Source organism: Flavobacteriales bacterium (assembly GCA_021739695.1).
Lineage (GTDB): Bacteria > Bacteroidota > Bacteroidia > UBA10329 > UBA10329 > UBA10329.
Genome location: JAIPBM010000030.1, coordinates 1 through 56,867, shown reverse-complemented (window position 1 = coordinate 56,867; position 56,867 = coordinate 1). Strand labels below are relative to the sequence as shown.

The 56,867-nt window shown below is 43.7% G+C and carries 51 protein-coding genes, 1 other RNA gene, 6 pseudogenes and 1 riboswitch; of the genes and pseudogenes, 30 read left to right on the top strand and 28 right to left on the bottom strand.

Annotated elements, in window-relative coordinates; translation table 11 throughout:
• Window positions 1–250 precede the first annotated feature (250 nt).
• Window positions 251–1,519, bottom strand: a complete 1,269-nt coding sequence (locus K9J17_15765; protein MCF8278184.1) for a metallophosphoesterase — start codon at window positions 1,517–1,519, stop codon at window positions 251–253.
• 180 nt (window positions 1,520–1,699) lie between these two features.
• Here K9J17_15765 and K9J17_15760 point away from each other — a divergent pair, with 180 nt between their 5' ends.
• Window positions 1,700–2,455, top strand: coding sequence for a DUF4476 domain-containing protein (locus tag K9J17_15760; protein ID MCF8278183.1), 756 nt, complete (start codon window positions 1,700–1,702; stop codon window positions 2,453–2,455).
• Window positions 2,456–2,542: 87 nt separating this feature from the next.
• Here K9J17_15760 and K9J17_15755 read toward each other — a convergent pair whose 3' ends face one another.
• Window positions 2,543–3,979 (bottom strand): GIY-YIG nuclease family protein, encoded by a 1,437-nt coding sequence (locus K9J17_15755; protein MCF8278182.1) that lies wholly within the window; start codon window positions 3,977–3,979, stop codon window positions 2,543–2,545.
• A 65-nt stretch (window positions 3,980–4,044) separates the two neighbouring features.
• Here K9J17_15755 and dtd point away from each other — a divergent pair, with 65 nt between their 5' ends.
• Window positions 4,045–4,497, top strand: a complete 453-nt coding sequence (gene dtd, locus K9J17_15750; protein MCF8278181.1) for a D-tyrosyl-tRNA(Tyr) deacylase — start codon at window positions 4,045–4,047, stop codon at window positions 4,495–4,497.
• Between the two features lie 75 nt (window positions 4,498–4,572).
• On the opposite strand, the gene K9J17_15745 is transcribed toward dtd, so the two are convergent.
• The 11 genes from K9J17_15745 to K9J17_15695 all read right to left on the bottom strand — a co-directional run bounded on the left by K9J17_15745 (window position 4,573) and on the right by K9J17_15695 (window position 15,496).
• Complete coding sequence (locus K9J17_15745; protein MCF8278180.1) at window positions 4,573–4,770, bottom strand: DUF433 domain-containing protein; 198 nt, start codon at window positions 4,768–4,770, stop codon at window positions 4,573–4,575.
• Window positions 4,771–4,817: 47 nt separating this feature from the next.
• A complete protein-coding gene (locus K9J17_15740) occupies window positions 4,818–6,227 on the bottom strand; it encodes a KAP family NTPase (GenBank protein ID MCF8278179.1) in 1,410 nt (469 codons plus the stop codon).
• Between the two features lie 57 nt (window positions 6,228–6,284).
• The gene (locus K9J17_15735) at window positions 6,285–6,572 is read right to left on the bottom strand and encodes a gliding motility-associated C-terminal domain-containing protein (protein ID MCF8278178.1); all 288 of its coding nucleotides are present in this window, start codon (window positions 6,570–6,572) and stop codon (window positions 6,285–6,287) included.
• 9 nt (window positions 6,573–6,581) lie between these two features.
• Window positions 6,582–7,004, bottom strand: coding sequence for a hypothetical protein (locus K9J17_15730; GenBank protein ID MCF8278177.1), 423 nt, complete (start codon window positions 7,002–7,004; stop codon window positions 6,582–6,584).
• A 42-nt stretch (window positions 7,005–7,046) separates the two neighbouring features.
• Window positions 7,047–10,598, bottom strand: a complete 3,552-nt coding sequence (locus tag K9J17_15725) for a gliding motility-associated C-terminal domain-containing protein (protein MCF8278176.1) — start codon at window positions 10,596–10,598, stop codon at window positions 7,047–7,049.
• Window positions 10,599–10,614: 16 nt separating this feature from the next.
• Complete coding sequence (locus K9J17_15720; GenBank protein ID MCF8278175.1) at window positions 10,615–11,052, bottom strand: hypothetical protein; 438 nt, start codon at window positions 11,050–11,052, stop codon at window positions 10,615–10,617.
• Window positions 11,034–11,960 (bottom strand): hypothetical protein, encoded by a 927-nt coding sequence (locus K9J17_15715; protein ID MCF8278174.1) that lies wholly within the window; start codon window positions 11,958–11,960, stop codon window positions 11,034–11,036. Before K9J17_15715 ends, K9J17_15720 begins: the two co-directional genes overlap by 19 nt.
• Before the next feature lie 208 nt (window positions 11,961–12,168).
• Window positions 12,169–13,497, bottom strand: a complete 1,329-nt coding sequence (locus K9J17_15710) for a hypothetical protein (protein MCF8278173.1) — start codon at window positions 13,495–13,497, stop codon at window positions 12,169–12,171.
• 110 nt (window positions 13,498–13,607) lie between these two features.
• Window positions 13,608–14,123 carry a hypothetical protein gene (locus tag K9J17_15705; GenBank protein ID MCF8278172.1) on the bottom strand — a complete coding sequence of 172 codons (516 nt, stop codon included), beginning with the start codon at window positions 14,121–14,123 and terminating at the stop codon, window positions 13,608–13,610.
• Between the two features lie 227 nt (window positions 14,124–14,350).
• Window positions 14,351–14,545: a hypothetical protein gene (locus K9J17_15700; GenBank protein ID MCF8278171.1), complete on the bottom strand. Its 195-nt coding sequence runs from the start codon at window positions 14,543–14,545 to the stop codon at window positions 14,351–14,353.
• Window positions 14,546–14,578: 33 nt separating this feature from the next.
• The gene (locus tag K9J17_15695; protein ID MCF8278170.1) at window positions 14,579–15,496 is read right to left on the bottom strand and encodes a hypothetical protein; all 918 of its coding nucleotides are present in this window, start codon (window positions 15,494–15,496) and stop codon (window positions 14,579–14,581) included.
• Between the two features lie 78 nt (window positions 15,497–15,574).
• On the opposite strand from K9J17_15695, the gene K9J17_15690 reads away from it, so the two are divergent.
• Window positions 15,575–15,901: a nucleotide pyrophosphohydrolase gene (locus tag K9J17_15690; GenBank protein ID MCF8278169.1), complete on the top strand. Its 327-nt coding sequence runs from the start codon at window positions 15,575–15,577 to the stop codon at window positions 15,899–15,901.
• Between the two features lie 69 nt (window positions 15,902–15,970).
• Here the strand turns inward: K9J17_15690 and K9J17_15685 are convergent, their stop codons facing one another.
• The 3 genes from K9J17_15685 to atpD all read right to left on the bottom strand — a co-directional run bounded on the left by K9J17_15685 (window position 15,971) and on the right by atpD (window position 18,659).
• Entirely contained in the window at window positions 15,971–16,714 is a 744-nt protein-coding gene (locus K9J17_15685; protein ID MCF8278168.1) for a hypothetical protein, read from the bottom strand.
• A 128-nt stretch (window positions 16,715–16,842) separates the two neighbouring features.
• Entirely contained in the window at window positions 16,843–17,082 is a 240-nt protein-coding gene (atpC, locus tag K9J17_15680; protein ID MCF8278167.1) for an ATP synthase F1 subunit epsilon, read from the bottom strand.
• Window positions 17,083–17,153: 71 nt separating this feature from the next.
• Window positions 17,154–18,659: a F0F1 ATP synthase subunit beta gene (gene atpD, locus K9J17_15675; protein MCF8278166.1), complete on the bottom strand. Its 1,506-nt coding sequence runs from the start codon at window positions 18,657–18,659 to the stop codon at window positions 17,154–17,156.
• A 398-nt stretch (window positions 18,660–19,057) separates the two neighbouring features.
• On the opposite strand from atpD, the gene K9J17_15670 reads away from it, so the two are divergent.
• From K9J17_15670 to K9J17_15660, 3 genes are read left to right on the top strand one after another with little or no spacing between them, the layout of a single operon-like run.
• Window positions 19,058–19,981 (top strand): bifunctional riboflavin kinase/FAD synthetase, encoded by a 924-nt coding sequence (locus K9J17_15670; protein MCF8278165.1) that lies wholly within the window; start codon window positions 19,058–19,060, stop codon window positions 19,979–19,981.
• On the top strand, window positions 19,978–20,577 hold the full coding sequence (locus tag K9J17_15665) for a leucine-rich repeat domain-containing protein (protein MCF8278164.1): 600 nt from the start codon (window positions 19,978–19,980) through the stop codon (window positions 20,575–20,577). The genes K9J17_15670 and K9J17_15665 overlap by 4 nt, the downstream gene beginning before the upstream one ends.
• A gap of 55 nt (window positions 20,578–20,632) precedes the next feature.
• Window positions 20,633–20,992: a hypothetical protein gene (locus tag K9J17_15660; protein ID MCF8278163.1), complete on the top strand. Its 360-nt coding sequence runs from the start codon at window positions 20,633–20,635 to the stop codon at window positions 20,990–20,992.
• Between the two features lie 29 nt (window positions 20,993–21,021).
• Here the strand turns inward: K9J17_15660 and K9J17_15655 are convergent, their stop codons facing one another.
• From K9J17_15655 to K9J17_15610, 10 genes and pseudogenes are all read right to left on the bottom strand, one after another.
• Window positions 21,022–21,492 (bottom strand): methylated-DNA--[protein]-cysteine S-methyltransferase, encoded by a 471-nt coding sequence (locus K9J17_15655; GenBank protein ID MCF8278162.1) that lies wholly within the window; start codon window positions 21,490–21,492, stop codon window positions 21,022–21,024.
• 24 nt (window positions 21,493–21,516) lie between these two features.
• Window positions 21,517–23,970 (bottom strand): TonB-dependent receptor, encoded by a 2,454-nt coding sequence (locus tag K9J17_15650; protein ID MCF8278161.1) that lies wholly within the window; start codon window positions 23,968–23,970, stop codon window positions 21,517–21,519.
• Window positions 23,955–24,051, bottom strand: a riboswitch (TPP riboswitch). Its footprint overlaps the gene before it by 16 nt.
• A 26-nt stretch (window positions 24,052–24,077) precedes the next feature.
• A complete protein-coding gene (locus tag K9J17_15645) occupies window positions 24,078–25,334 on the bottom strand; it encodes a divalent metal cation transporter (GenBank protein MCF8278160.1) in 1,257 nt (418 codons plus the stop codon).
• Between the two features lie 57 nt (window positions 25,335–25,391).
• Window positions 25,392–25,781 (bottom strand): GxxExxY protein, encoded by a 390-nt coding sequence (locus K9J17_15640; protein ID MCF8278159.1) that lies wholly within the window; start codon window positions 25,779–25,781, stop codon window positions 25,392–25,394.
• A gap of 230 nt (window positions 25,782–26,011) precedes the next feature.
• Complete coding sequence (locus K9J17_15635) at window positions 26,012–27,400, bottom strand: TIGR00366 family protein (GenBank protein ID MCF8278158.1); 1,389 nt, start codon at window positions 27,398–27,400, stop codon at window positions 26,012–26,014.
• A gap of 9 nt (window positions 27,401–27,409) precedes the next feature.
• Window positions 27,410–27,934 (bottom strand): ATP-binding protein, encoded by a 525-nt coding sequence (locus K9J17_15630; protein MCF8278157.1) that lies wholly within the window; start codon window positions 27,932–27,934, stop codon window positions 27,410–27,412.
• Window positions 27,925–28,491, bottom strand: coding sequence for a nicotinamide riboside transporter PnuC (pnuC, locus tag K9J17_15625; protein ID MCF8278156.1), 567 nt, complete (start codon window positions 28,489–28,491; stop codon window positions 27,925–27,927). Before pnuC ends, K9J17_15630 begins: the two co-directional genes overlap by 10 nt.
• A gap of 7 nt (window positions 28,492–28,498) precedes the next feature.
• Window positions 28,499–28,774, bottom strand: a complete 276-nt coding sequence (locus K9J17_15620) for a hypothetical protein (protein MCF8278155.1) — start codon at window positions 28,772–28,774, stop codon at window positions 28,499–28,501.
• 3 nt (window positions 28,775–28,777) lie between these two features.
• Window positions 28,778–29,509: a geranylgeranylglyceryl/heptaprenylglyceryl phosphate synthase gene (locus K9J17_15615; GenBank protein ID MCF8278154.1), complete on the bottom strand. Its 732-nt coding sequence runs from the start codon at window positions 29,507–29,509 to the stop codon at window positions 28,778–28,780.
• A 1,465-nt stretch (window positions 29,510–30,974) separates the two neighbouring features.
• A pseudogene (locus tag K9J17_15610) lies at window positions 30,975–31,121 on the bottom strand (2-methylisoborneol synthase).
• A gap of 565 nt (window positions 31,122–31,686) precedes the next feature.
• Here K9J17_15610 and K9J17_15605 point away from each other — a divergent pair.
• The 18 genes and pseudogenes from K9J17_15605 to K9J17_15520 all read left to right on the top strand — a co-directional run bounded on the left by K9J17_15605 (window position 31,687) and on the right by K9J17_15520 (window position 47,815).
• A pseudogene (locus K9J17_15605) lies at window positions 31,687–32,217 on the top strand (PKD domain-containing protein).
• Window positions 32,218–32,382: 165 nt separating this feature from the next.
• Window positions 32,383–32,709: pseudogene (locus K9J17_15600) on the top strand (PKD domain-containing protein).
• Window positions 32,710–32,793: 84 nt separating this feature from the next.
• The gene (locus tag K9J17_15595) at window positions 32,794–33,006 is read left to right on the top strand and encodes a T9SS type A sorting domain-containing protein (GenBank protein ID MCF8278153.1); all 213 of its coding nucleotides are present in this window, start codon (window positions 32,794–32,796) and stop codon (window positions 33,004–33,006) included.
• A gap of 1,255 nt (window positions 33,007–34,261) precedes the next feature.
• Window positions 34,262–34,912, top strand: a pseudogene (locus K9J17_15590) (PKD domain-containing protein).
• Window positions 34,889–35,446 (top strand): annotated as a pseudogene (locus K9J17_15585) (PKD domain-containing protein). Before K9J17_15590 ends, K9J17_15585 begins: the two co-directional pseudogenes overlap by 24 nt.
• Window positions 35,447–35,704: 258 nt before the next feature.
• Window positions 35,705–35,983, top strand: a pseudogene (locus K9J17_15580) (PKD domain-containing protein).
• Window positions 35,969–36,793 carry a gliding motility-associated C-terminal domain-containing protein gene (locus K9J17_15575; GenBank protein MCF8278152.1) on the top strand — a complete coding sequence of 275 codons (825 nt, stop codon included), beginning with the start codon at window positions 35,969–35,971 and terminating at the stop codon, window positions 36,791–36,793. Before K9J17_15580 ends, K9J17_15575 begins: the two are co-directional and overlap by 15 nt.
• Before the next feature lie 159 nt (window positions 36,794–36,952).
• The gene (ahcY, locus tag K9J17_15570; protein ID MCF8278151.1) at window positions 36,953–38,266 is read left to right on the top strand and encodes an adenosylhomocysteinase; all 1,314 of its coding nucleotides are present in this window, start codon (window positions 36,953–36,955) and stop codon (window positions 38,264–38,266) included.
• A gap of 92 nt (window positions 38,267–38,358) precedes the next feature.
• Complete coding sequence (locus K9J17_15565; protein ID MCF8278150.1) at window positions 38,359–39,024, top strand: DUF4290 domain-containing protein; 666 nt, start codon at window positions 38,359–38,361, stop codon at window positions 39,022–39,024.
• A gap of 2 nt (window positions 39,025–39,026) precedes the next feature.
• On the top strand, window positions 39,027–40,331 hold the full coding sequence (murA, locus tag K9J17_15560) for a UDP-N-acetylglucosamine 1-carboxyvinyltransferase (protein ID MCF8278149.1): 1,305 nt from the start codon (window positions 39,027–39,029) through the stop codon (window positions 40,329–40,331).
• A 106-nt stretch (window positions 40,332–40,437) separates the two neighbouring features.
• Window positions 40,438–40,968 carry a TlpA family protein disulfide reductase gene (locus K9J17_15555; protein MCF8278148.1) on the top strand — a complete coding sequence of 177 codons (531 nt, stop codon included), beginning with the start codon at window positions 40,438–40,440 and terminating at the stop codon, window positions 40,966–40,968.
• Window positions 40,969–41,034: 66 nt separating this feature from the next.
• Window positions 41,035–41,398: a transfer-messenger RNA gene (ssrA, locus tag K9J17_15550) on the top strand.
• 49 nt (window positions 41,399–41,447) lie between these two features.
• Window positions 41,448–43,133: an alpha-glucosidase gene (locus tag K9J17_15545; GenBank protein MCF8278147.1), complete on the top strand. Its 1,686-nt coding sequence runs from the start codon at window positions 41,448–41,450 to the stop codon at window positions 43,131–43,133.
• A 564-nt stretch (window positions 43,134–43,697) separates the two neighbouring features.
• Complete coding sequence (locus K9J17_15540; protein MCF8278146.1) at window positions 43,698–44,930, top strand: sulfotransferase; 1,233 nt, start codon at window positions 43,698–43,700, stop codon at window positions 44,928–44,930.
• A 48-nt stretch (window positions 44,931–44,978) separates the two neighbouring features.
• The gene (locus K9J17_15535) at window positions 44,979–45,206 is read left to right on the top strand and encodes an acyl carrier protein (GenBank protein MCF8278145.1); all 228 of its coding nucleotides are present in this window, start codon (window positions 44,979–44,981) and stop codon (window positions 45,204–45,206) included.
• A 1-nt stretch (window position 45,207) separates the two neighbouring features.
• Window positions 45,208–46,263: a ketoacyl-ACP synthase III gene (locus K9J17_15530; GenBank protein ID MCF8278144.1), complete on the top strand. Its 1,056-nt coding sequence runs from the start codon at window positions 45,208–45,210 to the stop codon at window positions 46,261–46,263.
• Entirely contained in the window at window positions 46,260–47,180 is a 921-nt protein-coding gene (locus K9J17_15525) for a glycosyltransferase (GenBank protein MCF8278143.1), read from the top strand. The genes K9J17_15530 and K9J17_15525 overlap by 4 nt, the downstream gene beginning before the upstream one ends.
• A 56-nt stretch (window positions 47,181–47,236) precedes the next feature.
• Window positions 47,237–47,815, top strand: coding sequence for a hypothetical protein (locus K9J17_15520; protein ID MCF8278142.1), 579 nt, complete (start codon window positions 47,237–47,239; stop codon window positions 47,813–47,815).
• On the opposite strand, the gene K9J17_15515 is transcribed toward K9J17_15520, so the two are convergent.
• Window positions 47,801–48,670, bottom strand: a complete 870-nt coding sequence (locus tag K9J17_15515; protein ID MCF8278141.1) for a hypothetical protein — start codon at window positions 48,668–48,670, stop codon at window positions 47,801–47,803. The two genes, K9J17_15520 and K9J17_15515, sit on opposite strands and share 15 nt — an antisense overlap.
• A 258-nt stretch (window positions 48,671–48,928) precedes the next feature.
• On the opposite strand from K9J17_15515, the gene K9J17_15510 reads away from it, so the two are divergent.
• The 6 genes from K9J17_15510 to K9J17_15485 all read left to right on the top strand — a co-directional run bounded on the left by K9J17_15510 (window position 48,929) and on the right by K9J17_15485 (window position 56,570).
• Entirely contained in the window at window positions 48,929–49,660 is a 732-nt protein-coding gene (locus K9J17_15510; GenBank protein ID MCF8278140.1) for an ABC transporter permease, read from the top strand.
• A 101-nt stretch (window positions 49,661–49,761) separates the two neighbouring features.
• Entirely contained in the window at window positions 49,762–50,943 is a 1,182-nt protein-coding gene (locus K9J17_15505; GenBank protein MCF8278139.1) for an ABC transporter ATP-binding protein, read from the top strand.
• A gap of 185 nt (window positions 50,944–51,128) precedes the next feature.
• The gene (locus K9J17_15500; GenBank protein MCF8278138.1) at window positions 51,129–52,058 is read left to right on the top strand and encodes a hypothetical protein; all 930 of its coding nucleotides are present in this window, start codon (window positions 51,129–51,131) and stop codon (window positions 52,056–52,058) included.
• Between the two features lie 64 nt (window positions 52,059–52,122).
• Complete coding sequence (locus tag K9J17_15495) at window positions 52,123–53,250, top strand: cytochrome P450 (GenBank protein ID MCF8278137.1); 1,128 nt, start codon at window positions 52,123–52,125, stop codon at window positions 53,248–53,250.
• 75 nt (window positions 53,251–53,325) lie between these two features.
• Window positions 53,326–54,495 (top strand): cytochrome P450, encoded by a 1,170-nt coding sequence (locus K9J17_15490; protein ID MCF8278136.1) that lies wholly within the window; start codon window positions 53,326–53,328, stop codon window positions 54,493–54,495.
• 1,190 nt (window positions 54,496–55,685) lie between these two features.
• The gene (locus tag K9J17_15485; protein ID MCF8278135.1) at window positions 55,686–56,570 is read left to right on the top strand and encodes a sulfotransferase; all 885 of its coding nucleotides are present in this window, start codon (window positions 55,686–55,688) and stop codon (window positions 56,568–56,570) included.
• A 24-nt stretch (window positions 56,571–56,594) separates the two neighbouring features.
• Here K9J17_15485 and K9J17_15480 read toward each other — a convergent pair.
• Window positions 56,595–56,867 (bottom strand): hypothetical protein (locus K9J17_15480; GenBank protein ID MCF8278134.1); only part of this gene is annotated, 273 nt, incomplete at its 5' end.

Genomic DNA, 56,867 nt, shown 5'->3' with positions numbered 1-56,867 from the left:
AGGGATGTAAGCATTCAGTCAAAATAGAAGATTGAAAAAAGGGCGTTCCGGTTATCGGAACGCCCTTTTCAATTGCAGTAAGTCGGAGACTAATCGTACTTAGGTTTACCTTTTTTGGCGCGTTTTTCGGCCTGTTTTTCCTTTGTAGATTTTACCGGCTCTTTCTTGACCGCTTTCTTCATATCTGTGCCTTTGGCCATGATCGTTAGATTTTAAGTTGAGCAATTTTAGCGAAATTTCAGTTCTCTCGTTACGCTCTTCTTAACTCGTGCAGCGTAATTTCTGGTGGCATTCCTACACGACCAGGAAAGATGAGATAGCCCATGCCTCGGTTAACGTAGAGGTATTGATCAGCCTCTTTGTACAATCCTGCATAGCGTTTGTAGAACAGTTTGGCTGCGCTGATTTCTACCAATCCGGGAATGGAAACACCCATTTGTCCGCCATGCGTATGGCCCGAAAGCGTTAGGTCAACGTTTTCCTTCGAAAGGATATGATGGTCCCAATGCGTTGGATCGTGGCTTAGAAGGATTTTGAACGGAACATCTTCCATTGTCTCCACCGATTTCTTGTAATCGCCACGGGTTGGGAACCATCCTTCTTCGGTGTATCCCCAATTTTCCACGCCAACCAGACCGATCTTTTCCCCATCCTTTTCCAGAATGTCGTGCTCGTTCAGCAGCATGTTGAAATCCATTCTGCGAATGATCTCTGCCACGCCATTCGCATTCTCGGTCTTTTTTTCTTCCGTTAGTTTACCACCTCGACCCCAACCATAATCATGATTGCCCAAGATGGCGTACTTGCCATGTTTCGCTTCCAGTTTCTGGAAAACAGGTATCCAAGATTCAGCTTCTTCTGGGGATTCATTCACGAGGTCGCCCGTGAAGAAAATGTAATCTGGTTTCAGCTCGTTCACCATGCGAACTGCCTCTTCCAATGGTTCGAAGTTATTCTCAAAGCTTCCGAGGTGGAGGTCAGAGATCTGTGCAATCCGAAGTCCATCAAACGCTTTCGGAAGGTTGTCGAAACTCAGTTTATTCTCCAAAATACGCCAGCCGAATTTTCCTTTGGTAGTTCCCCAAAGAACAGAACCCAGCATGAGTCCGCCTACACTCAAGGCAATCGTATTCATGAAGGTTCTTCTGGGCATGGTGGCACCAGCAGCTTTCTTGCCAGATGTTCTGAAATGCACGTGTCGGCCTAGCAATACAAGATCTGCCAGCAATTGAAAGATGCAAATGGAAAGCAGCGTAACAGAAAGGGTTACCGCTCCTACAATGGTGTAATTACGCACCATCGGATACGCCCGATATTCATCTCTGTTTATGGCAAAATAAGAGGTGGTTGCATAGATGAAAATGGAAACAAAAAGGAAAATGATGCGGAATAGCCACTTGTATTTCGGTAACATTTTGTGCGTGAGAATGTGCACAGAACGATACGAATAGGCGATAAGCACTCCGGTTCCAAAAAGTATGAGATAGTACGCTAGCATTTCGGGTGCAAACTTACCCATTGTAAGAGGCGGATAGTTGGCGTTTGGCAAAAATTAAGAATAAAACAATGGCGCCCCTTTTCGGACCGATGACAAAGCACGGGTTTGTTGATCGGGAGGCATTTGTTCTTGAAGAACACGGTCAAAAAGGTTTGGCACGCCAATTGGAATGCAAGCAATGAACCTTTAAAACTAAACGCCATGAAAACGCTTACAACAACTTTAGCACTGGTTTTGGCTGTTGGATTTTTGGCGGCAATGCCGTCTGGATCTCAGTTGCACATCAACCTGGTTGGACATCGACCAAACATGATCATCGTGTTCAACGGTCAGTCTTATTCTACAGCTGGCAACGCTTTGAATATGGGAATGGTGGCGCCAGGAACATATCCGATAAAAGTGATGCGACCTTCTCACTGGGGAGATCAAGGCGTGGTTTATGCAGGTAGCATCTCCGTTCCGCATCATTCAGATGTAACCGCATTTATCACTCCGAATGGGATGAAAGTGAGCGCGCAGCCTTTGGCCAACAACGGCCCAAGCTACTGGGATGGAAATTGCGGTAACGGCACAGTTGTGATTCCGAATGCCAACGGAAACGGTGGTTTTGTAAGTCAACGTCCACAACACCAACGACCAATTGAGCCCATCGTTTGTGCTCCGGTTATGATAGGAATGCATCCAGATGTGTTTGCGAGTGCGCTTCGCAGTATCGAACTGCAATCGTTCGATTCGGATCAGATACGTGTGGCAAAGCAGGTCATTAGAACCAACGGTGCCTCATCGCATCAGATTGCAGAGATCATGCGCTTACTGAGTTTTGAATCGAGCAGATTGGAAATCGCCAAATTTGGGTTCCAATTCGTAGGAGACCCAGCCAATTACTACGTGGTGAACGATGTGTTCTGGTTCTCAAGCAGTGTGCGTGAGTTAGACAGATTCATCAACGGATACTGATTAGCGTCATTGCGAGCGAGGAACGAGCGCGGCAATCCTCATACTAGAAACAGATTGCTTCGTCCTTCGTCCTCGCAATGACGAGCTTCAGAAATCCCGGCCTTGGTCGGGATTTCTTTTGTATTCAATCAGCTTGTCGCGCTTGTTTTTGGCCAAGTAGCTGCGAATGATCTTGCGCGTATCGGGATTATCGCTTTGCTTGCGAATAAATTCCAAGATATTCTCTAGCGGTTGGTTGGCTTCCTCTTTATCTATGAAGCCGTAGCCAACGTATTTGCCGTCTTCAACCTGAACCAGTGAATATTCTTCTTGGGTTCTGCCTGTGCCGATTACCAAGGTATTTTCCATCGTCATGCCCAATGAACGTTTGGCAGCATTCAATCGCTTGTTGTATTGATCGGGTGTTTCCAGCCCCATTTTAGAACCTCGACAGTTCTTTATTTGATAATGGAAACAATTGCCGCTGATGTTATGAAGACCGAGCAAACATTGACATAGCTCGTGCTTTTTGGCCTGATTGAGCAACAGTCGTTTCCCTTCGTGATAACTTCTTATTTCTACCAAGGGATCGTTCTCCAATTTCTTTTTGCGCTGAATGGAAAGAGAGAGGTATCCGTTTTCGTCTGCCTGTTCGTAAATCCCGTAGGGGAAATACGGTTGTTTTTGCGATGAGTTGATGGGCGGTTGCAGCTTCTTTATCTCCTGCGATTCGAGGAGCAAAGCCACCAATTCGCTACCCGTTTCTTCAAACGAAATGGTATGAACCGCTTTCCATAGTTCTGCCCATTTCTTCTTCTCCTTCGGATGAAAATGACTGAGTACGCGCTTTTTGATGTCGATGCTTTTGCCTACATATAGGATCTGCTCATCGCCATCATACATATAATAAACACCAACGGTAGAAGGCAGATTCTCGAGCTCTGATGCTGGCAGGTTTGGCGGAATCCGCACATCGGGCATGTCGGGTTTTATGCGACTGAAAACCGTGGTCGGATCTTTCTTGAACAGACGCTCGAATAGAATTGCAGTTGCAGCCGTGTCGTCCAAGGCACGGTGATGGCTGTCCATCTCAATGCCCAATGTGGCGCAGAGTTTTCCTAAACTATAGGACGGAAGATCAGGAATGATCCTTCTGCAAATGTCTATCGTATCGAGGGTTTCGCGTTTGAATTCCGTTTTCAGTTGGGCAAACTCTTTCTTCAGAAAACCATAATCGAACGAAACGTTGTGCGCCACAAACACGCGGTCTTTCGTCATCTCAAAAATGCGATCTGCATGTTCGGCAAACAAAGGCGCATCGGCCACCATCTGATCGGTAATGCCTGTCAGTTTCACCACATAGCGGTCAATGGGCCGTTCGGGATTGAGTAGCGTAGTGAAGCGTTCCAGTTCCTGAATACCATCATGAATGATGATGGCGATCTCCGTGATCTTGCCATCGTGGATGGTTCCGGTCGTCTCAATATCAACAATCGCGAACTGCGTAAGAGGAAGCGAAAGCTGGTCGGCACCGGGTTTTGACATTGCTTCAAAAATATGGAATTGCCAATGGATAAACGTCTGCCTGAAAACATGTTTATCATTGCATTATGAGAGTGGTTCTACAGCGCGTAAAACGCGCTTCGGTAACGGTCGATGAAACCGTGGTTGGCAGCATAGGCGCTGGCGTATTGATTCTATTGGGAATAGAAGCAGCCGACACGCCCGAAGACATTGAATGGTTGTGTGGGAAGGTCTGCCGCATGCGCATTTTCAATGATGCAGAAGGCGTCATGAACCTTTCGTTGGAAGAGAGCGGTGGAGAAGCCTTGGTGGTTTCTCAATTTACCTTGCACGCCAGCACCAAAAAGGGAAACCGTCCATCATACATAAAAGCTGCACGACCAGAACAGGCTGAACCGATGTATGAGCAATTCAAAACCAAATTATCTAGTATGCTGATGAAACCCGTTCCCAGTGGCGTCTTCGGTGCCATGATGGATGTGGAATTGGTGAACGATGGCCCCGTTACGATTCTGATGGATTCGAAGGAGAGGGAGTGAGTTGAGTGATTGTCATTCTGAACTTGTTTCAGAATCTAATGCGAAAACAGATGCCGAAACAAGTTCGGCATGACGCTAGCGTAGACTGTAACGTCTAGCAGCTTGAATCTGTTCCCGTGTCAGACTTCTATGATCATCCAAAATTTCCTCATCAGACATCCCCGCATTTATCCAATCTAAAAGTTCATTTAAGGTTATCCGTGTGCCTCTGATACACGGTTTTCCAAAACGGATCTCAGGGTCAACGGAAACGAAGTCAGGATAATTGCTCATCGCGTTAGTCAGTTTTCAATTTTAAACAATGGCATACAACTGTACTGTTACGATTCTGATGGACTCGAAGGAGAGGGAGTGAGTTCTTGATTCATTTCTAGTATGGATGATTTTTCAAAGTAATCAATCAGGCGTTGTGGATTTTTTAGACTTCTCATTATCTCGGAACCAGATTTGTGTTGAAGTAAGAAACCGGTGTATGCTTTGTAATCAAGTTGTCCATGCCCATTTGGTCTTGATTCATAGGCAAATGTTTCTAAATCGCTTAAACTGAAAAGATTAACGAAAACAGAGTTGTATTCTCTTATTTGGAAACTATAAATGTCAATTGATCTTGATCCTCTTTCGTCCGTTTTTATTAAATGAGGTAAATTCTCATTGAACGCGTTCATGATTTCTCTTCTATATATAGCCGAGTTCCATTGGTTTTTGATTGCTCGATAGTATATCGTAATTAATTTGAAAAGAAAGTGGTCTTTGGATCTAATAAGCTCAATAACGATTAGGTCTTCCGTAAGAATCGTATCATTTAAATAATGATGAGTGAACCTAAAACCATTAACAAACCTTTTGACATCTCTTGGTGTATGTATGCAGTAGCTAACCAAGGACTTGAATACAGCATTTCCTGATAGGTCTACATGAAAAGTTTGATTAATCAGTTCAGTACTGTATTTCAATAGTTTTTTTGATTCAATTTCAGGAATCCTGATTGGTATTTGAACTATCTTTTCGATAAACGCTTTACCGTCTTCAATTTTTCCATCCGCATAATTTTCCTTAATGGATTTAGACACCATTTCAAAATCAAAGGCAACGACATAAATGATTTTTTTGAAATTGGCGATGAGCCTAAGCGTTTTGAAAAGCACATGAATTTCATCTTTACTTAACCTATCAACATCATCAATAAAAATGACCACTGGGTTTGCGTTTTCAAGCAGTTTTTTGTCAATCTGTTCCTTGCAATAAACTGCGTTCATCGTAACGGATTCATTCCCGATTTCCGTAATTGCTTTCGAGATTTTTCCAGCAGAATTGGATGCTAAGGAAATTAGTGGCTGGTACTTCTTAATCAGACTGATCAATTCAGTTTTTGAATCCTTGGTTAGACCAGATAGTTCAACAATTGTGTTGAATAGAGAAATAATGAGGTGCTCTTCCGAATTGTACATCCACGGATTGAAAAAGGCAGTTTGGACAGATTCTGGAAGAGAATCGTCCAGCATATGCATGATACTGGATTTCCCAAATCCCCAGGAACCATAAAGTCCAATGATCATGTTTTCTTCAATGTCCTTGAATTCGGGATTTTTATCGGTATTAACTTGGGTTGTTTGACTATGGATGACTTCTGCAATAGCCTTGACAAAATCGGCACGGCCAAATTTGTCGTCCTCAACCGACTTAATTGGTTGGTCAGTTAGAAACTCAATCTCTTTTCTTTTCGCACACATGGCGTTGGTATTATTGAATACGTCAATAATACTGAAAGACCTTGCTAAAATGAGTGGTTAATTATTCCGAATCACATGAATATAACCGCTTCCCTTAAAGAATTTCACACCTCCTAGGTGGCGGCCTTTGGCAATCACTTCGTAGATGTAGCGGTCTTGTTGCACGGGTTCGCCTTTGTAGGTGCCATCCCAAAATGGGTCGTCAATGGAATTCATCTTGTAGATCTTGGTTCCCCAACTTCCCGATATCTGGAGTTCAAATTCTACCACGCCTGAAGACACGATCTCGAACACATCATTCAGTCCGTCTCCATCGGGGGTAAATGAGCTGGGAATTCGAGGTATTAGCTCGGACTACTTATCAAACTCTTGATGATACTTTTTGACAAAAATATTAAGTTTCTCTTCGTCAAGAGCCCCATCAGCGGTTACCACACCATCACCAATCAATTTCTTAATGAGCATTTCGCCTTTTAACCCATAATTAACCTCTTTAGACTCAACAGTTTTATCAAAACCAGGGAAATATACTTTCGTGTAATCATCACCTTTATATTCTTTGGTACCCCCGTTACTGAACTTGGCGTATACGATCTCTTCAGTGGTTCCCAACTTGAGAAAATGAGTTTCAGCCAACTGCCATTCATAATTGAAATCTAGAATTTCAACTTTGTCAATCGTCACTTTCCCCTTTTTCATTTGGATCTTCTGAGCAGAAGAGTAACTGAAAGAAAGGATTGTGACAAGGAAGGAAAGAAGGATGTTTGTAGGTTTCATGGTTAAAGTTTTGAGTGCGAGTCAAAAATAACACTTTATAAGCTAATCGTTATTCCGAATCACATGAATATAACCGCTTCCCTTATAGAATTTCACACCTCCTAAGTGGCGGCCTTTGGCAATCACCTCGTAGATGTAGCGGTCTTGTTGCACGGGTTCGCCTTTGTAAGTGCCATCCCAAAATGGGGCGTCAATGGAATTCATCTTGTAGATCTTGGTTCCCCAACTTCCCGATATCTGTAGTTCAAATTCGACCACGCCTGAAGACACGATCTCGAACACATCATTCAGCCCGTCTCCATCGGGAGTAAACGAGTTGGGAATCCAAAGTTTGAACTCGGGCTGCACGCATACATCAAAATCAAATTCATCGCTGCAGGTTCCAAGTTCGTTCTCTACATAAAGTGTAACGGTGTAGGTTCCCGTATCGGCATATTCGTGGGTTGGATAAACACCATAGCTGTAATCTTCGGTGGTGCCATCACCAAAATCCCATGTGCCACGCGCTGCACCTTGGCTCAGGTCGATGAATTCGGCCACAGGGTCAGATTCTACCATGCACGGGCCATTCGGATTGGGCGTGAAATAGGCCGTAACGTTCGGGAAATAAGGAATGGTAACGCTTGTATCTAAGCTGCAAAGGCTTTCCAATTCGGTTACCGTAAGTTGATAGGTGGTAGCCGCTGGGCCATAGATGGTATTGGTGAAATTGGGTGGCGATGAATGCCATTGATAGCCGTAGGGAAATGTGCTTGGAATGGCCTGAGCGCTGGCATATCCCACGGCTCCATAGCACAGCGGATCGCTCGTTTCGAACTCAACAGTAAACGGCTCTTTTACAAATATGTAAATGGTATCGGTAACCCGATCAGAACATCCATCGGAAGTAATGATCACGTAGTTGGTGGTGGTATCGGGGTAAATTTCCTGCGTGGCAAACCACGATACGTTCGGATTCCATTCAAAGTCGAAAAGCGTTCCATCTCCGCCAGAGGCGTTGACGCCAATCGTAACTCCATCGCCCTTGCATACTTGTTGGTTATGACCGATTCTTTCGGTGGTTATCGCTGGCGAAATGGAAACCAGCATGTCTGCGTGCACTTCGCAACCAGCGCTTCCCTGATCGTAGGCGATCTGATGAATGCCTTCTCCAGCCAGTGCGGGATTGAAAATGGTATCGGTCATTCCATTGCCCGAAAAAACACCATTGGCAGGAAGGCCGATGAGCGCTATGGACGAATCGGTAAAGCAATAGGTGTTTTGCAGTCCGATGATCTGCGCAGGCTCTATCTGATAAACGTCCACCATGCACGAATCCCAACAGCCGCTCGGAGCCTGGTAATAGACCCAATGCTGACCGATTCCAACCACTTGCGGGTCGAAAAGGCCGCTTGGCGAGATGATGCCATTTCCATCCCACGTTCCACCTGCGGGCAAGGCCGAAAGTTGAATCGGGTCGCCTGCTTCGCAAACGGAAGTGTCGAACATGGTATTCTCATTTACGATGAAAACGGTGCTGTCAACACAGGTATTGGCTTCGTAATACAAGATGTGGGTGCCGCTTCCAGCATCGGCCGCAACGAATTGACCACCGTTGGTTCCGTTTACGCCTGGACCAGTCCAAACGCCACCACCTGGATAGCGCTGAACTCCAGCCCAATCGAGGGTTAGAGCATCATCGTATAAACAGAAATCCAGACTGGAATACAGAATGGCTGTCTGTTGCACGTAGACGATTCGCTTGTCCGTACAACCATTAACGGAGTACGTAAGCGTGTCGTTGGTCAGGTCGGGTGCAATGGAAGGGTCGTACAGACCAGCAGGCGAAACCCCGATGCCGCTCCATGTTCCGCCCGTTGGAATGGCAGTTAGTTGAACCGGAGCCTGTTCTGGACAGAGCACGAAATCTCCTCCAGCATCAATCTCCGAAACGGTCACATCTACTGTAGCAGAACAGCCATTGATGTCATAAGTAATCGTGTGCGTTCCCGGGCCAGCTACCGCAGGATCGTAAGATGCCCAATACCAATTTGTGACACCCGTTCCGCTCCACGAACCTCCGAATGGCGTTACGCTGAAATTGAAGGGAGGATCCGACTCGCAAACGGTCATGTCTGCCGGCATGGTGATGTTGCTTACTTGAACGATCTTGGTATCCGTGCAGCCATCGGCAGTGGTGTAGGTAATCGTGTATGTTCCAGCCGTGCTTGGGTCGAAAATGCCCGCTGCTGTTGTAAATGGTCCTGACCATATTCCTCCTGCTGGATAACCATTGGTGAGCTGAAAAGGCGCGGCATTTGGGCAGGATGCTTGGTCGTAGCCAGCCCACACATCATAGACTTCAGATTGAATGGAATCGGTGCAACCGTTCAGGTCGGTGTAGTAGGTCCAAGGAGTTCCGTAACCGGAATCTGGCCGGAAGACGCCAATAGGATCATTGATGTGCGAACCGCTCCAATTTCCACCTGCTGGACTTGCCGTGATGGTGAAAGGAGCTGCATTTCGGCACACATCCGCAATGGGGTCGATCACTGGTGGTTGAATGACGGTGATGGTTGTTTGGTCCGATGCCGAAGCTGCTGGACCTGCATCGCTCACCGTGACCGAGTAAGTGGTGTTTACTGTAGGGCAAACCAAATGAGGCCCAGCGGAATTGGGCAGTCCATTGCTCCACGCAAAGTTGTAGGTATTTGGGTCGCCACCAGAAACTTCCGCCCAGATCTCAATGCAATCGCCCAAACAAACGGTCTGATTTTCTTCCAAGATCTCGACCTGCAGTGGGCAATCATTCACCACAAGCGAACCTTGCGCTTCCAATGTGAATTCGTTTCCGCAATCATCGGCATAGTTGTAAACGAAATCTACGGTGTACGTGGCGCTGTTATCCAAACCCGGACTGAGCGTGAGTTCGTACTGCGTTCCATTTCCACCATTGCAATTGATTGGGGTGATGTTGCTGATGGTCTGTCCGCCAGAAAGCGTGAAGGCTGAAGGATAGACCGAATCGCAAGGAACAGGCGTGTCGAAGGACATGACCACCACTTCGGTGCTGCACGTTGGGGCAACAGGATTGAAGGTGATGATCGGTGGCTCTGGTTCTTCAACTTCCACTTCCCAGTAGGCCAACCAACCTTCGCAGGCCACACCTGCGGCATCAGATACCCAATGAACCGTAAGGCATCCAGAAGTGGCGATGACAGTAGGAGGAAGGTCTTGGCCAGAAATGGGTGCGCCAATTTGTGGTGCATTCATGTTAGGGCCATCATAGAATGTGATGATATCAAATCCTGCTTCGGAGCAGAATTGGAAAAAGGTCATTTCAATGCTGATGGCATTGGGCACGCAGATGGTGAAGGTGTAATCTTCGCCATGAGCGTAATCTTCCCCGTTCTGTCCGCCATTGCTGTCGGTGAAATAACCCTCGCAATCATCTGTAGTTATATCTCCAACAAGCGGGTACGTGTTCTGTGCCTGAAGGAAAAAAGGGAAAAGGAAAAAGGAAAATAGCAGGAGCGAGAAGAGAGAAAAACAGGTACAAGTATTCTCATCTTCCGTGGAATCTGTGGAAATCGGAGAATTTGTGACTAAAAGCATGTCTTCCTAGTCTTTTTCAGGGGCGGAAAACGGTGATGGTATCGCTTTCAACCAATTCGCTCCAGTTTCCTTTCCTGTCCTGAATCCTTACTTCGAATTGAAGTTTTTCTATCGAGTCGTTTCCTAAAATGAAGAGGTTATTCAACTTGACAGTCAATCTACCTTGAATTGGCACATTGGCATCTATTGGAGCCAAGGGTTGCACGTGGTAAAGGTCTTCGTATTGCAAGCGACTATCCTTTACGCTCAAAGACGTTACGTTCGGGTCGAGGTGGCCGAGGTCGCCATTGTAATCGTAGTAATTGAAGCTGATTGTCACCGTATCGCTGAACTCTTCGACTAGCATTGGTTCAACGCTAAGGTTGGTGATTTCTGGAATATCAGAATGCACCTCTTTGCAAGATGCAAAAAGCGACACAGCCAAAAGGAGCATGATCAGTTGACGAATTGCCACGAGAAGTACTTTTTAATGTAGAGCATGCTTCCGTCCTGCGGGATTTCGGTAGTGTCGGGTTGCACAGGGTCTTTGAGATAAACGCGCAGATAGTAAGTCGTGTCTGTATTGGCTGGGAATGAGCCAGCATTGAAACTGAACTTGTGCTGGAATTCGTCCTGTTGGCCCAAGAAGGTATCGTGTATTTCGGGAGTACCCAACAGTTGAAGGTCATAAGTTGTGGAGGTGGTATCAAACTGATCGATTCTTCCGCTCATCTTCACCTTGGTGTAAGAGAAGTTGTTCAAAGGTGTTTCCAAGTCGTTGATGGAAAACCAAACATCTACATTCTGTGCACCCAAAGGCACTTTTATCCGTTCGCTCACATCGCAGCCAACGCCATCTGCCTTGGCATAAATACCAGCAATTCCCGGTTGTTGGTCGTTTACATTCGGAACGTTTCCGAACATATCTGGCGCGCCATTCATGATCCAAGTGCTGATATTGCTCAGGTGTTCTGTCTTCGTGGCGTTCCATTCCGATTCAGGATCGTAGAAAGCATCCAAGGGCATGATACCTGAAATGCCATCAATGTCCTCGTTCAAGCGAAGCCAAAGAATGGATTCGGAAAGACTGCTTGGTTTTACACGATACGTGTATGTTTCTGAAGGATCATTCTTCGTGACCGCCTGATAAACCAAGGTATTGTAAGCACTTTCGATGGTTCGGAAATCAGGTTCAAAGGTGCCATCGTGGCAACCCGAATTGGCGCAGGTCGGTTTGAAGATGTTCTGGTGCAAGCCCACAAAACTGGTTGGGTCAATATTCTCGATATTGGTTGTGTCCTCTGGCGGAAGATTGTTCGGGTCATCGAAAGGATTCTTCTCGTCCTTGGTGCAACTGCTGATGGAAAGGAGGAGAAGAGACAAGAGACAGAGAGATAAGGTGCTGTGAATGCAAGAAATCCCCCGGCCTACGGCCACCCCCTTTAAAAGGGGGATGGGACTCAGTGCTCCTTTCAGACTCACTCGGCTCTCACCCAAATGTGGCATCCGCCTTTGGTGCAGGACGGAGCTCATTCCTCCTTTGAAAGGAGGAGCCGAGGAACGAGGAGGAGGATTGTTTTTAAGTTCCATATCAGATTCTATCGAATAATGATTGAGCTGTGGATGAGATGAAACCGCTGTTTCCTACATCTTCCTTAAATCCAAGTATTTCGGCAATGGTTGGGCAGTTGTCTGCCGTTTCTCCTATCTGGTTTCCAACACCACCGCGGACGAGGTTTGAGGGCACATTCGGACCGACCATTTGTGTAAATACCCGTTGCGTGTTGGCATCTGAGTGGTCGAAGGCCAACCAATCGTTCTGATCTTTGATAGGATTGGGAGTCAGGTTCCTTCCACATTCTGGAGAAACCAACATGATGGTGTTGTTGGCCATTTCGGGTATCTGTTGAATCTGATTCCATACATGTCCTACAGCATGATCGGCACGATGCAATGCAGAAAGGTAACCCGTGTAATCGCTGTGGCAGGCATCCACCGCACCCAGATTGAGTACGGTCAAAGTCGGTTTGAACCACTTCATTACTTCCACCGCGTAAGCAGCCGTGTTCAGGTCATTATTATCGGAAACAGGAGGCTTGGCAATATTTCCGCCCAAATTATACATCTGCCGCAGGAACAATTTGATGCTTTGCTTTTCATCTTCCGTGTTGTAAATGGTTTCGATGGTTCCTCCAACGTTCTCAAAATTGTTGTCGAGGAAGTACTTCATCTGGTAAATCGGGTCGAGTTCTTCTTCCGGATGATAGATCTTGGCGTTGGACAGATGATCTTCTCCCTGCGAACCAAAGGTGATGCTAGGAGCCAAGAAGTTGGCGCCATACTTCGCACCATAATCGGGGTGCTGACTGTAATTCATGAGTGGCGTAGAGTTGCCAATTCCACTTCCGACAAACCAGACCTTTGAGGCTGGTGCTCCCAAATGCCTACGTGTGTATTCAAAGATGGTGGGGTTAAGCGGTTTTTGGCGCAAGCCCTGTGAGTAAAGCGTATTGCCCTGAAGCAATGCATTCATCCCTCCATAATGCCCTGCATGGCTGCTTCTTACTTCTCGGAAGAGCGTGCCTTGCTGCTGTAATGTTGAACTGAGAATGGCTGGAATTGGCGTGTCGCCAGCTAGATTGCCATCAATTCCGTACACGATCTTCTGTGTTGGAGGCGCACCATCCAGCATGTTGTACATGATATTCCCTTCTACCTGAATACCTTGGCTTTGTGCCAAATAAGTCTGCTCAATGCTTTCCTGTTGGCGCACACCTCCGGCAAACATCACCATTACCACATGCTCTGCCAATTGCGAACCCGTGGCTGCAAACAATCTTCCCGAAGGCAGGATGTAAGGCGCTAGGAATGCTCCCGTGGTGGCAGCAGCTGCCTTCTTTATGAATCCTCTACGTTTCATGGATTTTGAATGAAAAAGACCACGGTCGACAGTCGATGGTCCATAGTCTGCGAGCAGCAAGCTATGGTCTGTTGTCTATAGACTATGGACTCGTTCATCGTTCTTAATTATTAATAGTATTGATATTCATTTGAAAGGCCGAAAGCGAAATACACAAGCTCTGGTTTCACGTTCGGATGTGTGCTGATGTAGTTCTTAAAATATTGACGTTCTGCTTCGGTAGGGTTCCTCACCAAGAAACGGTTGTATGTTTCGGTAATGAATGCATCCACATCGGCACGCATTTCTTGTTCTGTCGGTAGAATAACGCCTCCCGAATTCATGTAATTACTGATAAGCACCTCGTGCACCAGGTCCTTGTCGCCAATGGACTGCACGCATTCGCTGGCCTCAAAAAGATCATCGCTTGAAAGTGCCGTTTGAAAAAGATTGGCATAGAGAATGGCTATGTATTGCTGATCTGATTTCAGCTTGGTTTTATTCGCGTTAGGAGGGAGAATGGTCTCTTCGTTCACCTCGTAGAGTTTCTCCTTTTGGCAACCTGCTGCAAGTAGAAGCACGAAGCACGAAAGAAAAAGAAATACGAAAGAAGGAACCTGCGGCACCTTTGGTTTCGAGTTTCTCATTTCGAATTTCTTGGTTGTCCGAATTGTGGGTGATAAACTGTTGATATGAAATCCCCCGCCTCGTTCCTCGGCACCCCCTTTAGAAGGGGGAAGGGCCGCATTGGTTCCCTCTAAGGCGCAAGGTAGTAGGCACGAAGACCTCTCATGAAGCACTTGAATGGATATGTACGTTCTATTATTCATTCTTAATTAGCTCCGCTGAACTTCGTTTCATCATTTTTCATTACTCAAAGTGTGCATGTTCGTCCTTGATGATAAAATCCCCCGCCTCGTTCCTCGGCACCCCCTTTAGAAGGGGGAAGGGCCGCAGTGGTTCCCTCTAAGGCGTAGGGAATAAGGCGTAAGGAAAGCGCAGAAACACTTCTGCCCAGCGCAATGTTCTTCATTTTTGAAAGCACATCATTTGACTGTACATTTTTCATAGCACTTACTACTTATTACTTACTCCTTTAAGCTTAATCAAAGTGTGCATATTCATCCGTTACCATAATAGCGCGTTGCACCTTCTGAAGGTCGTGATCAACCCACAGATCAACCATCAAGTTGTTTGTTTCTGCGGTGGAAGGTTCACGTGCAAGCAGCACCTGATACGACCACACGATCAATCCTTCATAGAACTCCCGTGATCGGACCAAGATGTCGATATACTCGGTCTTGTTCTGGCCAGAAGCGCCTAGCAGTGTTCCCGGTTGGTTGTATTCGACCATGTTGAAGCCCGAATAGAACTCAGACTGTGAAGGATATCGGAAGAAAAGGTTATCGAAACTGGCATTGATGAAATTGAAGGTGTTCATGTTGATCTCGTCATACACCGCATTGTTGATCATCCGTGCGCACATCTCGCCAATGCCGATGGCTCCGTTCATGTAATCTTCTTCTGAGTTCAGAACCGATTGTAACTTCCGTACCGCTTGGTGCCTATCGTACACTCCTTCCCAATTCCCGTTCAATGAATCGCTCAGAATGCCACTGGCTATGGGGCCCATCACTTCCTGGATCTCTGCATTGGATGCCGCCTCCATAAAACGCGCCTTGCCCTGCTCATACAAGCGGTTGTAATAGGCATGCTTGTACGATATATCGCCTGGAATGTATTGTTGATTTGTCTGAAGCTTCAAGATCATCGCCTCGCGTGCCTCCAAACTCAAGTCAGCTGCTTTCAACGTTTCGCGCTCTGCATTCATCTCGGCATCCAAGGGTTCTCTTCCTATCTGGTCGATGTAAACCCGATTGATGTAGTTCTCTATCAACAGGTCAGATACCTCCGAATAGTACGGTGCATCGTTGTCTGGCACCAGGTCGGGGTCTTTCTTGCAGCCTGTGGCTACCAGCAGAATGGATAAAAGAAAAAGGGGAAAACGTTGATGCTGCATTTCGATGGACAAAATACGTCTTCATCTTTTGAGTTGCTGTCGTGCAGTTTCATTTCTTTGTTAACAGAAGAGTTAAAGATGACAATCCAAGAAGCGCAAAAAACCGTTGACGAGTGGATCAATACCACAGGCGTCCGTTATTTCAATGAGTTGACCAATATGGCCATGCTTACAGAAGAAGTAGGCGAGGTGGCGCGCATTATTGCTAGACGTTACGGTGAGCAATCTGAAAAGGAAAGCGACAAGAACAAAGACCTAGGCGATGAAATGGCCGATGTGCTGTTTGTATTGATATGTCTGGCCAATCAGACCGGTGTTGATCTTACAGAAGCATTAAAGAAGAACTTGGAGAAGAAGACGGCAAGGGATTCTGAAAGGCATCAGAATAATCCGAAACTTAGGTGAGTTCAAGGTTTAAAGTTCAAAGTTCCAGGTGTCCAGTACTTTGAACTTTAAACCAGGAACTTTGAACTACTAATATTCCTTTTTAACCGTTTGGATGAAATTGATCATTTGAATCCAATATTCGGTTTCGCCTTCGGTTCCTTTATCTAAACAGGCGGCTCCATGAGCACCACCTTTTGGAGGCGCGAAGTAGATTTTCTTACTACTCTTAACAGCATTGGCAATGGGATCGGTGTATTTCTTTTCGTCTGCACCACAGGCAATAAATGTGGGTTTTGTAAGATGACTTGCCTCTTCAGCCACGTTGAGTTTCTTTCCAAAATATTCTCCCGGACTGAAAGCAATCACCGCTTTAACCTGAGGCATTTCGTTGGCCAGCTTAATGGCCAAAGAGCCTGAATAAGAACTTCCCAGAATGATTACAGGTTTGCGTGCAATGATAAACGCCTTCTCTATAGCAGCACGCATGTCAATTTCCGAGTCCATGTATTCCGTTCCCAAGCCAGTGTTCTTTGCCAGTACGTAGGTTTCATTCACAATGAAGTTCGCTTCTTTTCCAGAGCGGAGGTCAACAGCAATGCAGTTCACTTCCAGTTTATTCAGCTTTACTGCAATTCGTTGAAACTCACCGCGACTTGATTGCGCTTTATGAAAAAGCACTACCCAAGGATAATCTGGGTTTGCTTCATACATATCAGCAGTAATGGTAACGCCATCTTTTGATGGAAACTTGACCCGTCTGGATGTTTGCGCGCTAAGGTTGGAAGTGCTCAATAATGAGAACATCACTAACCCTGAAAAAATCAATCTCATCATTCTCGAAAAATACGATTGCATACGCCTCACTTGCAATTTATGTTCCATTTTTTCAAACAGACTACCAACAAAAAGCCCCATTCGAAAACGAACAGGGCTTTTAATTGTTTTATTCAATAGTAAGATTACTTCTCAGCAAGAACGATCACCTTATTGTTGTTCATCTCAACAACTCCTCCAGCTATATCGAAATATTGGATGTCACCATCAGCTGCTTCCACTTTCACTCTTCCTTTTACAAGGGTCGAAACGATAGGAGCGTGATTGTTCAGTATGCCGAAAAGACCTTCTTTTCCAGGAAGTTGTACGTGACGTACTTCTCCTTCGTAGATCTTTTCTTCTGGTGTTACTATTTCAAGGGTCATCGTTACTGGGTTATTGAGTTATTGGGGTTATTGGATTCCGGTTAACTGTTAACCAATAACCATTAACCGATTTACGCCTCTGCCATCAATTTCTTACCCTTCTCAATTGCTTCCTCAATAGTTCCTACCAAGTTGAAAGCTGCTTCTGGGTATTCATCTACTTCACCATCCATGATCATGTTGAAACCTTTGATGGTATCAGCAATATCAACAAGCACACCTTTCAGTCCGGTGAACTGCTCTGCCACGTGGAATGGTTGAGAAAGGAAACGTTGTACACGTCTTGCTCTACTAACGATCAATTTATCTTCTTCAGAAAGCTCATCCATACCAAGGATGGCAATGATATCCTGAAGTTCTTTGTAACGCTGAAGCGTTTCTTTTACTCTTTGTGCCGTATTGTAGTGCTCATCACCAACAACAGAAGGCATAAGGATTCGTGAAGTTGAATCCAATGGGTCAACCGCAGGATAGATACCCAACTCAGCGATCTTACGAGAAAGTACCGTGGTAGCATCCAAGTGAGAGAAAGTAGTTGCTGGTGCAGGGTCAGTTAAGTCATCCGCAGGTACGTAAACCGCCTGCACAGATGTAATAGACCCTCGTTTAGTTGAAGTGATACGCTCTTGCATCAATCCCATCTCAGTTGCCAATGTTGGTTGGTAACCTACCGCAGATGGCATACGACCAAGAAGAGCCGAAACCTCAGAACCTGCTTGTGTAAATCGGAAAATGTTGTCGATGAAGAAAAGGATGTCGCGACCTCCTGATTTCTCATCTCCATCACGGAAATACTCAGCAATTGTCAATCCTGAAAGAGCAACACGAGCACGTGCCCCAGGAGGCTCGTTCATCTGTCCGAATACGAACGTTGCTTTCGATTTTTTCAATGTTTCTGGGTCAACCTTAGAAAGGTCCCATCCACCTTCTTCCATTGAATGACGGAAAGCATCACCATAATCGATGATACCAGCCTCAATCATTTCACGAAGAAGGTCATTTCCCTCACGTGTTCTTTCACCAACACCTGCAAACACAGAAAGACCACCGTGTCCTTTGGCAATGTTGTTGATCAACTCCTGAATAAGTACGGTTTTACCAACACCAGCACCACCGAACAAACCGATCTTACCACCTTTTGCATAAGGCTCAATAAGGTCAATTACCTTGATTCCAGTGAAAAGAACCTCAGTTGCAGTAGAAAGCTCTTCAAATTTTGGTGGAGCCTTGTGAATTGGATAACCACCAGTTTTATCGCAGTCAGCCATTCCATCAATCGGGTCTCCAACCACGTTGAAAAGACGACCGTAAACCTGCTCTCCAATTGGCATTGAAATAGGAGCACCCAAAGCGCGAACTTCAGTTCCACGGCTCAAACCGTCTGTAGAATCCATTGCAATGGCACGAACGGTGTTCTCACCCACGTGTTGTTGGCACTCAAGTGTTACAACTTGTCCATCTGGACGAGTTACTTCAAGTGCATCCAGAATTTTTGGAAGTTCTCCATTGCTATTGTCAAAGCTGATGTCCAAAACTGGACCAATGATCTGAGCTACTTTACCTGTTAGAGCTGACATTTATAAGTTGTTTTATACCGTATTAAAAAGGCTCGTTTTTCGGACTGCGAAAGTAGGTCTTTCGTTCTGCTTGAACAAGGCATGTTTAAAAAATGTTGACAAGCCTTGATAACCTGTTAAATTTCAATTCAAAATCAAGTGTTTTGGGCGTGTCCCCAAGCTGCGCAAGGGGTCGGGCTGTACGCTCTATCTTTTTTGCCCGAAAGCAAAAAAGGATGCCGCTCCCATCCCTCACGCGGTGCATCTAGCTAACGTCATTGCGAGGAATTCTTTTCGGGAATTCCGTGGCAATATCCATCTCCAAGTCAGGTTGCTTCAGTTGTCCTTTCTTCGAAAGCGCGGACGTCTCTAAGCCGTACCTACTTATTTGGATATTTTTGTCGCCCCAAACAGAACAGTTGAAGGTTTACCATTCCATAAGCGAATTCCAGAAAGTCAAAGCTGCGGTTGTTACAACAGGAACCTTTGATGGCGTTCATCTTGGCCACAGAAAGATCATCGACCGTTTGAACGAAGTTGCCCAAAAAGTGGACGGTGAAAGTGTGCTACTTACCTTTCATCCGCATCCGCGCATGGTTCTTTTTCCAGACGATCACGGCTTGGAACTCATCACCACCATGAACGAGAAGATTCAGTTGTTGGAAGATGCAGGAATTCAGAATCTCATCATTCATCCTTTTACAAGAGAGTTTTCACGGATCACATCCTTGGATTTTATCCGTGATATTCTGGTAGATAAACTCGGAACTTCTGTACTGGTAATTGGCTACGACCATCATTTTGGCCGCAACCGCGAAGGAAGCTTCGAGCATTTGCGTGAGTCTGGACCGTTATACGGTTTTCAGGTAGAGGAAATTTCTGTTCAAGACGTGGATGATGTGGCAGTGAGTTCCACTAAGATCAGAAAGGCACTTCAAGATGGCGATGTAGCCACAGCCGAAAAGTACCTTTCATATCCTTACCAACTTTCAGGAACCGTAATTCATGGCGATAAGCTCGGTAGAGAACTCGGATTTCCAACGGCCAATATCCATATAAACGACCCATTGAAGGTGGTGCCAGCAAATGGCGTTTACGCTTGTTTCGTGTTGGTGAATGGAAAGAAATTCAAAGGCATGCTCAATATCGGCATGCGTCCAACCGTTGAAGGAACCAAAAGGCGGATTGAAGTCAATATCTTTAACTTCGACCATGATCTTTATGGTCTAGGGTTGACACTCCTGCTGAAAGATCGAATCAGGGACGAAATAAAATTTGAAAACGTGGAGCAGCTGAAAGAGCGACTGATCATTGATAGGAATCTTGCAGAAGCCATGCTATGAGGATTTTTCTGCTGCTCTTATTTTGTCTTGCAAGCAGTTCTGTTTCATCTCAGAATTGGAATCTAGAAGCCCTCGAAACGGAGATCTACCAATATACCTCGCTCGAAGAGGCACTTGCCGCTCCGCGAGATAGCGTCTACAGTTTAAAACTAAAGGACAGGCTCCGCGAAGTTCCGCCAGAAGTATTCACCGCGTTTCCAAATCTGCAGTGGCTGGATCTGAGTAAGAATCGCTTGACGGAGATTCCGAAGTCGGTCGGTTTGTTAAAAAATCTTAAAAAGCTCATTCTTTATAAAAACAAAATCGTGTCGCTTCCAGCAGAGATCGGTGAACTCGAAAACCTTCAGGAATTGATCATCAATCAGAACGAATTGGAGTCGTTACCGATGGAGATAGGAAACCTCAAGAAATTGAGGTATTTAGATATGTGGAGCAACAATATCACACGTTTGCCGGGTTCTGTGGCCGAAATGTATGCACTCGAAGAGATCGATCTTCGCGTGATCGTGATGACCCAATCGGAGCAGGAAGATATTAAGATTCTATTGCCAAATGTGAAGGTTCAAATGGACAGTCACTGCAATTGCGGCAACTAGTGGTTGCTTGTTATTTGCGTAGACATTTTCTACTTTCAAGCGCAAATTCAAACCCATGGGAAATTCCTCTCTCAGATCGTTGGTTGTCTTCTCCATATTCGCAGCTTGGATTTTGTTCGGTTCATGGTCTGGCGGACCAGCTCCAGAATGCAAGAATGATAGTTTGGCCATTGTTCGGGTCATTCAACCGATCAACGAGAAGTTTCAAATAAAGCCAGTGGTCTTTGTATCAAAAGGACTGGGGAAGCTTGATGAAGTAAAAGTCACTGATACGGAACTCGGAAATGGTGACTTGGTTTTGAAGCAGAAACTGACAGATTTCCTGTCTCATGGTTATACCATTCAGTCAGCAACAGAATCTTCTGAGGCTGGCATGCAACTCAATACGTATTACCTGAAGAAAAAGGTGATCTGAGATCATTTTCACGTTTCTCGTTTTCGCGTTCAAAAAAGTGCGGTTTGGGCACTTTCGTGTTCAAGCAACCACTGCTTCCGTTTTAATCCTCCAGCATATCCAGTCAAACTTCCATCACTTCCAACTACCCGATGGCAGGGAATTATTATCGCGATCGGATTTTTGCCGTTAGCCGTTCCTGCAGCGCGAATCACTTTCGGGTCGCCCAAACGTTTTGCCATATCCATGTAAGAAATGGTTTTCCCGAACGGAATGCTTTGCAGCTCTTTCCAAACGGTTTTTTGAAAATCCGTTCCTATTGGTGCTAATGGAATATCGAATACTGTTCTTCTTCCCTCGAAGTACTCTGTCAACTGCAACGAACAGACTTTGAGAATTCCATCTGTTGGTTCCGCGTAATTATTCGCGTCATCATCTACGAAATGTACTTCAGAAAGGGCTCCGTTTTCTTGGGTTATCTTGAGCCAACCGATGGGCGATTTTACAAATCCAACATTCATACACCAATTATAAGGACAATCTGATCAGAACTTCAACGTCAGCATGGTCATGAAGTTGAAGCCAGCCTGCGGATATTGGAAGTTCTCTGTAGTGGTTTGACCGCCATAAATGTAAGAGAACGTGTAACCGTTTGATGAGTAAAGCTGATTGAAGATGTTGTTTAACTGAACACCAACTCCAATTTCCTTAAAGAACTTCCAACTAAGGCTGTAGTTCAATCGGATGTTGTTCACTACGTAGGCGTCAAGCATTCTGTCTTTGCTCGAAGTATTATCTAGGAATTGCTTGCCAACATATTTTGTAATGAATGATGCGCTCAAGTTCTTGATGGGTTCGTAGGTCAGGTTGGCGGCAGCAATGTAATTGGGGGAAAACGCAATATCTGTCAGGCCGTGATGAATGGCCACTTGTCCACCGTTGTCGTAATCATCCACGTATTCTGTAAAATCCCAGATTTTGTTTTGACTCCAAGTGAAGTTTCCAGAAATGTTCAGGTTTTTGAGGATGTTCCAAGTTCCCATTAATTCAATTCCGTAGCGGTCGCTCCAATCTACATTTTGACGGGTGTATGAGCCTACATCGTTTATGCTTCCAGTCAGCACCAACTGATTATGGTAAACCATCCAATAAGCGTTTAATCCAACAGAATATTTTCGGGCTTTACGTTCGTATCCGAGCTCCCAATCGTAAAGTGTTTCGCTGCTTGGGCGCGATAGCTGTGTGCTTTCTACAATATCTGTTCGTGCAGGTTCGCGGTTTGCCATGGCAAACGAAGTATAAAAACGATTGCGGCTGTTCAGGTCGTAATTGATCCCGAATTTCGGATTGAAGAAGTGCCAGTTCAATGTCTGTTTCTGCACAGTCACATCTCCAAACAATTCAGCATACGGACCAACAAAACTGTACTCAATAGTGCGATGCTGAAAATCTCCGAACAAGCTCACTTTTGGATGCACGAAATACGTGGCCTTTACATATACATTGATGTCGTTTTTGCTCGCATTGTTCTCGTAATACCGATGGTCGATGTTCTGGTATACGGCCAGATCAGTGCCGATAACTTCTCCGAAATGTTTGCCGTGGTACTGGTTCCATGCGCCACCGAATGTTGCAGAAAACCGTTTGCCTGAAGTATAATTGATACTGAAAGTGAAACCATAAAAATGGTTGTCCAGCCAACGTCTTCTGATGATGTTGGCCGTAGTCACCGTATCGTTTCCAATAATTTGGTTCTCCAAACCGTAGTCGGCCAAATTATCACCCAAGCGCTGCTCTTCATAATATCCGCGGCCACGTGTGTAATGCCCATTTAGGTTGAAGGTCCACTCGCGACTGAACTCGTGAGACATGATCAGCTGATAATGCGTTTGCTGATAATGATCGATCTGATTTGGGTACATATAATAGTTATACGTCCGTCCACTATTCAGCAGGTTAGCAGAATCGGCTGGTGAAAGGTAGTTTCGAGCAACGTAGGCGTTCATGCCAGCTGTATCGCCATTTACTCTCGATTCAGGAGTTCCGTACCAAGATTGATAGGTCTTTTCCAAACCGCTGATGACATTAAAACGAATCAACGTTTTCTTTCCATGATATGCTGCTGATGCGTATGCAGACCACAAGCTGGAACTTCCTCGGTCTACATACCCATCCGAAGAAATTCTGCTCAAACGGGCATCAATTGTAAATCGGTTGGCGATGAGTCCAGAACCAGCGGCAACGGTATGTCGCCATGTGTTGAAGGAACCATAGCCGTTCACCAGATTCACATACCACTTCTTATTAAGTGTGTTGGTCTGCATGTTCAAACTGGCTCCAAAAGCAGTGGCACCATTGCTACTTGTTCCCACGCCTCGTTGAACTTGGATATTGTTCAAACTTGAGCTCAGATCAGGCATATTTACCCAAAACACTCCGTGAGATTCTGAATCATTGACAGGAATTCCGTTCAGCGTTACATTGATCCGTGTTGGATCTGTACCGCGGATTCGGATTCCCGTATAACCAACGCCAGCACCAGCATCGGATGTAGAGACAACACTTGGTTCCAATTCCAACAATTGTGGAATATCCTGACCGAAATTTCCTCGCTTGATGGTTTTCGCATCCACTTCGGTATAAGCCATTCCAGTATTGCGATTGGCACGTGTGGATGCAACCACGGCTTCATCTTTTTGATACGATGTAGGATTCAAGTAGAACTGGTGGCGTGTTTCCTGACTAGCCAAAACCGAAATCTCCGCAGCATCAAAACCAATGAAACTGAATTGAAGTTTCACGGAATCGGCTTTGCCGTAGATCAACCTGAAATTGCCTTCGCTATCGGTAACCGTTCCACTGAATGTTCCAGCTACAAGCACATTCACACCTAGGATAGCAGTGCTATCCGTTGCAGCGTAAACCGTTCCTGAAATTGTCTGAGCCTGAATTTGTAAAGCGCTAAGGACAAGCGCATGCAATAGAAATAATTTCTTCATCTTCTTCCGCCAGCATTACCTGGATCAAGTTAAAGGGTATGATCTCAGCCGCAGATTTTCTGGGCACCCCTGATGGCGGCAAAGTTACGTGGAAAAAAACGGAAGAATCAAATGAATTCGATGGCAATGAAGCAAATGGCGAAACCAGTTAGGAATACGATTCCTGCCAAGCTGAGCACTTTGAGCCAAAGACCAGGCTGAAATTCTTTTCGAACGAATTTCCCACTTACCAAGCGAAAATTGACAATGGCAATTACCGGAGCAATAAGGAAACTGATGGACGTGGCCAGATCAACCAACACTTTCATGTGTTTTCCAAAAAGGAAAATAACCATGAAAGCGCCTATGGCGATAACGGCTAACGATGCGTTGTATGCTTTTTTCGAGCCGAGATTCTGATCGTTAGGAAGAAAAAGGAGCTCAATTGTTCGTTCAAAACTGCGTGAAAATCCATCAAAAACGGCTATGCAGGTGCCGAACATGATGCTGAATGCAGCCGTTGCAATGATCAGATAGCTCCAATCGCCAATGTAATTTGTGTACAATCCTACAACAGCATTGGCAAATTCTCCGCTGCTGTTCGGTAGTTCTGTTCCCGAGCCATAAAGCATGAATGAGCCAAGGGTTACAAAGCATATGGACAGTACGGCCGAAATCAAATAGCCCAAATTGAATTCGGCAAGGGTTTCTTTCAGGGTGGGTTTGTAGCCTGACTGCTTGATCCGTTCCAATGTCCAAAGGCTATTCCACGCGCTCAGGTCAATCGCTGTGGGCATCCAACCCATCAACGCTATGATGAAAAGGATGCTTGTTTCGCTCCAAATACTTGGTGGAACGAAATCTGGTAATTGCGGATTTGGCTCTTTGGCTAGCGCTAGAAAGAATGCGAAAACGGTTGAAATAAAGAGCACAGCACCGATCACTTTTGTGATTTTGTCCAATAGTCCATATTTGCCACTTGCTAGAATTCCAACACAGACCGCGAATAATCCTCCTGTGGCATAAACGCCCCAAGAAGTTATTCCAAACAGATTTTGAAGGAAACCGGAAGTCACTGCGCCAACGGCAGCAGATACAAATAGCATGCTGACGATTGTGATTGCAAAATAGAGCCACAGCATCCATTTTCCGATACGTTTATAGCCGTCAATCAAGCTTTCGCCAGTGGCGTTTGCGTAGCGACTTCCATATTCAAAAAAGGGATATTTGAACAGATTGGCAGCTATGATGAAACCTACAAGCGCAAATCCATAATCAGCTCCGGCCCGCGTGCTTTGCACCAAATGCGAAACGCCAATGGCGGTGCTCGCAAATAGGATTCCCGGGCCAAGTGTTTTAAGGAAATTGGTCAATTGTAGTTTCACTGGACGATTGCTTTACACAGAGATAAGTTGAGGAAATGAGAAGCACAGAGTTTAGTGTCATAAAGCAAATCGTTTCACTCCATTTTTCAAGTATTTGACCTTATAATTGATGAGTAATCCAAGAGGAAATCCACCAAGTTGCATGTAAGTGAGAATTTGTGCTGTGTGAACATCGGTTAGTTTTTCAACCGTTTTGAGTTCAATCACCACTTTGTCTTCCACAAGAATATCGATTCTGTATCCTTGGTCCAACTCAATGCCTTTGTAATTAACAGGCATTTTCACTTCGGTTTTTAGATTTAGCCCCAAGTTTTCCAATTCCATTATCAGACAGGTTTGATAGACTGATTCCAATAAACCAGGTCCCAATTCGCGATGCACTTCAATGGCAGCTCCGATAATTAATCCGGTCAGTTCAGAATCGTCAGAATGTTCAAATTTTCCCATTATTCATTTTTTAACGACTCCCTGTGTATCTCAAAATCTCTATTGAATCTCTGTGTAATTAAAAACATCAGCAGCACATTTTCTCATATTGCATTTTTGTCGACACTCTGTGTATCTCAAAATCTCTATTGAATCTCTGTGCAATTAAAAACATCAGCAGCACATTTTCTCATATTGCATTTTTGTCGACACTCTGTGCATCTCAAAATCTCTATTGAATCTCTGTGTAATTAAAACATCAGCAGCACAATTAGGAATATCACAGATCCTACCCCCATTAATGCAACGGTATAAGGTACAATTTCCTTCGCTTTAAGTTCTGTTATTCCCAATAGTGGCAGAGCCCAAAACGGTTGAAGCATATTGGTGAGTTGATCTCCGTAAGCCAATGCCATGATGCTTTTGGGAATGTTGGCGCCTAACTCAACGGCAGCTTGCAGAATGATCGGCCCTTGTACGCCCCACTGCCCGCCACCGCTCGGAACGAAAACATTTACGATTCCTGCACTTATCATGGTGAAGATGGGAAAGGTGGTCTGATCTGAAATGCGCACAAAAAAATCTGAGAACGAATGTACCAGCCCCGAACTGTTCATTACTCCCATAATGCCGAAATAAAGCGGAAACTGAATGAGAATGCCAGATGCGCCACCGATGGCTTCGTCAATGGCTTTCAGAAATTTGAAGAAGCTGCGGTGAAGTAATACGCAAGAACCTAAAAGCAGCAAATTGATGAAGTTCGGATTGATAAAACTAAAACCAGCGCTTGGGAATGTTCTTATGGCGATGAAAACGCAATAGCCACCAATTGTCAATCCGATAATGCTCGCGAAAATCTTGGAGTGATCCAAACGCTCTGCACCAACAATATCAATGGTTTCCAAGTGAGTTTTTGAACTAGGAATAGGCAGGAAGTTCCCGCTTTTAGATCGTTTGCCAAGAAAATACATGAAGAGCGGGAGAATGAAAATGGCTAAGAGTGTAGCTGTCAGATTCATTGGTCCGAAAACGGTCTCAGAAAAAGAGATGTGATCGGGCAAAAGCGACAATTGTTCTGGTGAAACGATGTCTTTCATTAAAGATGTAATGTGACCTTGCTCAGCCACTTTTATAGGCGCAGAACCAGAAATACCTCCGTGCCACACCATCAATCCGGAATATCCAGCTGCACCAATGAGCGGGTAATTCAGGTTGATGTCATTTCTCGCAGCATGTTCGCCAACTTTTCGTGCTAAAATGGCTCCGAATATCAATCCCAAGCCCCAATTGAACAGTGCAACTAAAATGGTAAGCAGCGTTACGATGGCTGCTGCATTTGCTGTGGTGTTGCAATATTTTGTAGCGAAGCGGATGATGGAATCGACAGGTTTCGTTAGCGCTAGAGCATGACCGAGAACCAACATCAGCATCATCTGCATGGCAAATACCATCAACGGTGCATTCCAAAGTCCTTGTTCCCAAAAGCCGAGAATTTCGGTTAGTCTTCCAAATCCCGTTGCAGTAGAATCGGTCAGACCAACAGCCAAAACCATCGTGATGATGGTAAGCACCACGGCTATTGTAAATGGTGCCGGAAGTAAAGTTTTAAATGCTTTTTCGAAAGTTGCCGATAAACTCATGCAACCAAATTAAGCCAATTTCATTTGACTGATGATGTGTAATGCAGCCTTCAGTCTTTTGTCTCCTGATCCTTTTACAACGTAGTATTCAGCTCCAATTTTTTTGAGGGCTGTTTCATACTCGTTAAAAAGCTGCATCAGATCGTTCGGGTTTTCGCGCAAAGGATCCGGTTCCCAAATAAGATCGGGGTATGTAAGAAGGTATGTTCTAGGTACTTGCTGATGGAATAATTCCTCAATCCTTGTGTCAACGCTTCCGTATTTGAACTGATGCCATATCATGATCACCAAAATATCCGTGTCGCAGAAAAACGGTCCATTGGATTCTGCAAAGTGCTTTTTTTCTAATTCGAGCTGTTTTTGCGCGATGGTAAAAAGGTCATCTTTTTGGTAAGATTCATTTTTGGAATCGAGGAATTGACGCGAAAATTCAGGAATAACATCGCCATAAAAGTGGTTGGACAGGTCATTGGCTAAAGTGGTTTTTCCTGTGCTTTCTGGGCCAACAATGGCTATGACCTGCTTTACATCCATCCGAAATACGCGGCAGTAACTAATATGGTATATGCGAAATAAAGGGCTGATCCAAAGTAAAGTTCGCGCTTCCAGTAAAGATGAATGGACACAAGATCGATCGCGATCCAATAAAGGTAATTTTCGTGTACATAATTCACCATCACCCAAGTTGCAATCAAACTGAAAACGGTGGTGAATGAATCTTCCAAGACCATTTCTGCCGAAGTGAATTTTCTCAATAGATAAGCACTGGCAAAAGTTCCAACAGTGCCAATTGCAATCCAAGTAGCATGCGTCTGCCAGCTCCAAACGATGGTTTGCCATTTAGCATTCATCGTTACGTAACCATAAATGGCCATAACCACATAAAAAAACTGGAGAAAACTTTCGGCAAAAATGCGTTTCTCGTAGCACAGATACGTGAAAATGGAAGCACCTACAAACGCGAAAAGCCAGCACCATGCGCTTCCTCGTATATAAAGAAGAGTGTAAAGAAAACTCGAGACAACAGCGACCGATTCGTAAATCCGTTCAGAAGTCCAAAAGCTTTTTGAAAATAGTTGCGATAAAACCATCAACGGTTTATGTCCATTGGCTGGTATCCCAGCGGTCGGGCGGCAAATGTGTGTTGATGATCTTCGATACCACAGCAATTGCAATACCTGATTCCATTGACGGTTTGAGAGCTTCCGAGTACGCTGTCATCACTTCATCATACTCACCGAAAACCTGCGTGCTTACGCCATTTGTAATGACCTCAACGTGCTCAAACTTATTAAGCCTGCGAAGAAAATCCTTGACGGCTTCTTTGTAGCCGTCTGTCAACGGATACATCGTTATTTCGAGTGTAACTTGCATTTTTTAGAATCTGGCGCTGGCCATTTCTGCGAGCAGCGATCCGTTTTTTTCAATCGCATTGCCAACAACAACAACGGTTGCTCCAGCATCAAAACGGGCTTTGGCCATTTCGGGCGTTTTCAATCCGCCACCTACAATTATCGGCACATCCACATGTTCAGCCACGCGTTTCACCATACTTTCAGAAACGGAATTCAACGCACCACTTCCGCCATCCATAAAGATGGTTTTCATACCGAGCATTTCTCCAGCCATGGCAGTGCAGGCGGCAATATCATCTTTATCATGTGGCAACGGATTGGTGTTGCTCATGTATGAAGCGGTGGTCGGCCTTCCGCTGTCGATTAGCATATAACCGGTCGGGATAATTTCCAATCCGCTATTTTTCAACATGGGCGCAGCCACCACGTGCTTTCCGATCAGCATTTCAGCGTTTCTTCCCGAAATCACCGATAAAAGTAGAATCGCATCAGCATTTGGAACGACCTGCATGTTATCACCTGGAAATAGAACAACAGGAATATTGCAGTTTGCCTTGATAATCTGAATACAGTCGAAAAGTGTATTGCTTACTAATAGACTTCCGCCTACAAAAAACATGTCAACGCCTGCGTTTTGTGCTGCAATTGCGGTGCGCTCCAGTTCATTTCCGCCTGTCTTATCAGGGTCAATAAGAAGCGAAAAGAGCTTTTGGTCTTTTGCTTTGGCTGTATGAAGATGGTTCAGTACTTCCATGTTTCGATTTGCAAACTTAAGGAATGAACATGGTTTTTGTTGTGTTTTTCGATGATCATATCATGTAATGCTGACTTAAATTATAATGATCAAATCATCTCGGCAACCAATCTTAGAACTTACCGTTTAAAACATTGTTGATATGGCGATAGTTAGTGTTTGGATAAACTCGAACCATTGTCGAAATTGCGGCAGCATTTTTCATGCGTTTAAATAAGCAGCGAAATATCTTGTTCAGGTCAGTGTCAATAATATTGGTGCTCGTTTGTGTCGTGTGGTTACAGAATGCCTCAGCACAGACCTGTACTGGTTTGGGTACCAGTCAGTTTTCAGATATTATTCATGTTGCTGTTTCTGGTTCCGCAAGCGGATCAGGTTCAGCGGATGATCCAGTCGACCTTCTAACAGGATTGAGTATGATTGGTGGCAATGCCGATAAGGTTTACTTGCAGTCGGGCACTTACGTGATTTCGAATGCGCTTAATATGCCAAGTAATGCTCAGCTTATCGGAGGATTCAATTCGAATTGGATAAAAGATAATTCTGCCATCACGACAATTTATCGTGATCAGTCTAATTTTCAAGTTGGCCCGCCACGTTTAATCGGAATTTCGTGTATTGGTCAGTCCAATTTTAGAATTCAAGATATTACCATTCGTACGAGCAATGCCCTTGGACAAGGGGTTACAACCTATGGTGTATATCTGAATAATTGTTCTGATTACCAGATTGTCCGATGCGATATAATTGCTGGAAATGGAGGAAGTGGAAACCCAGGTGCGCCTGGCGCTTTGGGAATCTCAGGCGCTCCCGGAGAACCAGGACAAACTGGAGAAGAGCATTCCTGGGGTAATAGGTCTGGCGGTAATGGTGGCTGCTGTTCTTTTCCTGGTAGCAACACTGGTGGAGATGGTGGAGATGGAGGTGAACGAGGAACATATTCGTTTCCAGCAGGAGGAGATGCATTCCCAGGTTATCCAGGAGAAGATGGGCAAGGCCCAAGTTCTGGTTATGCAGGTACAGGCGGTCAAGAAAATTTCACAGCGGTTTTGTCCACCTCATGCGATAGAACTCCTGCCAATGATGGTGAATTTGGAGGGGATGGTTCTGATGGTTTTGACGGTTTAGCAGGGGTTCCTGGCAGTTATAGTTTCCTAAGCGGATTCTTCACTCCTGGTTCTGGTACAGCAGGTTTGGTAGGTGGGAATGCTGCTGGAGGCGGAGGCGGAGGCGGAGGTGGCTCATATGGAGGGCAGTTTTATGCATACATCCCGTGGCCGATTGACGATACGATTCCAGAAAACAGGAATGGAACTGGCGCTGGTGGTGGTGGTGGTGGTGAAGGTGGAAGCGGAGGTCTTGGAGGAGGCGGAGGACAAGGAGCTGGAGGTTCGTACGGAATGTTCGTGTGGAATAATGGGTTTAATGGTGTTCTAAAGGATTGTGAATTAGAATCTGGTCTTGCAGGAATCGGTGGTAACGGTGGTGTAGGTGGATTTGGTGGACAAGGTGGAGCTGGTGGTGAAGGTGGTTCTATTTTCACCGCTTGTTACATAGGTGCAGGAGGGTCAGGAGGCGCTGGTGGTCAAGGTGGTCAAGGAGGTCAAGGTGGCAAAGGGTCTGACGGGGTCACTGAAGAACTCTACGAACATCCTGGTGGTCAACCATTGGTATTACAGAACATATATGGCCTCTCGCAACCAGCAGTCACAGTTGAATTCGGTGGTTGCACGAATGCACCGGTAACCTTTAGTACGGATGCATCAGGAACATTGCAGTGGTTCTTTGGGGCTGGGGCAAACCCAACCTCTGCATTTGGGCAAGAAGCTGTAACGAGCTTTTCCACACCAGGGTTCAAGACCTTCACGCTGGTAGTTAATGGAATTGCATTTACTTATACAGATTTCGTTGATATCCATGCAGTGGTTCCTGCTCTTGACCCTCAAATTCAAACTGGACCGACCCAACTATGCGAAGGAGACGTTTCTGATTTCAATAGTTCTATTTCGGCCAATAACTATATATGGCAGTTGCGAAATATAGAAGGAGATACAGTTACATATAACGGCCCAAACTACTATAATCTACTTGGATTGGTCTTCGATTCTGCTGGCGTTTACGAACTTACATTGACAACGGAGACTGAGTGTTGCGGGCAATCTTTCACTGATACGGTAATGATTACTGTAGATTCTATTGTTTTGCCTGCGGCTGCTATTCAAACCCAGTTTGCTGATACCACCAACACGGTTTGCGAGACCACTTCTGTGACCTTTACTGCCACTGCTCAGAATGTCGGTCAAACACCGAATTATCAATGGATGGTAAATGGAGTTCCTTCAGGCGGAAATTCTCCAGTCTTTACTACTGCACTTCTTCAAAATGGAGATGCAGTTAGTTGTGAAGTGACTTCGTCACTAGGTTGCGCATCGGGCGAAACAGTTTTGACCAATAGCATTAGTGTCAATGTGATCCCTCCTCCAATCGTAACTTGTTCTGTAGATTCATTTGTCTCTTCCGAACCGACCTATTTTGAAGTTGCCGTTACAAGTGGTGGATTAGCACCATTTGAATACTATTGGTCTTTTGGTGATGGTTCACTCGGATTCGGTGAAACCGTGCAGCACATTTACCAGAATCCTGGTGTTTACACTGCTACGGTTGATGTTCGTGATTCTTTGGGATGTTCTGTTTCTTGCCAAACGTTTATGACCATTTCACCGAATATCTCTGCTGATTTTGTTGCTGATACATTAACGGGCTGCGCTCCTTTTACAGTGCAATTCACGAATTTGAGCGAAAATGCAGTTACGAATTTTTGGGATTTTGGTGATGGTGGTGGTTCGGTTGAGGTCAATCCATCGCATACTTATCTGGCGGCTGGAACGTATGATGTTGCACTTTGGGTCTACTCTGGAAGTGGTAATGATTCAAGCGCTGTTTTTAGCCAAGTTCAAGTGTCACCAAGCCCGATTGCTAATTTTCAGAATTATGAGATAAATCCTGAAAGTGGAAGTGATACCGTTCAATTTTCTGATAACTCCTTGTTTGCTGATAGTTGGTTCTGGAATTTCGATGATCCTGCTTCAGGCTTGAACACTAGTACAGAACAGAACCCAATCCACATCTTCAACACAAATGGCGTTTTTAATGTGACTCTTTGGGTGACCAATCTTTATGGATGCACCGATAGCATTTCAATACCTTCATCAGTCAATGTTGGAATTGAAGAATTTGCTGATGATTTTTCGGCAATTATTTATCCCAATCCGGTTAAAGATTGGATGGTTGCAAATGTTTTTGCCAAGAAATCTGAACGTTTGAGCTGGAATATCTTGGATATTTCTGGGAAATCAGTGTTGACTGATGTAATTCAATTGGCTCAAGAATTAAACGTAATTCGTTTCGATCTGGCACAACTTCAAGCTGGGACATACGTCTTGGTGATGGAAGTGAACGAACACACTCAGTCACATCAGTTCGTTGTAATTAAGTAGGTTGATGTTAAGAAAGATAGTCTCGCTTAGTTTGATGTTGATTTCCTTTTTAGGAAAGGCTCAAGAGTGCGACATCATCTATGTTTCACCTAACGGTTCTGGAAGCGGGACAAAAGCTGCCCCCACAAGTATACAGAATGCCTTGAGTTTAGTTGGTCCTGGAATCAATCAGATTCGAATGGCTCAGGGAACTTATCCTATTTCGGATACATTATTTTTGGTTAACGGGGTCACTATCGATGGAAGCTACGACCCGAGCACATGGATTAAGTCGAATAATATTCCTACTGTAATTCATCGAGATGGTAACGTTCCTCCAACACCGCCACCACCAACTTCTGTTTCAATCTCTGTTGGATATCCATATTCTGCAATTGCTTTAGCGGCAATAAATATTGCTGATTTCCATCTTCACGATATTTCAGTGGAAGTTGATGATGCATCTGTTTCTAGCGGTTCAGTTTGTGGCATTTATATAAATGGTTGCTCTGATTATTCGTTGGATAGGATAAGAGTGACCACTGGTGATGCAGGTGATGGTATTGAAGGCGTTCCTGGGAATTCAGGCGCTAATGGAGCTGACGGTTTAGCTGGTCAAAATGGAGCGAATTGTAGCAATGCACCAAGGGCTGGTGGTGCTGGCGGTAATGGATGGTCAGGTGGTGTTTGTGCAGGTGGAAATGGAGGCGATGGAGGACAAGAAGGAGAAACTTTCAGTCTATTCAATCGGGCTGATGGTTACCCGGGAACGATCGGGCTACCTGGTGCGGGAACTGCGCCTGGAGCTGGTGGAAATGCAGGTCAAGGATTTTATTATTTGTTCAACGATCCTTGTGGCTTTTTAGGAGATTGTAATAGTGGGGTTATAAGTAACGGTGTCAATGGCATTAATGGTCTGTTAACCGGTGCGGATGGTGCTAATGGACTGGATGGTGTATCGTCTCATTCAAGTGGGTTTTTCACTCCTGGTCATGGATACACCGGAGAGGTGGGCGAATCTGGTTCTGGCGGAGGTGGCGGAGGCGGAGGTGGTTCTGGAGGAACTGGATTTTTGTTTGCAGACCCAGGCACTGGACCAGGTGGAGGTGGTGGAGGCGAGGGTGGTCAAGGTGGTTACGGAGGAACTAGCGGTGGCGGGGGTGGAGGTTCATTCCCTATCTACATAACGAATAATGGGGCCGGTGGAGTGCTCAATGATTGTGTTTTGTATCCAGGATCCCCAGGAATTGGTGGAGCAGGAGGGTTTCCAGGAGGGATGGGAGGCTTAGGTGGACAAGGAGGAGTTGGTGGGGCTCAAGCAGATGGCTCGAACCCGTGTTCGTCAGGTGGTAATGGAGGCGCGGGGTCACGTGGAGGTGATGGGGGATTCGGAGGAAACGGTGCGTCAGGAGAAAGTTTGCCATTGTATCAAGAACCTACTGGAATACAAGTTGCACAATCGCATTTGGCTGCTAATGTTGAACCAGATGTGTTATTGGGTTCAACTGGTTGTACGTATTCAGATATTTATTTCACCACTAATGCAAACGGAATCATAGAATGGTTCTATGAAGGAACAACGGTTCCTCAGAATACGGTTGGTCAGAGTACATCTGCGCAATACACATCCATGGGTGCATTTGATCTTACCATGGTGTCAAATGGAGTTCCATATTTCCACTCTGGTTTTGTAAATATTTTTACAGACGGCTTGCCATACTTACCAGCAATTCAAGCGGTCGATACAATTTGCCCTGGAGATGTAGTTAATTTTTCTTCCACTTGGCCTATCAACTTTAACGTTTTAGGCTATCGATGGAATTTCGGTGATCCAAATTCTGGCCCGAGTAATACAAGTACTCTTGGAGTACCGTCTCACACATATACTGATGTGGGAACTTACATGGTCACTCTACAAACAGAATCTCCTTGCTGCGGATGGGCCAAACCAGACACACATTATGTTGTGGTTATGCCAGTTGTTGATCCGGATGTTTTTATCACTGCGACAACAACTGAAATATGCGAGGGTGAATCCATCACGTTCGGAGCTGTGCCATATGCTGGCGGAACCAGTCCTTCTTTTGAATGGTTTATGAATGGTGTGTCCAGCGGAATGGGACCATCATTTACTCCAGGCAACATCAATAATGGTGATCAAGTAAAAGTTAGAATGGCAAGTTCTTATCCATGTCCGACTTCGCCAACGGTCGACTCTGAAGTGATAACTATAATTGAACACCAAAATCCAGTGATTGACTGCAGTAATGTGACAGATAGTTACCTCGGAGCCGAAACTGGTTTCAACGCGGACGTCTCTGTGGGAACGGCTCCGTTTACATATTTCTGGCAGTTTGGCGATGGTGGTTCTGCAACGGACCAAAGCCCTTCGCACCTCTATGGAGGAACAGGTACTTACAACGCAAGTGTGGAAGTAACAGACACTTTTGGGTGTTCTGCAATATGTGACGTTGCAGCGGCCATTATTCTTCCTCCATACGTTTACACTGGATTCACATATGTGGAAACTCCTGAATGTGGATTTACTACAGTTGATTTTACGGACACGTCTTTTGGAAATCCAACAACTTGGCTTTGGGATTTTGGAGACGGAAGTCCGGTTTCCAATGTTCAAAATCCGCAACATGTTTTTATTGGTGCTGGACCTTTTTCTGTCACACTAGCAGCGTCCAATGGTGTGTTTACAGATACTCTGGTTATGCCTAATCTGATTGAAACATTAGTTGTGCCTATCGCAGACTTTGTAGTCACTGATTCAGTGGTCTGTGATTCATCTGCCATCAGATTTTACGACAATTCAACCAATGCCTATTCTTGGGAATGGGATTTTGGAGATCCGAACTCTGGTACGTTTAATACCAGTGATCTTCAGAATCCTGCGCACGATTTCAACGAACCTGGAACATATACAGTCAACTTGACAGTTTATTCCGAAGATCAGTGTCAGGCGATTGCACAGTCAATGGAGATAAAAGTCAATGAATCTCCAGTGGCTGGGTTCGGAGTTGACACCATCGTTGTTTGTACCGATTTGCCTATAGCGTTTCACGACTCTTCTTACGATAATCTTAACATAACAAATTGGGATTATCATTTCAGTGATAAGGACACAATTATTTCTGTGGATGGAAGATTGGTTGACGACATCATTTACACTTTTGATGAAGCGGGTTGGTACGTAGTGACTCAGTATGTGAGCAACAGATTTACAGGTTGTAGAGATTCGGCCAAAATTTACATGGAAGTACGACCGCATCCAATTGCTGATTTCTATTCAGATAGTGTTGCGCTTCAGTTGCCAGATACAACCATGGAGTTTTGGAACACGAGTATGTTCTCAGTTCAAGATTCTTCTTTTTGGGATTTCGGCAACGGCTATACCGTAGATAATCAGTTTGACGCTGTAGGCGTATATCAAGATTCGGGTTTGTTTCCCGTGCAGTTGATCGTAATGAACGAACTTGGATGTCCTGATACACTAACTATACCTTTTAGAGTTTGGGAACAAGAAACGTTCTTCGTTCAAACAGCATTTACGCCAAATGGCGATGGCGTGAATGACGTCTTTGAAATCAAGCAAAAAGGCATTATTGAATGGCACTTGCAGATATATGACAGATGGGGTAAGCTTATTTGGGAAACATATGATGTAACTCAATTTTGGGACGGCAAGGAAATGCGATCTGGAAAGGATGTGCAACAAGGAGCTTATTCGTATCAAATTGATCTTACTTGGTATACAGGAAAGCAATTCAGTAAACTTGGTACGATCACCATTTTCAGATAGAATTTCTGACAGTGCCTTTATGCGCTGAATCCTAAATTCAAATTAAGAGGTCATAACAACATTTTGAACACAACAAATGCTTCAGTTGTTGGGTTAATGATTGGCGAAGTGCATGATTTGAAGTACCTTCGTGACCGTTTTAAACAGAAAAATCTATAGATGAGTAATACTACAGAACAATTGAAATTCAAGGTAAAAGACATCGCCTTAGCTTCTTGGGGCAGGAAAGAAATCCGATTAGCAGAAGCAGAAATGCCTGGTCTGATGTCGCTTCGCGAAGAATTCGGTGCATCGAAACCGTTGAAAGGCGCTCGCATTGCAGGATGCTTGCACATGACCATTCAAACGGCAGTTCTTATAGAAACGTTGGTTGATCTAGGAGCACAGGTTTCATGGTCGTCTTGTAATATTTTCTCTACACAAGATCACGCTGCAGCTGCTATCGCTGCCGCAGGAGTTCCAGTTTTTGCATGGAAAGGTCTGAACGAAGAAGAGTTTGATTGGTGTATTGAGCAAACCCTTTTTGCATTTGAAGGAGGAGAGCCATTGAATATGATTTTGGATGATGGAGGAGATCTTACGAACATGGTTTTGGATCGATATCCAGAATTGGTAAGCGGAATCAAAGGAATTTCGGAAGAAACCACGACTGGTGTTCACAGGTTGTACGAGCGTGTTAAGAACGGTACGCTTCCAATGCCAGCAATCAATATCAACGATTCTGTTACTAAATCGAAATTCGATAATAAGTACGGATGCAAGGAATCTCTTGTTGATGCTATCAGAAGAGCAACCGATGTAATGATGGCCGGAAAAGTAGCTGTTGTTGCTGGTTACGGAGATGTAGGTAAAGGTTCTGCCGCATCTTTGAGAGGAGCTGGAGTTCGAGTAATTGTGACAGAGATCGATCCAATTTGCGCATTGCAAGCTGCAATGGATGGCTTTGAAGTAAAATCGATGGCTAATGCTATTTCACGTGCTGATATTGTTGTTACTGCCACAGGAAACAAAGACATTATAACAGGCGAACATTTTAAAGCGATGGGCGATAAGACCATCGTCTGCAACATTGGCCATTTCGATAATGAGATTGATGTAGCTTGGTTGAATAAGAATTACGGTAGTACAAAAGATGAGGTCAAACCACAGGTTGATGTTTACAATGTTGATGGGAATGATATCATCTTACTTGCTGAAGGCCGCTTGGTAAATCTTGGATGCGCTACTGGACATCCATCATTTGTGATGTCAAACTCATTCACCAACCAAACGTTGGCGCAGTTGGAGCTTTGGACAAATGCTTCAGCATACAAAAACGAAGTTTACATGCTTCCAAAACATTTAGATGAGAAAGTTGCCCGCTTGCACCTCGCCAAAATCGGAGTTGAGCTTGAAGAGCTGTCTGCAGAACAGGCCAAATATATTGGTGTAACGGTAGAAGGTCCGTACAAACCGGAGTATTACAGATATTGATCATATTTGTTAAATGATGAAAGCCCCTTTCGAGGGGCTTTCGCATTTTTGGCAACTACTTTCTTTATTTTGCGAACGAATAAGCAAAGATCATGAGTTTAGAATTTGAGATAGAATACAATACGTCCAGAGAGGAGATGAAAATCCCTGAGTACGGTCGTAATATTCAGAAGATGATTGAATATGCCAAGACACTCGCAGATAAAAACGAGCGTAATCGGGCGGCCAATTCCATCATCAAGGTAATGGGACAGGTAAATCCGTACTTAAAGGCAAATGAAGATTTGACCCATAAACTTTGGGATCATATGTTCATCATTTCTGATTTTGATTTTGACGTTGACTCTCCATTTCCTAAGCCAGTTCGTGAAGATTTTGAAACAGGTCCAGATAAGATTCCATACCCTGAAAATGAAATTGTATTTCGTCATTACGGTCGAATCGTGGAACAGATGATCAAAACGGTGGCTGATGTGGAAGATGAGCAAGAGCGTTTGAAGATGGGTGTTGGCGTTGCCAATATTTTGAAACGTGCTTATTTGAATTGGAACCGTGATTCTGTTGAAAACCGTGTCATCATCAAAAATTTGAGAGACATGTCTGGCGGGAAAATCAATTTGCCAGACGATACAGAATTGGCTCACTCGCGCGATCTGGTTGATGGAATGCAACAAATGAGCAACCAACCGAATCGTCCTAGAAAAGGCCGAACGAACAATAGGAAAAAGAAAACTGGTAGAAGAAATCCTAGAACCTGATCATGGCATCATTTGAAATCATTGGCGGCAACAGATTAAAGGGAGAATTGGTTCCTCAAGGAGCCAAGAATGAAGCACTTCAAATTCTCTGCGCTGTGCTTCTCACGCCAGAGAAAGTGACCATTTCAAACATTCCCAATATCAGGGACGTGAATAAACTTATTGACCTTCTGCGCGATCTTGGCGTAAAGGTCAATCAACTTTCAGAAGACACATACGAGTTTACAGCCGATAATGTAGATCTTGAACATCTTCATTCAGAAGAGTACAAGAAGAAAGGTTCTGGACTTCGAGGTTCTATCATGGTTGTTGGTCCAATGCTTGGGCGATTTGGCAAGGGATATATCCCACAACCAGGTGGCGACAAGATCGGACGTAGAAGACTTGATACTCATTTCATCGGCTTTCAAAAGCTTGGCGCCAAGTTCGAATATCTGTCTGATGAGCAGTTTTATAAAGTTGAAGCAAGTAACCTACAAGGTTGCTACATGCTTTTAGATGAAGCTTCGGTAACAGGAACGGCAAATATTGTGATGGCTGCCGTTTTGGCAAAAGGCCGAACCACCATTTACAATGCTGCTTGTGAACCGTATCTCCAGCAGCTGTGTAACATGCTAGTTCGGATGGGTGCCAAGATATCAGGCATCGGTTCCAACCTGCTCGTTATTGATGGCGTTGATTATTTGACTGGAACAGAGCATCGTTGTCTTCCAGATATGATTGAGATAGGCTCGTTCATTGGTTTGGCCGCTATGACCAAATCAGAGATTACGATTAAGAACGTAAGCTATCCCAACCTTGGTGTTATTCCAACGATATTTCAAAAGCTTGGAATTCAGATGGAGTTGAGAGGCGATGATCTTTACATTCCTTCTCAAGAACATTATGCGATTGAATCGTTCATAGATGGTTCCATTCTCACCATTGCAGATGCACCTTGGCCAGGTTTTACACCTGATCTATTGAGCATTGTATTAGTTGTGGCCACCCAGGCAAAAGGAAGTGTGCTCATTCATCAGAAGATGTTTGAAAGCCGCCTGTTCTTCGTAGATAAACTCATTGATATGGGTGCGAAGATCATCTTGTGCGACCCGCACCGTGCTTCTGTCATAGGAATGGACCATCAAATAGCTTTGCGAGGAATACAGATGACCAGCCCAGACATCCGAGCTGGAGTATCGTTGCTTATTGCAGCGCTGTCCGCAGATGGAAAAAGTACGATTCACAATATCGAGCAGATAGACCGTGGATATCAGAATATTGATGCTCGGTTGAACGCCATCGGTGCCAATATCAAGCGATTATAGCATCGGTTGTTTTGTCAATTCCGTGTTCGTTTTCTAATGGTATGGTTATTGACAATGTCTGACGAATAACAGGTAAGTACATAAGTAATTGAATAAGATAGACAGCATGAAAAGGATTGCATTTTTACTAGTTATAGGTTTAGTTTTTGTTGGTTCAACTTCATACGCTGGAGGTGACGAAAAAGGGAAAACAGAACTTCAAGACAAGAAGGTCGGAATCAATATTGGTGATATTGCTCCTGAGCTTAAGTTCAAAAATCCGCAAGGAAAAGAAATAAGCTTGGCTTCTCTTAGAGGGAAAGTTGTTCTAATTGATTTTTGGGCTTCGTGGTGCAGACCATGCAGAATGGAGAATCCGAACGTAGTAAGTGCCTACAGCAAGTTCAGTTCTAAAGGATTTGAAATTTATGGTGTGTCTCTCGATAAAAGTCAGGATGCTTGGGTGGAAGCAATTAAAGCCGATCGTCTTAATTGGATCAACGTAAGCGATCTTGGTGGATGGAGCAGTGCAGGAGCAGCAACTTATGGAGTACGTTCTATTCCAGGCAATTTTCTGTTGGATGCGAATGGTGTGATTGTAGCGAAGAATCTAAGAGGTGCCAATTTGCACGCAGAGTTGCAGAAACTGATTAAGTAAATCTGGTAACCACGATGGTTATCTGTTGGGGTTGAATAAGTAAGCATAAAGTAGTTCTTTATTTATGGGGCCGACAGGTTTTGACAGCAGCAAGGTCGGTGAGGTAAGCATGTCGGGTGTTGGAATGATCATCCGTAATCAAGTGTTCCAAATTTTACTAGGCGAATCAAACTTCGCGCTAGCTGCTTAAGTTAGACTTAAGTAGTGGCTGTCTCGGTTGCAACAGCGTCTTACAGTGCAACTAATGAGGCATCGACAGGTAAGAATAAGCCAAGGGTTTTCTCGGCCCGCGGACGAAAATCTCAGAGGATAAGGATCAGTTAGGTTGTCTCTTGCCGGACCGTTCCCGACAATCAAGTTGAGAATAAACATGTAGAAGGCCCACAGGTCTGTTGTTTGGACGAGGGTTCGAATCCCTCCGGCTCCACTTAACAAAGAAGCCCGACCAATTGGTCGGGCTTTTTCGTTTCTTGCGTTCAATGAGAGCGGCTTTGTTTCTTTTGGTATTCATGCAGATGGAGCTGTTCGTTCAAGCTCAATCGGAAGGTGATGAATGGTGGAAATCTACCACTGTTTATCAGATCTACCCACGCTCTTTTTACGATACGGATGGAGATGGATTGGGTGATCTGAAAGGAATCATTCAGAAACTTGACCACGTGAAGGAACTTGGTTTTGAGACGATCTGGATATCGCCTTTCTTCAAAAGTCCGCAGAAGGATTTCGGATACGACATCAGCGACTATCGCAGCGTTGCACCCGAATATGGCGATATGGAAAGTTGTTTGCAGTTGATTGAGGAGATCCACGCTCGGAACATGAAGGTGGTTTTTGATCTGGTGATGAATCACACTTCGGATGAGCATGATTGGTTCAAGGAATCCGCTTCGGGGAAGGACAATCCCAAAGCAGATTGGTATGTGTGGAAGGATGGAAGTGGTAAGGACGGCAAGAAAGCTCCGAACAATTGGAAAGCAACCATTGGCGGAAGCGGTTGGCATTGGCATGAAGGTCGTAAGCAGTTCTATTGGGCCTCGTTCTTGGAATTTCAGCCCGATCTGAATTACAGCAATCTGGAAGTGAAAAGTGCCATGCTTGATGTGGCGCGTTTCTGGCTTTCGAAAGGCGTGGATGGTTTCCGCTTGGATATTTTCAATTCCATCTATGAGGACACATCCTTCCATGATAATCCGTCCAGTTTAAAGGTTATTCCTTCGGAAGAATCGCCTAATGGCTTCTTTCAGAAGATGAAGTACAACGTCAATCAGGAAGGAAGTTTCCGTTTTGCGAGCGAGTTAAGGGCATTGGTCGACTCGTTCCAAAACCCTGTTCGGTTCATGGTTGGTGAAGTGTTCGGAGATGTGGAAACCACTAAGAAATTCTGCTCTTACGAGGGGAAGAACGGCCTTCATACCATATTTCTTTTCCAAACACTCTCCACGCCTTTCAAAGCCAAGAAGTGGCGGAAGACCGTGGCGCATTTCGAGGAGAATTTTCCCGAACCGTTCATTCCTACTTATGTATTCAGCAATCATGATCGGAGGCGCAGCATCACGCCGTTGGGTAATGATGTGCGCAAGGCCAAACTGATGGCATTGCTACAATTCACCGTAAGGGGAATTCCGTTCACTTATTATGGCGAGGAATTGGGAATTGAGAAGCCTACGCTTCCGCTTAAAACGGGTTTGGATCCATTGGCGCAGCGCTATAAGAGCATTCCGCAGTTCATGGTCAATTGGACCGGGCAATCGCTAAACCGCGATGAGTGCCGAACACCCATGCTTTGGGACACCACGGCCAATGCTGGGTTTACCAGTGGCAGACCGTGGCTTCCAGTGGCCGATAATTTCATGGAAAAGAATGCGGAGGTGGAGGCCAAGGACCCCAATTCATTGCTGAATTTCTGTCAACGCGTTATCCAGTTCAGGAACGAACATCCGATTCTACAAAAAGGATCGCTAACCATTGACGAGGAGTTGAGCAACGGTAAGCTGTTTGCCTTCTATCGCGAATTGGAAGGGGAGAAGTTTCTGGTATTGCTGAATTTTTCCCAGCACCTTCGTAGGCTTAATTCACATCAGCAGCAGGTGTTGTTCTCTACTCATTCGGATTTTGAGGAGCCTGTACTCAAGCCATTCGAAGGTCGCATTATCCGAATGCACTAATGGTGCAGACCTCTTTATAAACAAACCTTAGAGGCATGATGGCAACAGAGCCATGCATGCAACATTCCTCTTGGCTTATCTGGCAAAACAATGCCGTGGGCAATTCCATCTGCATTCAACTTTCGGTTCGGGTCAAAGTATTGTAAGCAACAGAAAGACAAATGGCAATGCCTCGCATGGTCTTAGCCCATTCGGAGGTGCTTTGAAGGGCATTAAAAGTTGATGGAAAGTTCTAAGAGGTTAACGGAAGGTTCTATGTGCTCGGTAAAAGGATGTGAGAGCACAACGGAAGGTTCTATCAAGTTGATAAAAGGCCGTAAGAAGTTGTTCAAAAGAGTCGTAAAGGAGTTGTAAAGGTCAAATACGCTAACGGAAACCACAAAAAACCCATAGAAAAGCCAGGTCCATCTCGTTTTTCCTTGATGGAGTGCATGCCCTTGCACCAATCAGCAGCGGCAAAGCTGGCACTTGGCCACAGGAATGACACATGCCATGAGGGTAAGAGATAAAGAAAATCCCAATCACAAGATTCAATACCTTGCGGGCTTAAATCAAGCAAGGTCCTTGGCCAAACGAGTAAGAGAAAATTCCTACAAACTACCGATGCGTGTGCTGAATGCGCTGATCGGCCTGTTGCAAGTGTTTGGCATTACGCCAAAACGTGTAGATCCGGATTCGATCACCAAAAAGGCCAAACGCAGAACAGGCTTAAGCGATCTGGGCGATAATATGCATCGGGTTGGGATGGAGGCACTCACCAGTTCGGTCAATTCAGCTCCCGTTACAGATTTCGGCAAACTCTCATCAACAGGATTTGGCGTAGATGCGCTATCCAATCGTCTGATGATGATTGATTACATGAAGAAACACCCAGAGGTTGCCGATGTTAAAATTGAGCGACCGGTTTTTATCGTTGGATTTCCCCGAACAGGAACAACGCTTTTGCAGAATCTGCTGCACTTGAGCGAAGATAGACGAGCGCTTCAGTTTTGGGAACTGACCAATCCAATTCCTGTTTCGGATAATCCTGAAAAGGATGTGGCAAAAAGGCAACGGAGAACTAAGATGCGCTTGGCAGTTGCCAATTTTGTGGTGCCAGAGATGAAGTTTATTCATGAAGTGCGACACGATTCGTTGGAAGAATGTTGGTCGCTTTTCATCCCTCAATTCACCGTTCCCAATTGGGAGATGACCAGCCGCTGGCCCGACTACGGCAAGTTTATCAATCAGCACGATATGAAACCCGCCTATCAGGAATACAAGAAGTTTCTTCAGGTGATGGTGCATCGCGTGCCCGATAAGAAACTCATCTTGAAATGTCCCGATCACATGTGGCATCTGGATGCGCTTTTAGAAGTTTTTCCCGATGCATGTATCGTATGGACACACCGCGACCCAAGCCGCAGCATTCCAAGCTATTGCAGCTTGGCTTCGCTCAATTGGAGATTGCTTTATGGGCAGTTCGAACCGACCGAATTAGGTCCGTATATAGAAGAGCGCTTCCGGCAAGGAATTGAGCGCGGATTGGCCGTGCGCGAGCGGGTAGGGGATGAGCGCTTTATTGACGTCAATTTCAGATCCTTACTTCACGAACCAGTTGAAGCCGTGAACAGGATCACTTCTCACTTCAACATCACTCCTGTGGATGAGGGTAAAATGGATGCATATCTGAAGCGAGATAGACCGGACGATAGAGGAAAACATGGCTATTCGGCCGACCATTACGGGTTGGATGTCGATTCCATTAAAGAGCGCTTCAGATCATACATCGAGAAGTTCGGAATCTCCGCAACCTGAATTTCTATGATCAGTTCACTACATTCGCAATAAGCAATGTTGCAGCCCATGCCAGCAAGTCAATCAGAATTCGTGGAAGTATTCAGCTCCTTGTTTCAAGATGCGTCCACCATTGGATCGCAATCTAAATTCAGAGACCTGGAAGAATGGTCTTCCATGCAAGCGCTTATTGTCATTGCCGCTATTGACGAACATTATGGAGTAACCATTCCCGAAAAGGATTTTAGAGCAGCACAGACGGTTGCCGATCTCTACAGCCTAACCTTAAAGCCCTAAAATGCCAATGCTCTTGGGCCAAGGTGTGCGTTTGGTTGGGCTCGCTGCCGCGGTGCCCAATAAGAGAGAAGACAATTTGGAACTCTCATCCCTTTCCGAAAAAGCAAGAAAAGAGATTGTCAATCAGGTTGGAATACGCTTTCGGCATCTTGCCCGAAGTTCAGTTACGGCAGCCGATCTTTGCGAATCAGCCGCGCGCCCATTGCTCGAAAAACTTGCTTGGAATGCGGAAGAAGTTGGGATTCTGATTTTTGTAAGCCAAACACCTGATCACATAGTTCCTGGTTCGGCCACGCAACTACAACATAAACTCGGACTAGCGCAAAGCGCCATGTCGTTGGATATCAATCAAGGCTGTGCAGGCTACGTTTACGGCATGTCTGTAATCGTTGGGATGATGAAGTCTTTCGGCATCCAAAAAGGATTGCTTCTGGTAGGCGATACCATCACAAAAATGGTTTCCCCGCAGGATAATTCCATCTGGCCCATATTTGCCGATGCAGGCAGTGCAACAGCATTCGAGTTGGATGATGCAGCAGCAGATATGCAATTCAAACTTGGCTCGAGGGGAGAAGATTTTAAAGCCATCCACGTGTCAGATGGTGGTTTTCGAATGCCGATCAATTCTGATTCTCTGCTACCGGAAATCGTTAGCGAAGGCGTTATTCGGCAGAAAAATCAACTCGAAATGAACGGCCAAGCAGTGTTCACCTTCGGCCTTTCCACAGTCGCATCAAGCATTTCAGACCTTCTAATAGAGGTAGATGTGCAACCATCGGCACTCGATTACCTTGTGCTACATCAGGCCAATCAACTGCTCAACAATTCCATCGTTCGAAAGACAGGGTTCAGGAAGGAACAGGCACCAAGTTCGTTGTGCGATTTCGGTAATACGAGTTGCGCTACAATACCCGTCACTTTGGTGTCGCAGCTGGCGGAGCAACTATCAACCCGACAACTTAGATTGATGCTTTCTGGCTTCGGTGTTGGATTGTCGTGGGGTAATGTAATTTTGGGAACAGACAAAGTGGCTGTTTTGCCAATGATCTATCTGTGAGCCAACAAACCGATATAACCGTTGTAATTCCCGTTTTCAACTCGGTTGAAACGCTGCGTCCGGTTTACGAGCGGACAGCTGCTACCATCGCGAAACTTGGAAAATCGTTCGAGGTTCTGTTTGTAGAAGATGGCGGACCACTGGAAAGCTGGAATGAACTGAAATCAATTAAGAAAGCATATCCAGACACTGTTTCACTTATACGTTTAGGAAGAAACTACGGACAGAATGCTGCTACGGTCTGCGGAATAACCAATGCCAGAGGCGGCATTGTCATAACCATGGATGATGATCTTCAGACTCCTCCGGAGGAGATCGGAAAATTGCTGGAGCATTATCAGCATTCAGATTCAGCTGTTGTATTTGGCATAACACCACAGCAGAACAATCCATTCTTTAAGAGGCTTGGGTCTTACATGATCAAAAAGATCTTTGATTGGGTGGATGGCGCAGACATCGGTTCTTCTTTTAGACTGATTTCTCCCGAAATGAAGGAGAAATTGAACAAGCAGGCGCACGATCAATTGTTTCTTAATCAAGTGATCCATTGGTACACCGATGAAATTGGTAAAGTGGAGGTAGAGCATCATTCGAGGAATGAAGGTCGCTCTGGTTATTCCTTCTTGGGATTGACAGGAATTGCCATAAAACTTATTTTCTTCTATACCGATTTCCCATTGCGGATGATGAGCGTTTTCGGGCTTCTCACATCGTTGATATGTTTTGGATTGGGTGCGTACTACATTTATGAGAAAATCATGATTGGAACCGAAGCAGGATTCGCGTCCATCATCACTGCCATTTTCTTTGCAACAGGCTTGATTATACTTTGTCTCAGTATATTGGGGGCCTATATAAGTCGCATTTATGCAGATCGAATCCGCAAGCCTGTGTACTCTATAAAAACGAGACTCTGATGTTGCTTCAACGGTATGGTTTGCAACTTGAATCGCTTAATTCAGGTCACCTTGAAATGGTCAGGCTTTGGCGCAATCAGGATTTTGTCAGAATCAATATGCAGTTTCAGGGTTTACTATCAAGAGAAGATCAGGAAAATTGGTTTAAAGGATTGGATATGGACCGAAATCTGTATTGGATAATCCGGACGCATGATTATCCAATTGGACTGATCCATATCAAAAACATCAGTTCAAGAAGAACAGAAGGCGAAGCTGGAATATTTGTAGGAGAACCGAGTTATCTGGAAATGCCACAGCCAATGTTGGCCATTCTTTTCATGATGGAATTAGCATTTGTTGCCCTCGGACTCAGTTGTCTAAAAGCCAAGATCAAAAGTGGAAATCAGCACGCCATTTCATTCAATCAGAAATTAGGTTATCGCTTGGTTCCGGGTCAACCGGATGGATTTCAATATTACCAAGTGACCAGTGCCGATTTCAATTCAATTACAGAACGTATTCGGACTCAATCTGCTCATATGTATGGAAACGAAACTGTTGTTGCCCAGATATCCAAACTCAATGCTTTAGGCAGCAATCTGGTTAAAGGAATCTCGGTAGCTGACAATTACTTCAATTCAAAGTTTCTTTAATATTCCCCAACGCCTAGGTTCCAATTTGAGAGCTAGCCGAATCGGAAAGCATGGGTGTAATCCCCAATAAATAATTCGGAACGGAAACCACCAGTTACCATAAGGCCATTTACGAGTATTCAAATTTGGCCAGATTTCAGACATGGCTTGCCAAAATTGAACCTGATTATATAGGTAATATTCTTTCGGAGCACGACCTTTAAAAATCTCCATTCCGATATGGAAGGTCAAATACTCATCAGTGAACACTTTCGGGTTTTCAGCGAAACAGAACAAATTCTGGGAAAGTGTGATCTCAATGAACGGAACTCCAATGCAAACTTCCGCTAAAGAAAATTGTGGGTACAGTTCTCGTTTGAAAACAAAGCAGTCGAACCCAGGGTGAGACTTTCCTTTTTCAGTCAACATATCATCCAATTGATCTACCGAGTCGAATTTATCTTCTATTCTTCTTCGATTGATCATAAATGCATCGTAACCTGCGTCAATCATTTCATTCACCGCATCATAAAAATGGGGCTGAATGCCAATATCCACATTTGAAAAGATGAGGTATTCCGCATCTGATTCATTATAAAGCCTATCGAGAATGTCATTTAAAATCGGTAGCTGCATTTTCTTGGAGAAGGACTTCAGATTGGTCACGTCTCTGGTTAAAGACGATGTGGCTTTGAATTCCTTCGGCACCATGTGAATATCTCCTTCAATTTGAGCTGATAGAAGCTCGATTTTTTCGGGTTCTTTCGCGTTGATGCGAGCGCGGATCATCGAAGCTAACGTTACTTCCTGTGCCAGTTTCAGGTCAGAGGTTTCCGATGGTTGAAAAAGGTTAACGATATGTGCGATTTTTATCATCGGCAGTAATTGTGCCTAAACCTGCAAAAAAAATGCATTGAAAAGGATTAAATATTGGCTTAATTACTTTGATTTATGGGGCTTGTTCCTTAGAAAAGAATTCTGTTCTTTGTCTATATGCGAGATGTTTTTGGAAGCGTTCTACTGTCTGTGCAGAAATTGGTTTGACGAGTTATTTTGGAAAGTAGATTAATCACTTCATCCCCAGATAGCTTCAGAGTCTTTTTAACAAAGATTTGGTCTTATCGTTCGCTCATCATGGTGTTCGCAATCCGCGATCTGAAGGTAAAGTATGCCCAGACTTCGTTGGGAATTGCTTGGAGCGTGATCCAGCCATTGACAGCACTTGTGATATTCACATTTTTTTTTGAATATCTGCTAGATATGAGTTCTGGTAAATTGCCGTTTACGCTTTATGTGTTAAGTGGTTTGCTTGGATGGAACTTCTTTACTTATGTCTTTACGGCTGGATCTCACAGCATTCAAGAATCTTCTAGTTTGATAAGGAAAATTTATTTTCCAAAAGCGATTTTACCCCTTTCTAAAGTTGCTGTGGCAGGTGTAGAAATGATTGTCAGTTCGGTAATTCTTATCCCGCTTATGGTCTACTTTGGTGTTCCACTTTCTGTAAATGTCATTTTGTTGCCCTTTGTCTGGTTATTCAATACTCTCTGCGGTTTGGCATTGGTGTTCTGGCTCGGTGCATTCGCAATCAAAAGACGTGATCTGTTTCATCTCGTGCCGTTTTTGGTTTACTTCGGTATTTGGCTTACACCTGTTTTTTTCTCCGCCAATCTGATACCCGAAAGAATATCATTTGTTCTGGACTATAATCCTATGGCCAACGTATTGGACCTTTGGAGATGGTCTTTATTTGGAACAGGCCAACTGAAGCTGATTTATCTAATCAATTTTTTGATTGTGCTTAGCTTATTTGCTTCAGGTATGTACGCATTCAGTAGGAAGGAAGGAGATTTCAGCGACAATTAATGAAGGAAGAAGTTGTCATAAGAGTAGAAAAGCTTTCGAAGCAGTTTGCACTTCGACATTCAGATAGTGGCAATGCAAATGATGATTCGGGCCTTTGGGCTTTGAAGGACGTTTCTTTTGAAATAAAGCGAGGCGATAGGGTAGGTATCATTGGGCCAAATGGAAGTGGGAAAAGTACGTTACTCAAAATACTTGCTGGCATAACCAAACCTACAAGTGGTGAAGTTGAAATTTTCGGTAGAGTAGGAAGCATACTCGATATTGGGGCTGGTTTCCACCCAGAACTGAGCGGGAGAGAAAACGTTTTTCTCAACGGTCAGTTACATGGGTTTTCCAAGAAGGAGATTCGGAGTAAGTTCAATGAGATTGTTGATTTCAGTGGCATCGAAAGGTTCATAGACGAACCTGTTAAGAACTACTCCAACGGAATGTTCCTTCGCCTAGCTTTTAGCATTATGGCTCATTTGGACTTTGATGTGTATCTGTTTGATGAAGTGTTCAGTGTTGGAGATGCTGAGTTCAACATGAAATGCGGAGCTAAATTCGAGGAATTCGCAGCCCATGGCAAAACGATGCTTTCCGTCAGTCACAATATCAACGAGTTATTGAATCAAGGCGATTACATTTTGATGGATAAGGGGAGGATAAGGGAGCGAACAAAAAAGAAAAGTGTCTTATCCGATTACCTTGAGCGTGCCCTTATCCTAGGAGGAGTAAATGTGAATAATCAGTTGACTGTTGTCAATGACTTTTCAGCTTATCCTGATTCAAAAGATATTCAAGTTCTTAAGGTTCTTTGCTGTCAAGATCCAGCAACAGGAGATGTTTTTAGAACGGACAAAGCATTTGTTTTTAATGTAGAATATCTAAAAATTAATGATGAGGACACCATAGATGTTCTTCTCAATGTTTTGGATTCAAGCGGCAAAGTGATTGTGACGTCTACACCTTTCATTTCAGGAAACTTTGATTCAGTTAAAACCAAGGGAAAATTCACATGCACATGCATTATACCCCCTATGTTCTTTAATGCGCAAGTGTACCATGTCAGTTTTCTCTTCTTTAAGAACTTGGGGAGTAATGTTGATCATCACGTTTCAAGTACGAATGATCTTGATCCATTTACAAATGAGGACAACGTCTCGGTTGTCTACGTGATGGATAGAGTCATTGCTTTTAAGCCAACACTTCATATACCTAATTTAAATTTCGACCCGAATATTGTTTTAAATACTCAAGTTGGACTTTTACCTTCTTTTCAATGGAGCATCAGTAGCGATTAATGCCCTAGCAATGAGTGTGTTTTACATTCGGATATGAAAGTTTTCTGCTCAAGGAAAGTAGATTTGAAAGTGCCCAAGTGCAATGGAGTGTTTTGAATGGGGGAATTCATTGGAAGTAGCGCTTCGGTCGAATAGATTTAATATCTTCTTCACACGCAATAGAGTAAAATCATAGAGGTAGTAAAATGAGAAATCGAAATGAAATTAGGAAGTGGTTACGTAAGATTGGTTTCAGTTCACTGAAAACGGATGATTCCGCTATGGGTCAAGACGCCATGACTGAAATAGTGGAAGTTGAAAAGGTCTTTGCAAATGAACATCTCAAGGAGTTTATCCGCAAATACGAAGCGATGCGGATTAGTAAAGGAAGCAATCATTATTTCACCACATTAGGAATAAATTTTAAGAATGAATCGGTTGATTCTGTTAAGTTTTACGCACATATACTTGAGGAAATGACGGAAGACGAAATCCTTCATTTTTTGCCCACATCAAAGGACTACGAACGATTTCGTCAGTTGAAAAATGCAAGTTCTGATATCACAAAAAGTAGTGTGGGCACAATATTGGAGATTAAATTCAAACCATCACTTGCTCAGCCTACATTCGGATTCTTTTATATGCTTCGAAACACTGAGGAATCGTATCTGGCGGCAGGATGCCCGAAAAACCTACCTAGTGCCGTAAGAAACAGATGTATAGGTTTAGGAGTTAATTTCGAATACAATCAAGTTCAAGAAATCTTTAAAAAATACTATTACTTCGACACAGATAAGGACAAGTCGTATTTTGAAAAAAGATTAGGGGTGCCACTTCTTGGAAGTTTTTTCGAGTACGCAGAAGGTGACGGTTTGTCTAAGATGAACAACTATTCGGGAGTTATTTCCGATTTCTGGGATAAGGATAGGAATTTCAGTAGTAAAGAACGGAGAATCATGAGATACTTGTTTGATAAGTACAGTCTCTCCATTATAGGTTATGGCACCTACGAAAACCATCCAATTCGATCTGTCTATTTCAGAGAACGTACAGACGAAGGAGACAGTTTAAGAAACATGCCGAACCTTTATTCTAATGTGTTTAAATCAGTCTCGGATAATATGCAGATCCTGTAAAAGGACATTGGCCTTTCGTAAACGATTTTTGAAAATTAACTGAAGTGTACTCACAAGACGGCAAATGATTGTATCTAACATAGATATATTCGCTAGTGATTTTTACCAGCGCTATTTTGATTTTTACCCGAAGTTTCATCAGAGTGATGATATCCTTTTTTTTGAAAAATCAAATTGTTATGCTGCATTCAAGTTTAATATAGTCAAAGACATCTTAAAGAATAAAGATAGTTTTTCGAGTAAATATTATCATCAACATGATAGAATACTTTTAGGGGCAGACGGGCCATCCCATACATGGGCTAAGAAGGTGCTGTTTCAAAATCTTAGCTATTTGCAGGCAAATGACGCGGAGAATTACTTGTCTGATAGCAGCAGATTGATGAGTAAATTAATGGAGAAGGTTCTCTCAAACGAAAAAATGGAGGTCAATGCAATTGATTACATTGTTGATCCGTATTTGGCAAATGTTGTGCTTACTGAATTTGGTCTGTTGAATCAATACCCTTCGATTGATATTCTCTCGGACGAAACGTCTCATGAAAGTAAAATCATCCTGATCCGAAACATATTTAAGGGGACACTAATTGAGGACATTTCTAAGTATTCTGTTACAGGAGGTTCAATTTCACCGGATTTGCAGAACGTTCTTTCCGAGTTTCTTAAAAACGATTCTTTAGATGAGGACGATTTGATAAAGTTTATGAAGGTATTTACTCAGGCTGAAATGTTCACAACCTCAAGCTTACTTGCTTCGTGCCTGTACTTTATGAACCGTCTTGACTCAAACAATGTCTTGGATGACGGATACTTGGAACTGTTTATTAATGAGGTTTTGAGAATTTACTCTCCTTCGCAACTAACCCTAAGACATGTTGAGAAAGATACAATTATCGGAAACGTGATGCTTCCGGAAGGTTCGATGGTTGCTGTTTTCTTTGGAGCTGCCAATCGCGATGAGCAGGTGTTTCAAAATGCCTCAGAATTCAGACTGGACAGAACGGAAAAGCACATCGCTTTCGGTTTGGGAGCCCATAAGTGTATTGGAGAAAGGGTTGCAATGGAAAGGGCTAAGAAATTTATCAAACTCATTCACCCATATTATAATCAGTTTAGTTTCACTCAGAACCCAACTAATGAGAACTCTGTTCATATTTATAAAATTGACCAGCTTGGCATGCGTAAGAGATAAGGATCATTACGCTTAGCTCTTAATTTTGACTTTATTGTTTCACTTACATTGAGTTAAATCTCCAATGGAAAAACCATGCTAAGGATTCTTGAAAAAGTAAAACGCCTCATTCTGCCCGAAACATCAATGTACGGTGATCCAATGGAATTACATCTTGATGCTGATAAGTTCCTCGACAAAGAAGATGTGGTCTATTTTAGAAAAATCAAGGCCTATGGCGTATTCAAGTACCCGTTAGTTAGAGATATTATGTTATCAGGAAATCCGGCAATTGGAGTTTCTTCAGTAGCATTGGGTTTAAACAGTATTTATTTCTCTCAAGATGAAAAGGTTCACACGCGGAACAAGAAAGTCGCGGTTGAACATTTAACATTTCTAACTCCCAAACTCCAACATTCAGACAATGAGTTTACGAGGGGTCTGTTTGATCTTTTCTACAAGGACGTTGCGAAGAATGAACAGGTTGATTTAACAGACTGTTTAATAAATCCTATCGTTTTTATCCATGTTTTGATGGAATACGATTTGCTTGAGACAGTTTTTACAGATTTAAATCCTGAGAGTGAATCGTTCACTTCGTGTGATGCAATAGATATTGTTCAAAGCTTTTTGACTGACGGGGATATTCTAGAATCTATCATTGCCAATTACCTTGAAAATGGTGGACAAATCACTGAGAAAATGAAAGATTTCGCCAACGAATTGAGACCGGGAATGCCTTTGAAACCGGAGGAATTTCCCAACTTCTTAAGGTCAATCATTTTTGTAGCAATAGAAACAACTACCAGTTTTGTCAGTACATTTATTTATACATTGTTTAATCAGTATTCGAGTTTGATTGAGCAGGGAGAATATCGAAAGGAAGTGTACAGTATAGCGAATGAGTTGCTGCGAATTTATCCTCCTGTACCTTTTGTGTACAGAACCGTGTGGAAGGATACGTCATATCGAGGAGTTAATTTGAAGAAAGGAGCTTTGGTCATACTCTTTCTTGGAGCTGCCAATAGGGATCCAGGAACATTTGAAAAGCCGATGGTCATCATGCCTGGAAGAAAGCAAACCCACCTTTCATTCGGAGTAGGAAGTTATGCTTGTATTGGCAGGTTTGCTGGCTTTAGGATGGCGATGAACATGCTGGACTATCTTTTGCCACATAAGAATAAGATTGAATTTTTGAATAAGGACGCCAAACATCATTTTCATAATGCAATTCAAAAATTACCACTGAAAGCAATAGTGCGGTGATAGAGCTGGAGCAAATAGATGAACGTATTCGGCTATTACTAGATTACCTACAAAGTATTCAGAACGAAGATGGAGGTTTTGACAGAATGCGTATTCAACCTAATTCCGACCAACCAAAGAAATGGGAATTGCATCAGAGATCGACTTCTTATGATACTGCGGTTCCATTGATCCCGCTTTTATTTATGTCGTCAGATCAGACCAAATCCGTCTTAAACCGAGGGGTAAATTGTATTAAAGAAAACAGTCTGGACAATTTTCTTTGGACTTGGCCTGGGCCACACCCTGTACCATACTGTACTGACGACACTTCAATTTGTTCTTACGTTTTGTCGAAGTCCGGAGTTGCAGTACGAAATGACCGATTTTTAAACGAGCAAATCGATCATAGACAATATTATAGATTCTTCATTTGGCCTTTAAGCAAATCAGATAGTATTTCATTTTTCACTTACTTGAAATTGAAGTGGAGAAACAGAAAGGTGAAACACTCACAGCATTTTTCATTGAATGAAATTCAATTAGATGACAGCGAGTTTACCAGCACATGTGTCAATTTACTTTACTTGGGGAAAACGGAATCCAATAAACGTGTTTGGCAAAATCTAATTGAAAAGTTCAATAACAAGTCGTTTGATTTTATCTATTACATGAATTCGTGTCATGCAGTTTATTGTTTCTCTAGGCTATTTGGGTATGAGAATAATAAGGATGCCAACGTTAATTACGATGTTGTCAACCAACTCATATTTGAACTTTATCGATCCTGTAATGAGGTTTCACTTTCGCCTTTGAAAGTGCTCGTTATGAACAGTGCACTGTTTTTTGATCTTGATTTAGAAAAGTATTCTGATCTGGTCACTGCTTGCTTTCGTGACATTGACTTGGAATATTATAAGTTGTGTTCAGCGTACTATTCAAGCCATATTCCAACTATTGAAAGACCTAAAGAAGATATTTATTATACATGTTACGGGTCATCTGCAATAACTTGCTCTTTGTATTTGGAGTTTTTGAACCTATACAGAAAGCGATATTATAAAAGCTATTTTGGGATGGGATAACAGATGGAATGGTAGTTGAAAACCTGTTTGTTGTCTATATTCACTCCGGAAGGATGAATTTTTCGGTCAGATTGAGAAGGCTTGTCAAAACGGTTAATAAAATCACTCTATTGTCAATGCTTTGAAATGGCTCAGAAGAGAATAATCCATATCGGTTTTCCTAAAACTGGTTCTACTTTCTTGCAAAGGTATTTTAGTGCGCATCCCGAAATTCATCATGATAGGGAAAGATTCAAAAACTACGTGAAAACGGGGCTCATTGATGATCAATTGGCCAGATGTGATGAGCGGTTTCTGTTCGATATTTTGAGTGAAGAGTTACTTTCCATTTGGCCAGGAGATGATTCAGATCTTGATCAATCTCGATACAATATGAACTATGACATAAAAGCGAAGCAGATAGAAACCGCGACCCAATTGAAACGGTTGTTTCCCGATGCCAAGATTCTGATAGTGGTAAGGGGGTATCAGTCACTTATTCCTTCATTGTATTCACAGTACTTATTCGGAGGAGGAACAGATTCTTTCAAAAAGGTGGTAAGAACGGAGCAACACCTGACTTTGACAATGTACAATTATGACTGTGTGATTGATATTTACAGGAATTTATTCGGTAATGAGAATGTGCTCATCATGCCGTTCGAATTTCTCAATGATAATCCCGAACAGTATTTGAAATACTTAGAACGTTTCTTTGGATTTTCAAATATGAACTTCCCTTCTAGTAAAATTCATTCTTCGCTAAATAATTATTCTGTTATAGTGGTAAGGATTCTCAATTTTTTGATATCGATTTATTTACAAGTGCTACCTCGAAAATATCGCAAGAAAAAGTTTCTAGATTATTTGGAGTGGTTAAACAGTTTCAAAGAGAAGCTCAATCACGTACTCAGTTTCGGAAAGGAATTAATTGCGGATGAAAGAGAACTGAGAATTGAAGAATTTAGGATGCAATCTCAATTGTTGAAATTCGAAGAAGGGCTTGAACAGTATTACTGTTATTATCGATGATTTCAATAATATTTTCGGAAATGATTATTTGTTCGGATATGTTTTTTGTCCTGTAATAGAACCAATGTGTGTTTTTTCAAATGCTGAATCTAGTTTGTTTTGAAACATGATTGGGTCTGGACCCCAAACACCATTTATTTGAAAAAGTAGTCCGTAAATACTTTTTGACGGCAAGTTGAACTGATTCATTCTTTGAGATAGATTGAAGAATAGGTTGAGTTCTGGACAGTAGTTGGGGTCGAATGAGCAAGTGTAGCACACGGGTAATTTTGCAATCATCGAGTCTCTCGGTATTGT

Excerpts from the sequence above, each read along its gene's own strand:
- K9J17_15765 (MCF8278184.1), bottom strand. The coding sequence starts at position 1,519 with ATGGGTAAGTTTGCACCCGAAATGCTAGCGTACTATCTCATACTTTTT.
- K9J17_15760 (MCF8278183.1), top strand. The coding sequence starts at position 1,700 with ATGAAAACGCTTACAACAACTTTAGCACTGGTTTTGGCTGTTGGATTT.
- K9J17_15755 (MCF8278182.1), bottom strand. The coding sequence starts at position 3,979 with ATGTCAAAACCCGGTGCCGACCAGCTTTCGCTTCCTCTTACGCAGTTC.
- dtd (MCF8278181.1), top strand. The coding sequence starts at position 4,045 with ATGAGAGTGGTTCTACAGCGCGTAAAACGCGCTTCGGTAACGGTCGAT.
- K9J17_15745 (MCF8278180.1), bottom strand. The coding sequence starts at position 4,770 with ATGAGCAATTATCCTGACTTCGTTTCCGTTGACCCTGAGATCCGTTTT.
- K9J17_15740 (MCF8278179.1), bottom strand. The coding sequence starts at position 6,227 with ATGTGTGCGAAAAGAAAAGAGATTGAGTTTCTAACTGACCAACCAATT.
- K9J17_15730 (MCF8278177.1), bottom strand. The coding sequence starts at position 7,004 with ATGAAACCTACAAACATCCTTCTTTCCTTCCTTGTCACAATCCTTTCT.
- K9J17_15725 (MCF8278176.1), bottom strand. The coding sequence starts at position 10,598 with ATGCTTTTAGTCACAAATTCTCCGATTTCCACAGATTCCACGGAAGAT.
- K9J17_15710 (MCF8278173.1), bottom strand. The coding sequence starts at position 13,497 with ATGAAACGTAGAGGATTCATAAAGAAGGCAGCTGCTGCCACCACGGGA.
- K9J17_15705 (MCF8278172.1), bottom strand. The coding sequence starts at position 14,123 with ATGAGAAACTCGAAACCAAAGGTGCCGCAGGTTCCTTCTTTCGTATTT.
- K9J17_15700 (MCF8278171.1), bottom strand. The coding sequence starts at position 14,545 with ATGAAAAATGTACAGTCAAATGATGTGCTTTCAAAAATGAAGAACATT.
- K9J17_15695 (MCF8278170.1), bottom strand. The coding sequence starts at position 15,496 with ATGCAGCATCAACGTTTTCCCCTTTTTCTTTTATCCATTCTGCTGGTA.
- K9J17_15690 (MCF8278169.1), top strand. The coding sequence starts at position 15,575 with ATGACAATCCAAGAAGCGCAAAAAACCGTTGACGAGTGGATCAATACC.
- K9J17_15685 (MCF8278168.1), bottom strand. The coding sequence starts at position 16,714 with ATGAGATTGATTTTTTCAGGGTTAGTGATGTTCTCATTATTGAGCACT.
- atpC (MCF8278167.1), bottom strand. The coding sequence starts at position 17,082 with ATGACCCTTGAAATAGTAACACCAGAAGAAAAGATCTACGAAGGAGAA.
- atpD (MCF8278166.1), bottom strand. The coding sequence starts at position 18,659 with ATGTCAGCTCTAACAGGTAAAGTAGCTCAGATCATTGGTCCAGTTTTG.
- K9J17_15665 (MCF8278164.1), top strand. The coding sequence starts at position 19,978 with ATGAGGATTTTTCTGCTGCTCTTATTTTGTCTTGCAAGCAGTTCTGTT.
- K9J17_15660 (MCF8278163.1), top strand. The coding sequence starts at position 20,633 with ATGGGAAATTCCTCTCTCAGATCGTTGGTTGTCTTCTCCATATTCGCA.
- K9J17_15655 (MCF8278162.1), bottom strand. The coding sequence starts at position 21,492 with ATGAATGTTGGATTTGTAAAATCGCCCATCGGTTGGCTCAAGATAACC.
- K9J17_15650 (MCF8278161.1), bottom strand. The coding sequence starts at position 23,970 with ATGAAGAAATTATTTCTATTGCATGCGCTTGTCCTTAGCGCTTTACAA.
- K9J17_15640 (MCF8278159.1), bottom strand. The coding sequence starts at position 25,781 with ATGGGAAAATTTGAACATTCTGACGATTCTGAACTGACCGGATTAATT.
- K9J17_15635 (MCF8278158.1), bottom strand. The coding sequence starts at position 27,400 with ATGAGTTTATCGGCAACTTTCGAAAAAGCATTTAAAACTTTACTTCCG.
- K9J17_15630 (MCF8278157.1), bottom strand. The coding sequence starts at position 27,934 with ATGGATGTAAAGCAGGTCATAGCCATTGTTGGCCCAGAAAGCACAGGA.
- pnuC (MCF8278156.1), bottom strand. The coding sequence starts at position 28,491 with ATGGTTTTATCGCAACTATTTTCAAAAAGCTTTTGGACTTCTGAACGG.
- K9J17_15620 (MCF8278155.1), bottom strand. The coding sequence starts at position 28,774 with ATGCAAGTTACACTCGAAATAACGATGTATCCGTTGACAGACGGCTAC.
- K9J17_15615 (MCF8278154.1), bottom strand. The coding sequence starts at position 29,509 with ATGGAAGTACTGAACCATCTTCATACAGCCAAAGCAAAAGACCAAAAG.
- K9J17_15595 (MCF8278153.1), top strand. The coding sequence starts at position 32,794 with ATGGTTGCAAATGTTTTTGCCAAGAAATCTGAACGTTTGAGCTGGAAT.
- K9J17_15575 (MCF8278152.1), top strand. The coding sequence starts at position 35,969 with ATGGAGATAAAAGTCAATGAATCTCCAGTGGCTGGGTTCGGAGTTGAC.
- ahcY (MCF8278151.1), top strand. The coding sequence starts at position 36,953 with ATGAGTAATACTACAGAACAATTGAAATTCAAGGTAAAAGACATCGCC.
- K9J17_15565 (MCF8278150.1), top strand. The coding sequence starts at position 38,359 with ATGAGTTTAGAATTTGAGATAGAATACAATACGTCCAGAGAGGAGATG.
- murA (MCF8278149.1), top strand. The coding sequence starts at position 39,027 with ATGGCATCATTTGAAATCATTGGCGGCAACAGATTAAAGGGAGAATTG.
- K9J17_15555 (MCF8278148.1), top strand. The coding sequence starts at position 40,438 with ATGAAAAGGATTGCATTTTTACTAGTTATAGGTTTAGTTTTTGTTGGT.
- K9J17_15545 (MCF8278147.1), top strand. The coding sequence starts at position 41,448 with ATGAGAGCGGCTTTGTTTCTTTTGGTATTCATGCAGATGGAGCTGTTC.
- K9J17_15535 (MCF8278145.1), top strand. The coding sequence starts at position 44,979 with ATGCCAGCAAGTCAATCAGAATTCGTGGAAGTATTCAGCTCCTTGTTT.
- K9J17_15530 (MCF8278144.1), top strand. The coding sequence starts at position 45,208 with ATGCCAATGCTCTTGGGCCAAGGTGTGCGTTTGGTTGGGCTCGCTGCC.
- K9J17_15520 (MCF8278142.1), top strand. The coding sequence starts at position 47,237 with ATGGTCAGGCTTTGGCGCAATCAGGATTTTGTCAGAATCAATATGCAG.
- K9J17_15515 (MCF8278141.1), bottom strand. The coding sequence starts at position 48,670 with ATGATAAAAATCGCACATATCGTTAACCTTTTTCAACCATCGGAAACC.
- K9J17_15510 (MCF8278140.1), top strand. The coding sequence starts at position 48,929 with ATGGTGTTCGCAATCCGCGATCTGAAGGTAAAGTATGCCCAGACTTCG.
- K9J17_15500 (MCF8278138.1), top strand. The coding sequence starts at position 51,129 with ATGAGAAATCGAAATGAAATTAGGAAGTGGTTACGTAAGATTGGTTTC.
- K9J17_15495 (MCF8278137.1), top strand. The coding sequence starts at position 52,123 with ATGATTGTATCTAACATAGATATATTCGCTAGTGATTTTTACCAGCGC.
- K9J17_15490 (MCF8278136.1), top strand. The coding sequence starts at position 53,326 with ATGCTAAGGATTCTTGAAAAAGTAAAACGCCTCATTCTGCCCGAAACA.
- K9J17_15485 (MCF8278135.1), top strand. The coding sequence starts at position 55,686 with ATGGCTCAGAAGAGAATAATCCATATCGGTTTTCCTAAAACTGGTTCT.